Consider the following 57671-nt stretch of genomic DNA (forward strand, 5'->3'; position numbering starts at 1 on the left):
AACGCCGCCGCCAAGGTCGGGCGCAATGAGCGATGCCCCTGTGGCAGCGGCAAGAAATTCAAGCAGTGCTGTTTGCACTGAAAGGGGAGCGTGGGATGAACGAAAACGATCTGATCCTCTACACCACAGATGACGGCGAATCCCATCTAGTGCTACGCGAGCTGGGGGGCCAAGTATGGCTAACCCAGCAGGAAATGGCCGAGCTCTACCAGACCAGTAAACAGAACATCGGCAAGCATGCGAAGGCCATCTTGTCAGAGGGGGAGCTGGCTGAGGGGGCAGTTGTAAACCGCAAGTTTACACCTGCCGCCGATGGAAAAGAGTATCTGACACTGCTTTATGCCCTGCCCATGATCGTCGCTATTGGCTACCGGGTGCGTTCGACCCGTGGCACCCAATTTCGGCAGTGGGCCACCCGCACCCTGGGCGAGTATCTGACCAAGGGCTTCGTGATGGATGACGAGCGCCTGAAGAATCCATCGGCCGGCACGTCGATAGCGCCGGATTACTTTGATGAATTGTTGGAGCGGATCCGGGACATCCGTGCCAGTGAGCGGCGCGTCTATCTGCGGGTGCGTGAAATCTTTGCGCTAGCGGCCGACTATCAGCCCTCTTTCAAGGAGACCACCCGTTTCTTTCAGATCATCCAGAACAAGCTGCATTTTGCCTGTTCCGGCCTCACCGCTGCTGAACTTATCCATCAGCGGGTCGATGCCGATAAACCCAATATGGGCCTGATGACCGTCAAGGGAGCAGAGGTTCGCAAGGGTGATATTACCAACGCCAAAAACTACCTGACAGAACGCGAAATCAGGGAACTGAACCGCATCGTCGTCATGTGGCTGGATTTTGCCGAAGATCAGGCCGAGCGGCGCCAGCAGATATTCCTGCAAGACTGGCAGATCAAGCTGGACCAATTCTTGACGTTCAACGATCGTGACATTCTCAGCGGGGCAGGGCATGTCAGCAAGCAGCAAGCAGAAAACAAGGCGGAAGCCGAATACGCGCGTTACGCCAAGCAGCAGCGGCAGTTAAAAGAGCTACAGGGTGAACAGGACATTGCTGCGTTGTTGAAATGGCAGCCGCCAAGCCAAAAGAAGGGCGAGCAATGATACAACCCATCCCGAAATTCCAAGAAGAGTACAGCGCCAAGATCCCGGCCCTGACCCTGCTGACTCAGCTGGGCTGGACCTTTCTCTCCCCGGAGCAGGCGCTGGCGGCGCGGGATGGCAAACCCGATCAGGTGGTGATGCGCCAACAACTGCGCAGCGTGCTGGCCGAGCGCACCTTTGTGTTTGCAGGCAAAACCCATCCGCTGTCAGCCAAATCGGTGGACAATCTGGTGAGCGAACTGTGCAGTCCTGCGCTCAATGAAGGCTTGCAGGCGGCCAACGAGCGGCTCTATAACCACCTGCTCTACGGCATGTCGGTCACCGAGTTTGTCGATGGCAAGAAGGTGAGCCCCACCATCCCCCTGATTGACTGGTATCACCCGCACAACAACCGCTTTACCTTTACCGAGGAGTTTCGAGTCACTCGTTCAGGTGGTATCGGTTCTTCGTTTCAAGAGCATCGCCGCCCCGATATCGTCTGCTTCGTCAACGGCTTGCCCTTGGTAGTGATCGAGGCCAAGCGCCCGGATGGCAACGCCAAAAAAGGGCCGACCATCAAGGAGGGGATCTCCCAGAGCCTGCGCAACCAGCGCCAGGGCGAGATCCCGCTGCTGTTTGCCTATAGCCAGTTGCTGCTCTCCATCAATGGTATCGAGGGTCGATATGGCACCTGCGGTACGCCGGAGACCTTCTGGGCCGCCTGGCGCGAGGAGGACATCGGTGATGGTGCGATGACGGCCATCAAGAATCAGCCGCTCTCATCCGAACAACGCTCTGCCCTGTTTGGCCACCGACCTGCCGCCGATCTGGACTGGTATCAGACGCTGATTGCGGCTGGCGAGCTGGCTGTCAGCGATCAGGACCGCTTGCTCATCAGCCTGCTCTCCCCGGATCGGCTGCTGGAGATGACCCGGCTGTTCACCCTGTTTGACAAGAAGGCGGGCAAGATAGTCGCCCGCTATCAGCAGGTGTTTGGCATCAAGCGCCTTATCGAGCGGATCAATCAAAAAAATGCCACGGGTGGCCGTGAGGGCGGGGTGATCTGGCACACCACCGGCTCGGGCAAGTCGTTCACCATGGTATTCCTTAGCAAGGCGTTGATCCTGCACGACAGTTTGAAACAGTGTCGCCTGCTGGTGGTGACCGACCGGGTGGATCTGGAGAGCCAGCTCAGCAAGACCTTCGCCTCCAGCGGTGAACTCGCTGGCAAGAAAGATAAAGAGGCGGCCATGGCCACCTCGGGCAAGCGTCTGGCGCAGCAGATCGGCAAGGGTAGCGAGCGCATCATCTTCTCGCTTATTCAGAAGTTCAACTCAGCCACCAAGTTGCCGGAATGCATCAACAAGAGCCCGGACCTTATCGTACTGATCGACGAGGGTCATCGCAGCCAGGGGGGCGAGAACCATATTCGCATGAAGCAGGCGCTGCCCAATGCCGCCTTTGTCGCCTTTACCGGTACGCCGCTGCTCAAGGATGACAAGACCACCAACAAGTTTGGCCCCATCGTCCATGCCTATACCATGCAGCGGGCGGCCCTGGACAAGGCGGTGACCCCGCTGCTCTATGAGGAGCGTATCCCCGATCTGGAGGTGAACGAGCGGGCCATCGACAGCTGGTTTGACCGCATCACCCAGGGGTTAAACGAACAGCAGCAGGCCGATCTGAAACGCAAATTCGCCCGCAAGGGCGAGATCTACAGCGCGGAAGATCGCATCAAGCTCATTGCGTTCGATATCGCCAGTCACTTTGCCAATAACATCGACGAGGGGCTCAAGGGTCAGCTGGCCTGTGACAGCAAGGCCTCGGCGGTGCTCTATAAAAAGTACCTCGATGAGGCAGGGCTGTTCGAATCTGCAGTGGTGATGAGCCCACCCGACAGCCGCGAAGGCAACACCGAGGTGGATGAATCGACCACTCCGCTGGTTACCCAATGGTGGAAGGAGAATGTCGGTGCTTTCTTTGGTTCTGGGGATGAGCAGGTGTATTTCAAGGCGCTTATCGAACGCTTTGCCGATGAGAATGACCCCCTCAAGTTGCTGGTCGTGGTGGACAAGCTGCTGACCGGCTTCGATGAGCCAAAGAACACCGTGCTTTATATCGACAAACCGTTGAAAGAGCACAACCTGATCCAGGCGATTGCGCGGGTCAACCGGCTGCACCCGAAGAAGCAGTTTGGCCTGCTTATTGACTATCGCGGCATTTTGGCAGAACTCGATACCACCATCGGCAAGTATCAGGATCTCGCCTCCCGTACTCAGGGTGGCTATGACGTGGATGACCTCAAAGGTCTCTACAACCAGATGGGCACCGAATATAAGCGGCTGCCTCAGCTCTACCAGACCCTGTGGGGTATCTTCGCCGGGGTGAAGAACAAGCAGGATATCGAGCAGTTGCGCCAGGTGCTGGTGCCCAGGATGGAGGAGGCCCCGAACGGGGAAGGGGAGAAGGGCGAACTGGTGGATGTGAACCTCAAGGTGCGCGAAGACTTCTACGAGGCGCTCACGGCGTTTGCCAGCTGCCTGAAAGTCGCGTTGCAGTCGGCCTCTTTCTTTGAAGACAGCGCCTTTAGCGAGGCGGATCGCCGTCACTACAAGGAGACGGTGAAACAGCTCTCCAGCCTGCGCCAACTGGTGCAGCAGGATGCTGGCGAAAAGGTTGATTACGACGAGTACGCCGAGCAGGTGAAGAAGCTGCTGGATAAACATGTGGTCGGTGTGGAGGTTAAAGAGCCGGGTGGCGTCTACGAAGTCGGCAAGATGGGCCAGAAACAGCCAGAAGAGTGGAGCGAGAACAAGACCCGCAACGAGACCGACATCATCAAGACCCGCGTTACTCGCATGATTGAGCAGGAGCTGCAGGGCGACCCTTATGCCCAGGAAGCCTTCTCCAAGTTGCTGCGCCAGGCCATCCTTGATGCGGAGAAGCTGTTCGAACACCCGCTCAAGCAGTACATGCTGTTTCGGGAGTTCGAAGAGCAGGTGCAGGAGCGGCGTCTTGGTGACATGCCTGATGTCTTTACCGGTCATCGCCATGCGCAGGCCTACTTTGGGGTGTTCAAGAAGGTGCTGCCGGAAGTGTTTGCCATCACCGACAGTCAGGTAGAGGACAAATGGATAGCGCTGGCCTTCGAGATCGATACGGTCGTGGATGCGTCGGTGGCCGAGCACTCCATCAACCCGCAGAACATCGAGGCGGGTATTCGCAAGCAACTGCTGCCGCGCATGTTCCAGGAGTGCAAAGCCATCGGCAGCGGCATGGAGCAGGCCAAGAAGATCGTCGAGATGGTGGTGCAGATCACCCGCGTTGGCTTGAGCGGAGTCTGATCGGAATGAATGTGCCTATTCGGGCCAAGGGTGATGCTCAGGCTCCAGCTCCATCCTTTAGCTTTCGCTACGGCGATGAACTGATCGCCTTCGAGCGGGTGCAACGGAGACAGGCTAGCGGCAAGGTACTTATCAAGGTGCATCCCGATTGCCGCGTCGTGGTCTCTGCGCCGCTTGAGGCGGGTGATGATGCGGTACTCGCAGCGGTCAAGCAGCGCGGACGCTGGATCTACGAGCAGTTACGCGACTTTCGCCAGCAGTTGGAGCACGTCACCCCACGCCAGTACATCAGTGGGGAAAGTCACTATTATCTCGGCAAGCAGTACCTGCTCAAGGTGATAGCGGCACCTGATGCCGTGCAGGGGGTCAAGATGCTACGCGGCAAGTTGGAGGTGTCGGTCAGGAGTCCCGTCACTGATAGCGCAAAGAGCGCCGGGAAAGTCCAGGCTCTGCTGGCTGACTGGTACAAGGCCCGTGCCAAAGAGGTGTTTGCCAGACGCCTCAACGCCATGCTCGATCAGGCCATCTGGGTCACCGAGCGTCCGCCACTGCGCATCCTGACCATGCAGACCCAGTGGGGGAGTTGTTCCCCCCATGGCCGGATCACGCTCAACCCCCATCTGGTCAAAGCGCCCCGCGAGTGCATCGATTACGTGATCCTGCACGAGCTCTGCCATATCGCCGAGCACAACCACAGCGAGCACTTTTACCGGCTGATGAACCAGGTGATGCCAGGTTGGGAAAAAACCAAAGAACTGCTGGATGGCATGGCGAACCGCTTGTTGACGTGAGTTATCTGATAGTCAGTCACCTACAGCCCGGCAGGCACCCCCTTGTCGGGCTGTTTTTTTGGTGTGGATGCAGTGACAAGGCCACCCCTGCGGGTGGCCTTGTCGTTTGTGGCGCCCGCAGACGGTTGATCAGGCGCGCCGCCTCGATGGCGGCGATATCTATCTTGCCCATCAGTATCCTGGCCTCGAACGTGCGTCTGGCGGCAGTATCCGGTTGTGCTTTCTCCTCGGGCCATGACCGTCTCTTCGTCGTGGGTTAGAGTCAAACCAGGGGCGGCCGGGTGGCGGCCATGCATGGAGGCAGGGGGGATGAAGATGCAACAACATGGTTTGACCCTGGGGCTGGCACGGGTGGGGGATGTCTCCTTTATTTCGATCAAGGCGGTCGGCAGACTCAGTCATGAGGACTATCTGGCCATCACCCCCATGCTGGAGGCGGCCCTGAGCCGGGTCGAGGGGCAGGGAGTGAGGGTGCTGCTCGATGCCCGTGAGCTGGAGGGGTGGGAGCTGCGCGCCGCCTGGGACGATCTCAAGCTTGGGCTCAAACATGGCCATGCATTTGGCAAGATAGCCCTCTATGGCCAGCCGGGCTGGCAGGGACTGGCGGCCCGCGTCGGCGGCTGGTTTATCTCGGGGGAGGTGCGGGCCTTCGAGGAGGAGGGTGCCGCCATCGACTGGCTGACGCAGTAACGCTTGCCCACTCTTTCGCCCTCTTTTTGTGAACGAACAGGAGCAGACCATTGGACAACAGCGAACGATTCTCGAGCCGGGTCGAGGCCTATGCGAAGTATCGACCCGGCTATCCGGCCGCCATGCTGGACTTTCTGGCAAGCGAGCTTGCCATGGGGCCGAAGGCCCAGGTGGCCGACATAGGGGCGGGCACCGGCATCTTGACCGCCCTGCTCGCCCCCAGGGTGGCGCGGGTGTGGGCGGTGGAGCCCAATGACGGAATGCGCGCCGCCGCCGAGGCGCTGCTGGCGGGGGCTGACAACGTCGGCTGGTCCCGCGGCAGCGCCGAGGCCACCGGTCTGGCGACGGGCTCGCTGGATCTCATCACAGTGGCCCAGGCGTTTCACTGGTTCGATCGGGTCGCCTTCAAGGCCGAATGCCGGCGCCTGCTCAGGCCTGGTGGCCGGGTTGCCCTGATCTGGAACGACAGGCTGTGCAATACCCCCTTCCTTCAGGCCTATGAGGCGGGGCTGCGGGCCTACTCGGCAGACTATGAGGAGGTGAACCACCGCAACCTGGGGGAGGCGGATTTTCGGGCCTTCTTCGAGGGGGAGTATCGGCTCAGTCGCTTCGACAATAGCCAGTGGTTCGATCTGGACGGCGTACTGGGGCGATTCAACTCCTCCTCCTATGCGCCCGTGGCCGGCACCCGGGCCCATGACGAGATGACGGCGCTCATCCGCCGCGAGTTTGACCGCCATAGGGTGAACGGCCAGATTGGCTTCCACTACAGCACCCTGGTCTACAGCGGCCGGGCCGAGGGCGACTGACGCCGCCGGGACGTCCTCCTGTCCGATCTGGGGCTGCCCGGTGCTGTGAGTTGGCCGGATCCCGCCATGAAAAAGCCCTCGCCGGATCGGTGAGGGCTTTTTCTGGTCTGCTCACGAGGGGATCAGGTCTTGTCGATGCCGAGCAGCGCCTTGGCCTTGGCCAGGGTATCGACGGACTCCTGATGCCTGCCCGCCTGGTGCAGGGTCTCACCCTCGGCCCTCAGGGTCTTCACCTCGGCCAGCTGCTCGGCGCTGATTGCCGGCCCTGTCGCCAGGGCGTCGTCTATCTGTTTCATGTCGGCCGGGCAGTGAAACGCCAGGGCATTGGCGCTAAACAGCAGGGGGATCAGCCAGTACGCAGGTTTCATGACGTTCTCTCCTTGTGGGTCAGTGGAAGTATAGAGGCCCCTTGCCGGGCGCTCCTCTTCCCTGACTCTGGCCGCCACCCTGGAGACGAAAAACCCTCGCAGGGCGAGGGTTTGAGAGGGAACCTTGGTTGAGGCCTGGATCAGAGCACCATGGCGGCGACCCAGCCAAACAGGATCAGCGGGATGTTGTAGTGGATGAAGGTGGGCACGACGGAGTCCCAGATATGGTCGTGCTGGCCATCCGCGTTGAGACCCGAGGTGGGGCCCAGGGTGGAGTCGGAGGCGGGGGAGCCCGCATCCCCCAGGGCGCCGGCGGTGCCGATCAGGGCGATGGTGGCCATGGGGGAGAAGCCAAATTGCAGGCAGAGCGGCACATAGATGGTCGCTATGATGGGCACGGTGGAGAAGGAGGAACCTATCCCCATGGTGATGAGCAGACCCACCAGCAGCATCAGGAAGGCGGCGACCCCCTTGTTGTGGCCGATGAGGCCGGCGACGGACTGCACCAGGCTCTCGACCCCTTGAGTCTCCTTCATCACGGCGGCGAAGCCGGCGGCGGAGATCATGATGAAGCCGATGAGGGACATCATGCGCACCCCCTGGGTGAAGGCATCCTGACTCTCGCGAAACTTGATGACACCGCCGCAGGTGAAGATGATGAAGCCGGCCAGGGCGCCCAGGACGATGCTGTCGGTGTAGAGCTGCAAGCCAAGGGCGACGGCGATGGCGACCAGGGCGACCCAGATGTGGGTCAGGTTGAGGGTGACCGTCTCCGGCTCGGCGGCCAGGATCTTGGTCAGATCATACTGGCGCGGCTTGCGATAGCTGATGAAGACGGCGACCAGCAGGCCGAGGAACATGCCAAACACCGGCAACGCCATGGCCGTGGGGATCTGGCTGTTGACCAGGGTGACGCCATTGTCGATGAGGTTCTTGGCCAGGATGTTGTTGAGGAAGATGCCGCCAAAGCCGACCGGCAGCAGCATGTAGGTGGCGGTCAGGCCGAAGGTGATGACGCAGGCCACCTGGCGCCGATCGATCTTCATCTGCGCCATCACGTGCAACAGCGGCGGGATCAGGATGGGGATGAAGGCGATGTGGACCGGGATCAGGTTCTGGGAGGCGACGGAGACCGCCAGCACAGAGGTGAGCAGCAGGGTCTTGACCCAGAGCACCCGGGAGTGGCTCGCATCCTTGCCAAGCTGGCTTATCACCTTGCGGGCCAGCAGATCCGTGATGCCGGAGCGGGAGATGGCCACCGCGAAGGCCCCCAGCATGGCGTAGGCGAGGGCGATTTCGGCGCCGCCCCCCAGGCCGCCGCTGAAGGTGCTCAGGGTCTGTTCGAGGGAGAGACCGCCGACCAGGCCGCCGACGATGGCGCTGACCGACAGTGAGACGACCACATTGATCCGCAGCAGGCTGAGCACCAGCATCAGCGAGACTGCGATAACAACAGGATTCATGTGACTTCCTTATAATGATGCGTTGTTGTCTGGCGTGTGAAAGGGCGTTAGTTTGCGAAAACTGGCCAAAAAGTCGAGTAAAAATTCACGCAAACCGTTGAATCATGCTGACTGACCGACATCAAGAAAGGGGGCCGACGCCGCCCTTGCCGACAGGGTCAGCGCAGGACTATTGTCCGGATGCCGCCGCGCCCTGGGCGGCCTCATCCACTCCATCTTCGGCCTCGGCCAGGGGCCAGCCCCCCAGAGCCTTCCAGCGATTGACGATATGACAGAAGAGCTCTGTGGTGCGCTCGGTGTCATAGAGGGCGGAGTGGGCCTCCTTGTTGTCAAACGGGATGCGGGCGCTCTGGCACGCCTTGGCGAGCACCGTCTGACCCAGCACCAGGCCCGAGAGGGCGGCGGTGTCGAAGGTGGCAAAGGGGTGGAACGGATTGCGCTTGAGCCCGGCGCGCTCGGCGGCGGCCATGACGAAGCCATGGTCGAAGGGGGCATTGTGGGCCACGACGATGGCGCGGTTGCAATCCTGTTCCTTCATGCCCTTGCGGATCCCCTTGAAGATCTCGGTGAGGGCTTCCTTCTCGTCCACGGCGCCGCGCAGCGGGTTGTAGGGGTCGATGCCGGTAAATTCCAGCGCCGCCTTCTCCAGGTTGGCCCCCTCGAAGGGCGCGACGTGGAAGTGGAAGATCTGATCGGGGATCAGCCAGCCGGCCTCGTCCATCTTGAGGGTGTAGGCGGCAATCTCGAGCAGGGCATCCGTCTTGGCATTGAATCCGGCGGTTTCAACATCGATGACGACGGGGTAAAAGCCTCGGAAACGGCCTTTGAGAGTGTTAACGGCGTCGGTCATGGGATCTCGGTCGGCTTGAAATGAGGCGGCATTATGGCAAAAAAGCGGGCCCTTGTCCCTCCTGCACCGTCATGAGCGAGAGGATGGATGTGATGGGGGGGCTTGTGCTTATAATTGGCCACTTCAACCAAGGATGGGAAGACACGATGAGAAAGCTGGGATTGGCGCACAAGATGGTGCTGGTGGTCTGTCTGCCACTGCTGGCCCTGTTGTTTTTTTCCGGTCGATACGTCTACGAGCGTTACCGGGTCGAGCAGGAGATGAGTCAGGCGCTGGCTGCGCTCCATGTGGTGCGAGAGGCGGCGCAGCTGGCCCATGAGCTGCAAAAGGAGCGCGGCATGTCCGCCGGTTTCCTCGGCTCTGGCGGAGGCAAGTTTGGCGATGCCCTGCCGACCCAGCGCAAGGTGGTCGACACCCTGCTGGTGCGTTTTCGCCAGGATCCCGCCCTGCTGGCGCTGCCGCAGGTGCAGCAGGAGCTGGCGGGCCTGACAGCCATCCGTGAGCGGGTCGATGCCCTGGGGGTCGAGGTGGCGGAGCAGGTCGGCGTCTATACCCGCCTCATCACCCGGCTGCTGGCGGTGGTGGACGGGGTGAGCCTCAACAGCCAGGACGCCACCATAGCGCTGCAGACCAATGCCTACGCCGCCTTCTTGCAGAGCAAGGAGCGGATGGGGCTGGAGCGGGCCACACTGAGCAATGTGTTCGCCCGCGACAACTTCACCCCGGCGCTGTTGCAGCAGTTCATCTCCCTGCTGGCGGCCCAGCAGACCTATCTCGAACGTTTCCAGGCGGTGGCGAGCCCGGCTCAGCGCCAGCTGCTGGCCGACAGCCTGGCCTCGCCTGTGGTGGCCAAGGTGGCGGCCATGGAGACCCTGGCGCTGGACAAGGCGGCCAGCGGCGGGTTTGGCATCGATGCCGAGGCCTGGTTTGCCCTGAGCACAGACAAGATAGCCCTGCTCAAGGAGAGCGAGGATCGCCTCTATCAGCAGCTGTTTGACCGGGTCGAGCAGATGCGGGCCCAGAGCGCCAGGGATCTTGGCTGGGCCGCCTTCGGGGTGCTGCTGTGCGTGGTGCTGACCACCCTGGTCTGCTGGCGGGTGGTGCGGAGTCTGCATCTGGGGTTCATGGCGCTGCACCAGACCTTCAAGGGACTGGTGCAGGATAACGATCTGACGGTGCGGGTCGACTGGCACTCCGGGGACGAGCTGGGGGCCCTGGCGCGGGATCTGAACCACTTTCTCGCCCATCTCGAAGGCTTGCTGCTGGCGGTGCGCCGCTCCTGCGAGGTGCTGGCCCGCAGCGCCGCCGCCTCGGCCGGCGTGATAGCGGAGGTCAACGCCGGTGTGGCCAGGGGGTTTGGCCAGGTGGATCTGGTGGCGACCGCCGCCACCGAGATGGCCTCGACGGTGGCCGAGATAGCGCGCAATGCCACCCAGACCTCCCTGGCGACCCAGCAGGCCATCGGCCGGGCCCATCAGGGGGACAAGGAGGTGGTGCAGACCATAGATGCCATCGAGCAGGTGGCGGGCACCCTGGTCGATACCCGGCAGCTGGTGGACAATCTGCAGGCAGAGACGGAGTCGGTCGGCGAGGCCTTGAGCCTCATCAAGCAGATTTCGGATCGCACCAACCTGCTGGCCCTCAACGCGGCCATAGAGGCGGCCCGTGCCGGTGAGTCCGGCCGTGGCTTTGCCGTGGTGGCCGAAGAGGTGAGGGCCCTTGCCTCCCGCACCCAGCAGGCGGCGGATGACATAGCGCAGATGCTGGATCGCCTGCGCCAGGGGGCCCTCCAGGCGGTGACCGCCATGCACCTGGGCAGCGAGCAGGCGGGCCTGAGCGTGACCGAGGCCAGGCGGGCGGGGAGCGAGCTGGGCCACATCGTGAGCGAGGTGAGCAAGGTGAGCGACATGAGCGCCCAGGTGGCCACCGCCACCGAGCAGCAGCGCTACGTCACGGACGACATCCAGCACAACGTGATGACCATTCGCGAGGTGTACGAGGCCCATCGCCAGCACTCCGACATGCTGCAGCGCAACAGCGCCGAGCTGGATCAGCTGGCCCGCGAGCTGGCGGGGCGCATCGCCAGCTTCAAGTTGATGGAGACTCCCCGTTGAGGGTTTTGCCCTAAAGCTTGTCCTGCCTCTGCCGATAGATAATCCGAGACGGTATGGAGGGCAGGCAGTTGAACGCTTGGATTGTGGGATTGGTCGGCATGTCGGTGAGCATGCAGTTGCAGGCGGGGGTCACCGAATTCGGTGCCGGCCTGGATCAATCCGTCTGGCGCCTGACCGCCGACAGCCAGATCGAGTGTCGCCTGGAGCACCCCATCCCAGGGTGGGGCACCGGGGCCTTCGTCACCCGGGCCGGGCGCAAGATCAACCTCGACTTCGAACTGAGCGGCCTGCGCCAGCAGGCGCAGACCCAGACGGTGAGCCTGGGCAGCATGCCCGCCAGCTGGCGTCCGGGTCTGGCCGGGCGCGACATCAGCCAGATCCGCTTCTTCAAGCAGTTCGACGGCCTGGTGGACGGCCAGACCGCCTGGACCATGCTCGACGAGCTGGAGAGCGGCCGCATGCCCACCTTCCAGTACCGGGACTGGTATCGCCAGAACCGGGCGGTGCGGGTCTCCCTCTCCAGCGTCAACTTTCGGGTCAAGTACCAGGCCTTCATGGATTGCCTGAACGGCCTCTTGCCCTACAGCTTCAACGACATCGCCTTCAGCGTGCTCACCTATGACAAGAACAGCGATCGCCTCTCCGCCGCCTCGCGGCGCCGTCTCGCCATGATAGGGGAGTTCATCAAGGCGGACAGCACCATAGACGTGGTGGTGATCGACGCCTACAGCGACAGCTATGGCGGGCGCTGGCCGAACCAGAAGCTCTCCGAGAAGCGGGCCGATGCCATCAAGAAGGTGTTCCTCGACCTGGGTCTGGAGGAGGGCAAGATCTCGGTGGAAGGCCATGGGGAGAAGCAGCACGTCGCCTCCAACGAGACGGAGGAGGGGCGCGCCAAGAACCGGCGCGTGGTGATCAGCATGGGGCGTAGCGGCGCCATCTGACTGCCCTGACCGTCGCCATCAGAGATGAAAAAAGAGCGCCTTGGCGCTCTTTTTGATGGGAAGGGGCGCCAGTCAGACGCTCTCCCCCAGGCCGTGGCCGGCATCTTTCTTGGCGATCAGCTCAATCTTGTAGCCGTCCGGGTCTTCCACGAAGGCGATGACGGTTGTGCCGCCCATGACGGGGCCCGGTTCGCGGGTGATCTTGGCGCCGGCGGCGCGCAGGGCGTCGCAGGTGGCGTAGATGTCGTCCGCTTCCAGGGCGATGTGGCCATAGGCCGAGCCCAGCTCGTACTCGCTCACGCCCCAGTTGTAGGTCAGCTCGATGACCGCCTCGCTCTTCTCGTCACCGTAGCCGACGAAGGCCAGGGTGTACTTGTACTCGCTGTTCTCGCTCTTGCGCAGCAGGGTCATGCCCAGCACGCGGGTGTAGAAGTCGATGGAGCGTTGCAGATCGCCCACTCGCAGCATGGTATGCAGCATTCTCATTGCTCAATTCTCCGGGTTGGTGATGGGTACTGCCTTCAATCTAGGTCGTGAGGCTAACGGTTGAATATCAGGGCCGCCGTCAGCTCTCCGGATAAACCTTCTCTTTGTATTCGCACAGATCTTCGATGATGCAGGAGCCACAGCGCGGCTTGCGCGCCAGACAGGTGTAACGCCCGTGCAGGATCAGCCAGTGGTGCACATCCAGCTTGAACTCGGCCGGCACCACCTTGAGCAGTTTTTCTTCCACCTGATCCACGTTCTTGCCCACCGCCAGACCAGTGCGGTTCGACACCCGGAAGATATGGGTATCGACGGCAATGGTGGGCCAGCCAAACGCCGTGTTGAGGACCACGTTGGCGGTCTTGCGCCCGACGCCGGGCAGGGCCTCCAGGGCCTCGCGGTTCTCCGGCACCTCGCCGCCATGGCGTTCGAGCAAGATGGCGCAGGTCTTGATGACGTTCTCGGCCTTGGTATTGAACAGGCCTATGGTCTTGATGTACTCCTTGAGGCCATCGACCCCGAGGGCCAGGATGGCGGCCGGGGTATTGGCGACCGGATAGAGTCTGGCGGTCGCCTTGTTGACCCCCACGTCCGTGGCCTGGGCCGACAGCAGCACGGCGATCAGCAGCTCGAACGGCGTGCTGTAGTTGAGCTCTGTCCTGGGCGCCGGATTGTCTTCCCGCAGCCGGATCAGGATCTGGCGGCGCTTGTCGTTGTTCATCTCTTGCTCACACTCTTTCGTTTCTATAGCTCGGTGGCGCGGGCGCGCGGCGCCGGCACGCTGCCAGGGGCCTGCTCGGTCGCCTGCTTGCGTCCCAGCCAGTCGTTGATGGCATTCTTGGCGGCGATGAGCAGCCCCAGGCCAAGGAAGCCCCCGGGGGGCAGGATCGCCAGCAGCAGGGCGGAGTCGTGGGAGAAGATCTCGATGCGCAGGGATCGGGCCCAGTCACCCAGCAGCAGCTCGGCGCCGTCAAACAGGGTGCCCATGCCGATGATCTCGCGCATGGCCCCCAGCAACAGCAGCACCAGGGTGAAGCCCAGCCCCATCATCAGGCCGTCGAGGGCCGCCAGCAGGGGAGGCTGCTTGGAGGCGTAGGCCTCGGCCCGGCCTATGATGACGCAGTTGGTGACGATGAGGGCGATGAAGATGCCAAGGGCCTGATAGAGGCCATAGGTGTAGGCGTTCATCAGCAGCTGCACGCAGGTCACCAGGGAGGCGATGATCATCACATAGATGGGGATGCGGATATCCCGCGGCACCCAGTGACGCACCAGGGAGACCGCCAGGTTGGAGCCTATCAGCACCGCCATGGTGGCCAGCCCCAGCCCCAGGGCATTGGTGAAGGTGGAGGAGACGGCCAGGGTGGGGCAGAGCCCCAGCACCTGTACCAGGGAGGGGTTGTTCTTCCACAGGCCCTGGAGCATCAGCTCCTTGATCTCGCCCGCTTGGGGTTGGTGATTCATGGGTTCTCTCCGGCCCCGTCGCAGGGGGGCGCATCTTGCAACAAGGCAGGGTGAGTCTGTTGCAAACGCAGCAGGTTGGCAACCGCCTTGACCACGGCCCTGGGGGTGATGGTGGCGCCGGTGAAGGCATCGAAGTCACCGCCATCCTTCTTCACCGCCCAGCTGGCCTCGTTGTCCCGGGTGAGGAACTTGCCGACGAAGCTCTCAATCCAATCCGATTTTTTCAACTCTATCTTGTCGCCAAGGCCCGGGGTCTCGTTGTGGGCCAGCACCCGCACCCCCTGGACCTTGCCGCCGGCATCGGTGCCGACGATGAGGCGGATGGCGCCGCTGTAGCCATCGGGCGCCACCGTCTCCATGGCGTAGCCGGTCACCTGGCCGGCCAGGGTGGCGGTGTAGAGGGGCATGGGCTGGCTGGTGCCGAGCAGCGGGCTGCTGACCCGCTTGCAGCTGGCCACCAGATCGTTGTCATAACTGCCAACCGGCAGCAGGGCGCTCAGGGTATTGAGCTTCTCCCGCTGCTGCTGGTGGGCAATCTTGTCCTGGGTGAGCAGATGGGTCGCCACCACGACGCTGGTGCAGACGAGGGCAAACAGCGCCAGGGTGAGGCCATGGTTGCGCATGCTGGTCAGCATAGGGGCGCTCCTTGGGAGAGGGGGAAAACACGGGTCACTTGCGACGATCCCCATAGGATGTGGGACGGGTCAGGCTGTCAATCTCCACGGGGATACGCAGAGGTTGACCAGCAGCACGGCGTGGGAGCCGGCCATGGGAGACGTCATGGAACACGTCATGGAACACGGCTATCACTTGCGGCGCTCCCCATAGGATGTGGGTCGGGTCAGGCTGTCAATCATGGGGACGCAGAGGTTGGCCAGCAGCACGGCGAAGGCGATGGCGTCCGGATAGCCGCCGAAACGGCGAATGAGGTAGATGAGCACGCCGATGAGGGCGCCATAGATGAGACGACCCCGGGCCGTGGTCGAGGCGCTGACCGGATCGGTGGCGATGAAGAAGGCCCCCAGCATGGTGGCGCCGGAAAACAGGTGGAACATGGGGGTGGCGGTGGCATCCGGGCTGATGAGATAGCCCAGGGTGGCGGCGGCAAACAGGCTGGCCAGCATGGCCACCGGGATGCGCCAGGCGATCACCCTCTGTTGCAGCAGGAAGAGGCCGCCCAGCAGGTAGCCCAGGTTGACCCAGCTCCAGCCGATGCCGCCCCAACCCTCGAACACGGAGTGCGTCATCACCTCGCTCGCGGTCAGCCCCTGGCCCAGTCCCGTCTTGAGGGTATCGAGCGGCGTGGCCATGGTGAGGCCATCCACCCCCTGCTTGAGCTGGGCCATGCTGTAGCCGTCCAGGCTGAAGCCGGTGAAGATGGTGGAGACGGCATCCCCAAAGCCGATGCCGTAGGCGGCGATGTCGGACGGCGGCAGCCAGCTGGTCATCTGTACCGGGAAGGAGACCAGCAGCAGCACATAGGCCACCATGGCCGGGTTGAACAGGTTCTGGCCCAGGCCGCCATAGAGGTGCTTGGCGATGATGATGGCGAAGGCGGTGGCGACCAGGGTCATCCACCAGGGCAGCAGGGGCGGCAGGGCCAACCCTATCAGCACGGCGGTGAGCAGGGCGCTGCCATCTAGCAGGGCGGGCTTGATCGGCCGGGCGCGCAGGCGCAGCACCAGGGCCTCGCAGCCAAGGGCGGTGACTGCGGCCAGGGCTATCTGGATGACGGAGCCCCAGCCGAAGAACCAGACCTGGGCGGCGAGCCCGGGCAGGCAGGCCAGGATCACCAGCAGCATCAGGGTCTGGGTCTGCTTGCGGTTGTGGGCGAAGGGGGCACTCGCGATAGTGAACATGACTCAGGTATCCCTCTTGCTGTCAGCCGGGCTGACCGTCTCGTTGTCTGTGGTGGCGCCCGCGAGGGCCGCCTTTCTGGCCTTGGCTTTTGCCACGGCGGCGGCAATGGCGGCTTTCCTGGGATCGCCCTCAAGAGGAGCCGTCTCGGCGCCAGGAGCAGGAGCCGTTTCGGCAGAGGTCGATGCCGCTGTGGGGGCCTCTTTGGCCTCGGCCGCTTTTTTGGCCTTGGCTTTTGCCACGGCGGCGGCAATGGCGGCTTTCCTGGGATCGCCCTCAGGGGGAGCCGTCTCGGCGCCAGGAGCAGGGGTCGTTTCGGCAGAGGTCGATGCCGCTGCGGGCGCCTCCTTGGCCTCGGCCGCTTTTTTGGCCTTGGCTTTTGCCACGGCGGCGGCGATGGCGGCTTTCCTGGGATCGGGCTCGGCGATCGGCTCGTTCGGTGCCTGGCTCGAGGTGATGGGCGCGGCGGTTGAGTCGCCTGCAACCTGGTCCCCGGCGCTCTGGGCGGCCTTCTTGGCCTTGGCGCGGGCGATGGCGGCGGCAATGGCCGCTTTCTTGGGGTCAACCTCGGGGGCGGACTCGGCGATCGGCTCACTCGGCGCCTCGCTCGAGGCGATGGGCGCGGCAGGTGCATCGCCTGCGGCCTGGTCCCCGGCGCTCTGGGTGGCCTTCTTGGCCTTGGCGCGGGCGATGGCGGCGGCAATGGCCGCTTTCTTGGGATCGACCTCAGAGGCGGGCTCGGCGACCGGCTCGCTCTGCGTCTCGCTCGAGGCGAGGGGCGCTGCGGTTGAGTCGCCAGGGGCCTGGTCCCCGGCAGCCTGGGCGGCTTTCTTGGCCTTGGCGCGGGCCAGGGCGGCGGCAATGGCGGCCTTCTTGGGGTCGATCTCGGGGGCAGATCCCGTCACCGGCTCGCTCAGAGCCTCGCTCGAGACGATGGGCGCGGCGGTTGAGTCGCCTGCAACCTGGTCCCCGGCAGTTTGGGCGGCCTTCTTGGCCTTGGCGCGGGCCAGGGCGGCGGCGATGGCGGCCTTCTTGGGATCCGGCTCCTCGGATGGGGCGGGCTCTGTCATGGGGGCGTTGACCTCGGCCGCCTTGGCGGCGCGGCGCGCCAGGGCCTCCTGCTTGCGGGCCTCCCGGGCGGCGGCCATGGCCGTGTTGTCCGGGGCGCCTTCGATTGGGGTCGCTTGCTGTTTTGCCTTGAGCCGGGCGAGGGCGGCGGCCACGGGATCTTCCCCGGTGGCGGCCGTCATGGCCTGGCGGCGCTGGGCGGCGGCCTCGGCATGGCGAGCCTCACGGGCGGCCTTGTCCCGCTCGAAGCGGGCCTGCTTGGCCTCGAAACGCAAGCGGGCGCGTTCGGCCTTCTCGGCCTCCTCTCGGGCTTCGCGGATATCGTCCTTGGCAATCTTGTAGTACTGCACCAGGGGGATCTGGCTCGGGCAGACCCAGGCGCAGGCGCCGCACTCGATGCAGTCGAACAGGTTGAGCTTCTCTGCCTTGTCATACTCCTTGGCCCGGCTGTACCAGTAGAGCTCCTGGGGCAGCAGGGTGGCGGGGCAGGCGTCGGCGCAGGCGCTGCAGCGGATGCAGGACTGCTCCGGCTCGGGTGGGGGCAGCTCGGCCCGGGTCGGGGCGAGCAGGCAGTTGGTGGCCTTGACCACGGGCACCATGGCGTGGGGCAGGGTGAAGCCCATCATGGGGCCCCCCATGATGACCCTTTGTCCCGGCTCCGGCTGCAACTCGAAGCGCCCCAGCAGCCAGCGCACCGGAGTCCCGAGGCGTACCCAGGCGTTGCCCGGCTGCTTGAAGGCGTCTCCGGTGAGGGTGACGATGCGCTCGATGAGCGGCTCGCCATCGACGATGGCGCGCTTGATGGCGAACACGGTGGCGACGTTGAGTACCATGATGCCGATATCGACCGCCCGGCCCCCCTTGGGCACCTGACGACCGGTCAGCAGCTCTATGGTCTGTTTGGCGCCGCCCGAGGGGTATTTGGTGGGGACCTCCCGCACCAGGATGTCCTCTTCGCTTATCTGCTGGCGCAGGGCCTTGGCCGCGGCGGGCTTGTTGTCCTCGATGCCGATCAGGCAGAGCTTGGGCTTGAGCAGGTGCTTGAGCACCCGGATACCCTCCAGGATCTCGTCCGCATACTCCTGCATCAAACGGTCATCCGTGGTGATGTAGGGCTCGCACTCCAGGCCGTTGATGATGAGGATCTCGGTGAGCTGGCCGTGGCCATCGAGCTTGCTGTGGGTGGGGAAGACGGCGCCACCCAGGCCCGCTATGCCGGCACCTTGAATGCGCTCGAGCAGGCTGACCCGGTCGAGATTCCAGTAATCGGGCTGGGGCTGGCGCTCGCACCAGGCGTCCTCCCCGTCGGGGATCAGGGTGATGCAGAGATCGGAGAGGCCGGAGGGGTGGGCGACCGTGTGCTGGTCGATGGCGCTGATGACCCCTGAGCTGCTGGCGTGGACCGGCACGAAGCGGCCCCGCTCGAAGGCGGTGAGGGGCTGGCCCTTCTTCACCTTGTCTCCCACCTTGACCAGCAGTTCGCCGGCCAGGCCCGCGTGCTGGCGCACCGGAATGATGAGTTCGGGGGGCAGCCCCGCCTGCACCACGGGGCTCAGGCTGGATTGCTGCTTGTTCTCGGGGGGATGGATGCCGCCATGAAAATCCCACAGGGCCCCGGCCTTGATGCGTTCGATTACAGACTGCATGACTACTCCACCATCTTGACCGGGATAACGACACTGTTGAGATCCCACTTCCAGTTATCGACCGTGGTGGGGACCGGGATCATCTCGATGCAATCGGTGGGGCAGGGGTCGACGCAGAGGTCGCACCCGGTGCACTCATCGGTGATCACCGTATGCATCGCCTTGGTGGCGCCGACGATGGCGTCCACCGGACAGGCCTGGATGCACTTGGTGCACCCTATGCACTGATCCTCATGGATGAAGGCGACCTTCTTGATGGGCACGGCGGCGTGGCCGTCCCCCATGGCCAGGGGTTCGACCCCCATGAGGTCGGCAATCTTGCGCATGGTGGCATCGCCACCCGGGACGCACTTGTTGACGGCATCGCCATTGGCGAGGGCTTCGGCATAGGGCTTGCAGCCCGGGTAGCCGCACTGGCCGCACTGGGTCTGGGGCAGCAGGGCGTCGAGCTGATCGACGATGGGATCGGCCTCCACCTTGAACTTGATGGCGGCAAATCCCAGGATCAGGCCGAAGGCCAGGGCCAACAGCGCCAGAACCAGGATGGCAAACAATAAGTGAGTCATAGCGCTATATCTTGATGAGGCCGGTAAAGCCCATGAAGGCAAGGGACATCAGGCCTGCGGTGATCATGGCGATGGACACGCCACGAAACGGTGCCGGGATGTCGGCGGCCACCAGGCGCTCACGCATGGCGGCAAACAGCACCAGCACCAGGGCGAAACCGGCGGCGGCGCCGAAACCGTAGATGATGCTCTGGATGAAGTTGTGGCGCTCGTTGATGTTGAGCAGCGCCACCCCCAGCACGGCGCAGTTGGTGGTGATGAGGGGCAGGAAGATGCCGAGCAGGCGATAGAGGGTCGGACTGCTCTTGCGCACCACCATCTCGGTAAACTGCACCACCACGGCGATGACCAGAATGAAGGCCAGGGTGCGCAGGTAGCCGACCGAGAGCGGCAGCAGAATATAGTGTTCCACCAGATAGGAGCAGGCGCTGGCCAGAGTCAGCACGAAGGTGGTCGCCAGCCCCATGCCGATGGCGGTTTCCAGCTTGCCCGAGACCCCCATGAAGGGGCAGAGGCCGAGGAATTTCACCAGCACGAAGTTGTTCACCAGCACGGTGCCAATCAGTAAAAGCAGGTACTCAGTCATCAGAATTTGGATTATCCGCTGTGAAGGCGGGCGGTATTATCTGATGTTAGGGGGTCAGAAACAACCGCAAGCCCGCAGGGTTATTAGTGAATTGTCCAACCCTGGGGGGCGGGGACGGGTCCCTTGAGGCCATCGCCCCCGACGAGACACCGGGGTGGCGCCTCGTCGGGAGTGATTCATATGGAGAGGTTTTTGACCGTGTCGGAGACGGAGTTGGCGTCTTCGATGATCTCTTTGATGACGGCGGAGACGATGTTGGCCTGCTCCTGCCCGGCCATCGCCTTGTCGGACACCACGCTGACGGTCTGGGTGATGGTGGAGGTGATCTGGGAGTTGAGCTTGATGACGGAGACGATCTCGTTGGTGGAGGAGGAGGTTCTGGCCGCCAGCTGTCTCACCTCGTCGGCGACCACGGCAAAGCCCCGCCCCTGTTCCCCCGCCCGGGCCGCCTCGATGGCGGCATTGAGGGCCAGCAGATTGGTCTGATCCGCGATGCCGCTGATGGTGGAGATGATGGACTCTATGCTCCTGGACTGCTGGTTGAGCCGCTCTATCTGCTGGGTCACCTCCTCGACCGAGCTGTTGATGTGCCGGGAGGTGTCCAGCACCTTGTCGATCACCTCTCGCCCCTTGTCGGCGCTGGCGACCGTCTCGCTGGCGATGGCGCAGGCCTTCTTGGCCGCCTCGCGCACCGACAGGGCCTGCTCGACCCGCTCAGTGATGTCGCTCGCCAGCTTGATGATTTTCACCACCTTGCCTTCGTGGTTGAAGATGGGGTTGTAGGTGGCCTCCAGCCAGATCTTCTGGCCCTGATGCCCCAGACGCATGAAGAGGCCGGACTGGATGTTGCCCGTGCCCAGGTCCCGCCAGAAGTGGGGGTGCTGGCGATAGAAGTCCTCATCGCAAAACAGCCGGTGATGCTGGCCCGTCACCTCCTCAAGCCGGTAGCCAAAGCAGTGGAGGAAATTCTGGTTGGCGGTGATGACGGTGCCGTCCGGCTGAAAGTCGATGACGGCCAGGGACTTGTCCAGGGCGGCCAGCAGCGCCTGGCTGCGCTCCAGGGAGGATTGCTGCCGGGTCACGTCCGAGGCGACCTTGGCGACCCGCACCACCTTGCCCTCGACCACGATGGGGAAATAGGTGGCCTCCAGCCAGATGGCCTGGCCCGATTTGGCCTGGCGGATGAAGCGGCCGCTGCGAAAGGTGCCCCTGCGCAGATCCTGCCACAGGGCTTCGTAGTCGCGGGTCTTGACGTCATCGGGGAAGCAGAGGGTGCTGTGGTGCTGCCCCAGCACCTCGTCGCGCCGATACCCCATGATGGCGAGGAAGCGATCGTTGACCAAGGTGACTATGCCGTCCGGGGTGAACTGGATATAGGGCGCCTGGGACTGGATCGCCTGCTCGAAGGCGTCCAGCCCGGCGACTCTTGCGGTTTCTTCGCGTTGTTCATTGCTGTCCGTGTGTTTCCAAAACATGTGGCGCTCCTCCGTGAGACCCCTTTGACGCTTTTTTCTGACGATATCCGACCGGCTCAATACTAGTACAACTACCTTGCCGACAGCAGAGGGTAATTGGGGGTAATGCGCTGTTTTCATGTTGTTTATGTCCGCTTTACCGGCAAGTGGCACGGCCGCGATCGGGGGTGGCGCCAGGGCGGCCGAGGGATGGACCTGCCTGCCGAGATCCGGATCGTCCCTCCCGTGGCCCCCTTTTTTGTCTATTTTCCCGGCCGTTCAACACATCAGAGCACCTTATCTCGGCAAGATGAGGTATCTTATGCCCGATTTCATCCATCAAACGGATAAGAGAAAACACATGATCATCAAACCCAAGGTTCGCGGCTTTATCTGCACCACCACCCATCCGGTTGGCTGTGAAGCCAATGTTCGCCGTCAGATTGCCTACACCCAGGCCAAGGGCACCATCGAGAATGGGCCCAAGAAGGTGCTGGTGATCGGCGCCTCCACCGGTTACGGCCTGGCTTCCCGCATCGCCACCGCCTTTGGCTCCGGCGCCGCGACCATAGGTGTCTTCTTCGAAAAGCCGAGCTCCGAGACCAAGACGGGCTCCGCCGGCTGGTACAACTCCGCCGCCTTCGACAAGGCCGCCAAAGAGGCGGGCCTCTACGCCAAGAGCATCAATGGCGATGCCTTCTCCCACGAGTGCCGCGCCAAGGTGATCGAGCTCATCAAGCAGGATCTGGGTCAAATCGATCTGGTGGTCTACTCCCTGGCCTCCCCGGTGCGCAAGCTGCCGGACACTGGTGAAGTGGTGCGCTCCGCCCTCAAACCCATCGGCGAGACCTACACCACCACCGCCATCGATACCAACAAGGATCAGATCATCACCGCCACCGTCGAGCCGGCGAACGAGGAAGAGATCCAGAGCACCATCACCGTCATGGGCGGCCAGGACTGGGAGCTGTGGATGTCTGCCCTGCGCGATGCAGGCGTGCTGGCCGACGGCGCCAAGTCCGTGGCCTACTCCTACATCGGCACCGATCTGACCTGGCCCATCTACTGGCACGGTACCCTGGGCCGCGCCAAGGAAGATCTGGACCGCGCCGCCAGCGCCATCCGTGGCGATCTGGCCGCCAAGGGCGGCACCGCCCACGTGGCCGTGCTCAAATCCGTGGTGACCCAGGCTTCTTCCGCCATTCCCGTGATGCCGCTCTATATCTCCATGGCCTTCAAGATCATGAAGGAGAAGGGCATCCACGAGGGTTGCATGGAGCAGGTGGATCGCATGATGCGCACCCGTCTGTACGGCGCCGAGCTGGCACTCGACGATCAGGCCCGCATCCGCATGGATGACTGGGAACTGCGAGACGACGTGCAGCAGACCTGCCGCGATCTCTGGCCCTCCATCACCACCGAGAACCTCAGTGAACTCACCGACTACACCGGCTACAAGCAGGAGTTCCTGCGCCTGTTCGGTTTCGGCCTGGACGAGGTGGATTACGATGCGGATGTCAACCCGGACGTGAAGTTCGATGTGATCGAGCTGTAAGGCTTTCGCCTTCGCCATGAGAAAGGGCCCCGTCTGCTGCAGACGGGGCCCTTTGCTATCCGGCCTGGCCCCTGCGGGAGAGGCCGCCAGCCAGAGAGGCTCCCGCGGGAGCCTCTCTTTGTCATGCCGGTGGTTGCAATCTTACTGCTTGTAATCTTTCAGGAAGCGGGCGAGGCGGCCGATGGCCTCTTCCAGCTCCTCTTCCCGGGGCAGGAATACCAGGCGGAAGTGATCCGGCGCGGGCCAGTTGAAGCCAGTTCCCTGCACCAGCAGGAGCTTCTCCTGTTGCAGCAGATCGAACACCATCTTCTGGTCGTCGCGGATGTCATACACCTTGGGGTCGAGGCGCGGGAACATGTAGAGCGCCCCTTTGGGCTTGACGCAGGAGACCCCCGGGATCTCATTGAGCAGCTCCCACGCCTTGTCCCGCTGGCGGCGCAGGCGCCCGCCCGGCAGGATCAGTTCGTTGATGCTCTGGTAGCCGCCGAGCGCGGTCTGGATGGCGTGCTGCATGGGCACGTTGGCACACAGCCGCATGGAGGCCAGCATCTCCAGCCCCTCGATATAGCCTTTGGCGCGGCCCTTGGGCCCGGTGATGACCATCCAGCCCTGACGAAAGCCGCAGGCACGGTAGGCCTTGGAGAGGCCGTTGAAGGTCACCACCATGACGTCGTCGCACAGGGTGCAGACGCTGGTGTGGGAGATGTCGTCGTAGAGGATCTTGTCGTAGATCTCGTCGGCGAAGATGATGAGGTTGTGCTGGCGGGCGATCTCGATCACCTCCAGCAGGAACTCGCTGCCGTAGACGGCGCCGGTCGGGTTGTTGGGGTTGATCAGCACCAGGCCGCGGGTGCGCGGGGTGATGCGGGCACGGATGTCGTCCAGATCCGGATACCAGTCGGCCCCTTCATCGCAGCGGTAGTGCACCGCATGGCCACCGGAGAGGGTGACGGCGGCGGTCCAGAGCGGGTAGTCGGGGGAGGGCACCAGCATCTCGTCGCCGTTGTTGAGCAGCGCCTGCATGGCCATCACGATGAGCTCGCTGGCGCCATTGCCGATGTAGATGTCGTCGATGTCGACCTTGCGCATCCCTTTTTGCTGGTAGTACTGCATCACCGCCTTGCGGGCAGAAAACAGCCCCTTGGAGTCGCAGTAGCCCTGGCTCTGGGGCATGTTGAGGATCACATCCTTGATGATCTCCTCCGGCGCTTCGAAGCCGAACGGAGCCGGGTTGCCGATGTTGAGCTTGATGATGCGGTGGCCTTCGTCTTCGAGACGGCGAGCCTCTTTATGCACCGGGCCGCGAATGTCATAGCAGACATCGTCGAGCTTGTGCGACTTGTCGATGGTGAACATAGTGAACGAGATCCCCTGGGGCACGTTGGCGAAAAAGGCGATTTTTAGTATCAAATTTCTTTGCCTCTATTCTTCACAGAATTGAATGCTAGAACAATCTTCTTTTTAGAATAATTCCCTGATTTTTAGCATTCAAACAGAGTTGCCAGTTTGTTAAATTCAGCATGATCGTTTGCTCGGTGGCGACATAACCAGTGAAAGATGAGGGAAGGGATAGATATCAGCAGCGAGTGTGTTGAATTAGCGCGTGCTTATGGCACGATTGGCTTGCGTGAAAAACGCTCGTTTGCCCCCCTGGCGGGCTCTGGCATCGTCAGTCGGGCGGGCAGGTACAGGCGGGCCACGGGGCCCTGGAGATGGACTGGGAGATGGGAATGGATCAGCAACAGCGGGGCCCCTTGCCGGGCCCGGGGCGCTATCGTCACTGCAAGGGGGGATTTTATCGGGTGCTGACCCTGGCCCGGCACACCGAAACCGGGGAGGCCCTGGTTGTCTACCAATCCGAGCAGGATGATGCCGTCTACGCCCGCCCGCTCACCATGTTCATGGGGAGCACAGAGTATCAGGGGCAGCTGGTGAGCCGTTTCACCCGGGTGGCGTAAACCCGGACGCCGGCATAAGAAAAGGCGCTCTGGGCGCCTTTTTCATGGACAGCTGTCTGGTCACAGGCCCAGGCGGGCGTTGGCATAGGCCTCAAAATCGGTGCAGCCGCCGATGTGCTGCTCATCCAGGAAGATCTGCGGCACTGTGGTGACGGGTTTGCCCGCCTTGGCGGCCAGATCGTCCTTGGTAAGCCCGGCAACGTTGATATCCACGTAGTTGAAGTCAAAATCGTCGCGCTCTTCGCGCAGTTGCTCGGCCAGCATCTTGGCGCGCACGCAGTAGGGGCAACCGGGACGACCATAAATCTCTACAAACATTTTTCTCTCCGTTAGGTAAGGCCGTTGAGACGAGGCGGGTGACAGGATAGCCTCGGCTTCTGGCCAGTCAAAGTGGAAATTGTCGATGTGGCCGTTCGCCACGCTCGATTGCTCGTGCCCTTTATTGCCTGGCACACAGGGATTGATTGCCCGGCGATCTGGATGGGTTGCTGCTGCTAGATGCTCTCAAGCACCCCTTTCTCGAACACTGTCCAGAGTGATGGGGCCGCCTTGCTGGCAAGGCCGCCCGTGTCCTTTATTGCCTGGCACACAGGGATTGATTGCCCGGCGATCTGGATAGGCTGCTGCCGGTAGAGGCTCTCCAGCACCCCTTCCTCGAACAGGGTCCGGGGGATGGGGCCGCCTTGCTGGCAAGGCTGCCCGTACCCATTACTGCCCGGCGATCTGGATGGGTTGCTGCTGGTAGATGCTCTCCAGCACCCCTTTCTCGAACACGGTCCAGGGCCAGGGCGCTTTGCTGGCGCGATAGCGCTCGTGGGTCGCCGGATCCTGGGAGAGGCCGCGCTGGAACATCACGAAGGCCTTGCGTTGACCGCCCGCGGTGTCGATGAAACCGGCCAGATTGGAGGTGCCGGTGATGGTGCCGGTCTTGGCATGCACCTTGTTTTTCATCATGGGGGCGGTGACGCTGCGCCGCCAGGCCAGGGTGCCGTCCACCTGAGAGCTCGGCAGCAGCTTGATGAAGTCGAGCTCGGCGTCGTTCTTCTGGATGAAGCTGAGCACCGACAGCATCTGGCGCGCGCTGATGAGGTTGTGGGCGGAGAGCCCGGAGCCGTCGGCCAGGGTGGCGTTGCCCAGGTTGATGCCGTGCTTGGTCAGGATGGCACGCACCGCCATGGTGCCGCTGCGATAGCTGCCCGGCTTGTTGTAGTAGTGACGGCCCACTGTCTTCAAGAAGGTATCGGCATAGGTGTTGTCGGATTTTTTCAGCATCCTGGCTAGCATCACCGGCAGGGGGGCCGAGGCGTGGGTCGCCAGGGTCTCGGCGCCCTGTGGGGCCTTGTGGGTGACCCGCAGCAGGCCATCATGCCGGATGCCGGCCCTGTCCATGGCCCAGCGGATGTTGTCCCAGCCCCAGGCTTCCACGTCGTGGATGGCAAAGCGGAGTCCCTGCGGCTCCTTGCTTGGGGTGATGCAGCCCTTGAGCTCGTAGTGATTGCCCTTGGCCATGTCCACCTCCAGGGCGCAGAACTGACGTGCCATGTCGCCATAGCTCATCACCTCCACGTTCTCGGCGCTGATGCTGATGGGTACCCCTGTGGCCACGTTGCCGGTGGCGGGCCTGCCTATCTGGGGGGCGGTGATGGTGCCGTAGGCGCAGTTCTTGTCGATGATGACCGAGGAGACGGGGGCGGCGAAGCAGAGGGTCTGATCCCCCCAGGACCAGCCGTTGCCGCGTTCGTAGCCGTTGTAGGCGCCGGTATTGACGTAGACGTTGCCCTGAATGCGGGAGACGCCCAGCTGCTTGAACAGGGCGAGCAGATCCATGCGCGACAAGGTGGGGTCGCCGACGAAGTTGATCCAGAGATCCCCATTGAGGGCGTTGCCCTGCCGGGCGCCGGGTTTGGCCTGGATCTCGGTACTGAAACGAAAATCGGCCCCGAGCTCGAGGCGGGCCGCCAGGGCGGTCAGCACCTTCATGGTGGAGGCGGGGGCTATCATGTCGTCGGCGTGACGGGCGAACTCCACCCCGTTGTTGCCTTGCACTATCACGGCATATTGGCCGCCCTGGGGCGGGGTCAGCGGGGCGGCCTGGGCCGCCAGGGAAACGAGAGCACACACACCTATCAAGAGCCGCTGCATAACATCCTCTAACGTAACGAAGGGGCTGGCGCGGGAAGGCCAACCCTGAAAACCAAGATATTCATCTGTTTGGGCCAGACACCGTCCTAGCCAGGGGCGTTGGCGGTGCGGTAGCGGCCGTCGTAATCAAAAATCTTCTCTTTCACCTGCCAGAAACGCCCCGACTTGCGGGCGATGACGAAGTCCGGGTGGCGAAACTGGTGCTCTGCCGCCAGCACGCTCGCCAGGGTGGTGAATTCGGGCTCCAGGCTCGGGGCGGGCCAATGATGACGCACAAAGCGTTGTTGAAACAAGCGTTGCGCCCCTTGAGTGTGGAAAGAAAAGTACTCCATCAGGGTGAGGCCATCCTCGTCGTGATAGGTCACCTCCAGCCGCTCCCCCTGTTTGCCACGCCCGGCGGCCAGGGTCAGCCCCGCGCAGCGGATCACCATGCAGTCCTTGAGATTGAGGGCCTCCTTGAGCTTGTCGTCAGGATCCACCAGCAACTGATCGCAGTGCTGGCAGCGGCGGGCGGCGATGTCGTTTTCGCTGCCGCAACCGGGACAGATCTTGGCGCGAAAGCGGTAGTCGCACTCCTCGCGGTGACCCTCGTCATCTTCAAACAGTCCCTGACAGCGGCGACCGTAATGCTCGACCACCTTGCCCTCCTCGTCGGTCTTGCCCCAGAAGGTGTTGGCAAAGCCGCAGGCGGGGCAGGGTACCTGCACCGGTTCGGTGCCGGCGTGGGGCCTGGGTTCCCCCACCTCGGGGGCGAACAGGTTGAAGTTGTTGCCGGCGTAATCGAGTACCAGGCAATCGGTCTTGCCCGGCGACAGACGCAGGCCCCGGCCGACGATCTGCTGGTAGAGCGAGACCGACTCGGTGGGCCTGAGCATCACGATGAGGTCCACATGGGGGGCATCGAAGCCGGTGGTGAGCACCGCCACGTTGACCAGAAACTTGATTTCCCGCCCCTTGAAGGCGTTGATGAGGGCATCGCGCTCCGGGCCCGGGGTCTCGCCGGTGACGAGGGCCGCGCGCTGGGATTGGGCGCTGAGCAACCCCTGGATTTCCCGGGCGTGCTCGACGGTGGCGGCGAAGATCATCACCCCCTGCCGCTCGCGGGCATACTCCAGTACCTGACTCACTATGTGGGGGGTGACCCGCTCCTGGCGCCTGAGCTCGCCATTGAGGTCCGCCTCGCTGAACAGGCCGTTCTCCCGCGCCACCAGCTTGCTGAAGTCGTAATGAACTATGGGGGCATCGACCATGCGCGGCGGCGTCAGGTAGCCATTTTTCACCATGAAGCGCAGGGGCAGCTCGAATACGCAGTCGCCAAACAGCCGCTCGCCGTGGCTCTTGACCATGCCGTGGTAGTGACGCCGGTAGATCCAGCCCAGACCCAACCGGTAAGGGGTGGCGGTGAGGCCCAGGATCTTGAGGGCCGGGTTGGCGGCTTTCAGATGCCCGATCACCTGATGGTACTGGCTGTCGTCATCGAGCGAGACCCGATGGCACTCGTCGATGACGAGCAGGGAAAAGGCACCATCGAAGGCATCCAGGTTGCGGGCCACCGACTGCACCGAGCCGAACACCACCTGGGCGCTCGCCTGCTTGCTGTTGAGGCCGGCGGCGAAGATGTCGGCCTTGAGCCCCCAGGCCTCGTACTTGCCGTGGTTTTGCTCCACCAGCTCCTTGACGTGGGCCAGCACCAGCACCCGGCCGCGGGCCTTGCGGGCCAGCTCGGCGATCACCAGGCTCTTGCCCGCACCGGTGGGCAGCACCACCACGGCGGGATCCGGGTGCTGGCGAAAATGGCGGATGACGGCGTTGACGGCGTCGGTCTGGTAGGGTCTGAGAACGAACATGAGGGCGTGGCGTGTGGACATGGCGCGGCGCAGGATGGCGCCATTATAGGGGGCTTGGGGCCACAAAAACAGCGGGCCGGCATGATTGCCGGCCCGCAGGTACCACCAAGGTACGCTTAGTGGAAGGGGAACAGGTAGTTGAGCCAGCTGCCCATGCGCATCAGGATCTTGCGCATGACGGCCACATGGTGGAAGTGTTCGGTGTAGATGGCGGCCTGGCCGCTGGAGCCTGCGATCACCTGGTACTGGGCCCATTCGGGGTCGGTGATTTCGAGGACGATGGGCAGGCGACCCGGCACCTGGGCCGAGCTCTGATCGATGAGGCCCGCCTGAGCCTGGATGTTGCCTGGCGCCATGGCAGGGATCACGGACTGCACCTTGGCCTTGAAGATGCGACCAGGGATGCCATCGAGCACCACTTCGGCCTCATCGCCCGCCTTCAGGCGCTGCATGCTGTTTTGCCAGAACCAGCCGACATAGGCATTGGCATCCTCGTGGATGAAGGTCATGACGGGGCGGTACATGAAGGGGGCGGCGATCATACCGGGGCGCAGTGCCAGCTGTACCACATGGCCGTCGCTTGGGGCATGGACCACGGTCTGCTCCAGATCATATTGAGCGATCTTGAGCTGGGCATTGAGATCATCCAGGGCGGCTTTTTGCTGGTCTATCTGGGCGATGATGTCATCCACATTGGCCTGGGTCACATCCAGGTCACGTTGCTTGCCGATGCCCCGTCGCATCAGCTCCTGGGCGCGATCCCGGTCCAGGCTGGCGGAGCGCTTCCTGGCGTCGAGCGCCTTGAGGTAATCCTGATTGGAGGCGAGCCGTGCCGTCAGGCTGGCGACCTTCTGCTGGAAGGGCTCGGCGTCGATGCGAAACAGCACGTCACCCTGCTTCACCGGTTGGTTGGCCTGCACCGGCACCTCGGTGACACGGCCCTTGACCAGGGGCACGATGGGGGTGGAGACGTAGTAATTGCGTGCCAGTTCAGAATAGGGATGGTTGTAGTTCATCAGCATGATCAGAGTACCAATGATGATGATGCCACCCAGTGCGGCAGTGGGCACAGTCCATTTATTGAGCGGGATATGGAATATTTTGAAGACGGCCACACACAGGGCCGTGTAGGTCAGGATTAATAGAAAGTCCATGGGTTATCCCTGTTGTTCGCTCTGTTCGATATTGTTGATGCGGCTCTTCAAGTCGGCCAGCTCCTGCTTCAGCGAGGCTAATTCGTTCTCATCTTTCTGCAACCGCTGATTGAAACCCCAACCGCGTTCGGGGCGATAGAGGGTGGCCCAGATCCAGAGGAAGGGCCAGAGCACATGCAGGGTAAACAGGCTGACCCAGCCCGCCACGTGAATGGCATCCTGGTGCGGGTGTTGGCGATGCTTGGCTATTTCATAGGGAATATCGTGAATGACGATGATTCCGTAAAACATGGCCAAGACAACGAACACCAATATACCCAGGGCAATATAATCAAGTGCCATCTCTCTCTCCCGTTTGCATCCCAGTGGCAAGGCCAATGTCAGCCTAGCATCGACAGTCTATCCGTCGCCATGATGACAGTATATTTTCCCAGCACAAAGAGGAAATTACGTGCGGATCTTGGCGATACAGTCTTCATTCAGGGACCTATTATGGAGAGGGGAAACGGCGGTTTTCTTCACACGGAATGTGACTTGGCACCAGGGCATGGACCGAGCAAAGCCAGGTGGACCATGGGCAGGGAGGCGGGTGTGGCGAGATGAAAAATAAATTTGCAGTGCAGGCGTTATGGGCCGGGCTGTTGCTGGTACTGGTCAATCTGTCCCTGGTCACGCTGGCCTTTGGCGCCGAACCCAGGCTGGCGCCCACCGAACAGGAGCAGGCGCAGACCCTGGTGTTGCTCCATGAACCCATCGTTCTGCTGCAGGCCAAGTTCGGGCGCCTGGACGGGGCGGCCCGGGTGCGCCTGGTCAAGGAGCGGCTCAAACGGTTGCAGGCGTCCGACCTTGAACACCCCATCACCCTGGTGAGCGCCATGCGCTTTGGTCAGGATACGCGGGAGTTTCTGGTCAATGGCAAGCGGATCCTGGTGCTGGTGGAGGGGGATCTCGAGGCCCTGGATGAGCTGACCCTGGATCAGGCGAGCGAGCGCGTCCGGCAGCGACTCGACAAGGTGCGGCTCAAGTACCTGGAGCTGCACTCCACCCCCTATCTGCTCAAGGCCGGCGGCATGGCGCTGCTGGCCAGTCTGATCTTCTTCGGCCTGGTCTGGTCACTGCAATGGGGGCACAGGCGGTTCAGGAAGTGGTTGGCCCATCGCCTCCTGTTGCAAAAGGGGCTGATCCCCCATCAATGGCGCCAGGTGGCGGGCAATGTGGAGGTCCGCTTGCTTGGGATCATCACCCTGCTGCTGCTGTTCATGCTCGCCTATGGCTGGCTCACCTATGTGCTGGCACTCTTCCCCCAGACCCGGGCCTGGAGCGAGCGACTGGGGTCCTCCCTCTTCGCCCTGTGCGCCGACATGCTGGGGGGGATCATGGCCGCCATGCCCGGGCTGGTGACTGTGCTGCTCATCTTCGTCATCACCCGCCTGTTCATCCGCATGCTGGCCATCGTCTTCGATCGCATCGAGCGTGGCCAGTTCCGGGTGCAGGGGCTGCACGCCGAGACGGTGGGGGCGACCCGGCGCCTGCTCTCTGTGGTGATCTGGCTGTTTGCCCTGACGGTGGCCTACCCCTATCTGCCGGGGGCCAACTCCGATGCCTTCAAGGGGGTGAGCGTCTTCTTCGGCCTCATGGTGACCCTGGGCTCCGCCGGCATCATGAACCATGCCATGAGCGGCCTGGTGCTCATCTACTCCCGCGCCCTGCGCCCCGGCGATCTGGTGCAGATTGGCGAGGTGGAGGGGATGGTGACCGAGCTCAGCGCCCTCTCCACCAAGCTGGTGACCCGCCAGGATCACGAGGTGACCCTGCCCAACGCCGTGGTGGTGGGGGGCAAGGTGACCAACCTCACCCGGTTGGCGGGGGAGAAGGGGGTGGCCCTGCTCACCAAGGTGACCATCGGCTATGACACCCCCTGGCGTCAGGTCCATGCCATGCTGGAGCTGGCGGCCCGGCGCTGCGAGCAGCTCAACCAGGAGCAGGCCCCCCTGGTGCGCCAGCTCAATTTGCAGGACTGGTATGTGGAGTACGAGTTGCAGGTGCGGATGAAGCCGGGCTTGCTGCCCGCCGTGGTCAAGACCGAGCTTCACGGCCACATCCAGGACGTGTTCAACGAGTTTGGCGTGCAGATCATGTCCCCCAACTTCATTGCCCAGCCCGAGCAGGCGGTGCTGGTGGCCAGGGAGCAGTGGTACCAGGCGCCGGCCGAAGCGCCCAAAGAGGAGGGGGGGGCCGGCAACTGAGCCAGCCAACCGCGTCGGGGGCGCAACGAGAAAGGCCCGGCAGTGATGCCGGGCCTTTTGTCTTTGCCTGTCTGTTGGGGGCGGGTCAGCTCTCGTTGGGACGGCTCACCAGGGCCGGGCGGTACTTCAGCAGGAAGGCGACCGTGATGACGGCGGTGGAGGCCAGACCAATGATGGTGGAGATACCCATCTCCATGCCAAAGCCGATGGGGGCGTTGGCCAGGTAGGTGATGACCACGGCGGTCATGAACATGGCCGGTATGGTGCAGACCCAGTGCAACTTGGCTTCCTTGGCCAGGTAGGCGGCGCCGGCCCACAGCATGATCACCGCCGTCGTCTGGTTGGCCCAGCCAAAGTAGCGCCAGATCACCCCGAATTCCGCCTTGGAGATGAGGTAGCCCACCACGAACATGGGGATGGCGATCAGCAGACGCTTGACGATGGGCTTCTGGGTCATGTTGAGGAAGTCCGCCACGATCAGGCGGGCACTGCGAAACGCCGTGTCGCCTGAGGTGATGGGCAGGATCACCACGCCGAGGATGGCCAGGATGCCGCCGACGGTGCCGAGCAGGCCGGTGGAGACCTCGTGGACTACCGCGGAGGGGCCGCCGCTGGCCAGGGTGGCGTTCAGGGCATCCGTGCTCTCGTAGAAGGAGAGACCCAGGGTGCACCAGATCAGGGCGATGACCCCTTCACCAATCATGGCGCCGTAGAAGATGAAGCGGCCGGATTTCTCGTTTTGCATGCAGCGGGCCATCAGCGGCGACTGGGTGGCGTGGAAGCCGGACACGGCGCCACAGGCGATGGTGATGAACAGCAGCGGCCAGAGCGGCAGATCGGTCGGGTGCAGGTTGGAGAAATCCATCCCTGTGTTGTAGAACCCCTTGCCCGAGACCATGAGGCCGATGACCAGGCCCACGGACATGAACACCAGCAGGGCGCCGAAGATGGGGTAGAAGCGACCGATGATCTTGTCGATAGGTACTATGGTCGCGAGTATGTAGTAGGCAAAGATGGCGCCAATCCAGTAGACCAGATCGGTGGAGGTGAGGCTGGCCAGAAGCCCCGCCGGGCTCAGCACGAACACCACGCCCACCAGCATCAGCAAGATGACGGCGAACAGGTTCATGAAGTGCTTGGCGACCGTGCCCAGGTGCTCGCCGACCACGGTCGGCACCGAGGCGCCCTTGGCGCGTACCGACAGCATGCCGGAGAAGTAGTCATGGACGGCACCGGCGAAGATGCAGCCGAACACTATCCAGAGCATGGCGACCGGGCCGTAGAGGGCCCCCAGGATGGGGCCGAAGATGGGGCCGACCCCGGCGATGTTGAGCAGTTGTACCAGGTAGACCTTCTTGTCGGACATGGGCACATAGTCCACCCCGTCTGCCATGGTGATGGCGGGGGTCTTGAGCTCGGGTTTCGGGCCAAATATCCGTTCGATGAACTTACCGTATATGAAATAGCCGGCGACCAGCAGGCCGACACAGAGGAAGAACCAGACCATTGTTACGCTCCAATGCTTGTTATTGTGGTGTGCAAGGGGAGTCTAGGGGGCGGGTGTGTAAAGCGCATGTGAAAAAGCCTGAGCGGCCATGTAGCGGCGCGAGCGGCGGGCATCTGTGATCCCGCTCACGGTGCCGCGTTGATATAACGCTCAATTGAGGCCGAACTGCTCTTTGAGCTCCTTGAGGTAACGGCGGCTGACCGGCACGCGGGCCCCGCTGGGGGTGACTATCTCGGCCAACTGGTTGTCGAGCAGGGCTATCTCGAAGATGGCGGCGGGGTGGATCAAGTACTGGCGATGGCAGCGCAGCAGCGGGCTCTTCTCCTCCAGGGCCTTGAGGGTGAGCTGGGTATGGAGCAGCTCCCCCTGGCAGGCCACGTGCACCCCGCCCAGATCCGAGAAGGCGTACTCCACCTGGTCGATGGGCAGCAGCCGCACCCGGTTGTGCAGATAGCCGGGAATGTGGCGAATGGTTGGCGCCAGGGCGGCCACGGGCTGGGGGTGCATGTCCTGCTTGAGGCGTGCCAGCGTCTTGGCGAGGCGGGCAGGCTCCACCGGCTTGAGCAGGTAGTCGAAGGCGTTCTCCTCGAAGGCCTGGATGGCGTACTCGTCGAAGGCGGTGACAAACACGATGCGGGGCAGGGGGTCGAGCATGGCCACCAGCTCCATGCCGCTGAGTTTGGGCATCTGGATATCGAGGAACACCACGTCCGGTTTCAGGGCATTGATGAGGGTGAGGGCCTCCAGGGCATTGGCCGCCTGGCCCAGGATCTCGATGGCGGGATCCTGGCCGAGCAGCAGGGCCAGTTCGTCCCGGGCATAGGGTTCATCGTCGACGATCAGGGTGCGGATCATGCAGTCTCCTCGGCGCGGGGGCCTCGTCTGTCGCCTTGTTGGGGAAAAGGGGCTCTGGCGTCGGATCGGCCTGTCTCCTCGGCGCGGGGGCCTCGTCTGTCACCTTGTGGTGGAAAAGGGGTTCTGGCGTCGGCTCGGCCTGTCTCCTCGGCGCGGGGGCCTTGCCAGTCTCTTTGCGGGGGGAAAGGGGTCATGTGCTCTCCTTGGGCAGGGTGAAGGAGACCCGGGTCCAGTGGTCGGGCTCGCAGCGAATCTTGATGCCGTATTGGGGGCCAAAGGCGCTCTTGAGCCGCTTGTCGACGATGGAGAGGCCGAGCCCGTCGCCGTTCGCCCCCGGCTGCCAGCAGCCTGCGTTGTCCTCGACGCTGATGGTCACGCACCCCTGGTGCTCCTGGGCGATCAGCCGCAGCCGCCCCTGGCCGAGCAGGGTGGAGATGCCGTGCTTGATGGCATTCTCGATGAGGGGCTGCAGGGTGAAGCTCGGCAGGCGCAGCTGGGCCAGATGGGGCGGGATCTCGTTGATGACGGTCAGGCGGTCGCCAAAGCGGGCCAGCTCTATCTCCAGGTAGGATTGGCAGTGCTCCTGCTCCTCCTGCAGGGTGGCGAGTCCGCTCTGGCGCTTGAGGTTGTTGCGAAAAAAGCGCGACAGGTGCAGCAGCAGCTCCCGGGCCTTGTCCGGGTTGCTGCGGGTGATGGCGCTGATGGTATTGAGGGTGTTGAACAGGAAATGGGGGTTGATCTGGGCCTGTACCAGCTTGAGCTCGGATTGCATCAGCAGCCGCTGCTGCTGCTCTATCCGGCCGCTGAGCAGCTGCTGGGAGAGCAGGTTGGCGATCCCCTCCCCCAGGGTGTGATTGATCTTGAGAAACAGCCGGGTCTTGGGCTCGTAGAGCTTGATGGTGCCTATCACCCCCATGTCCCCCTGCAGGGGGATCACCAGCACGGAGCCCAATTCGCAGTGGGGGGAGATGCTGCAGCGATAGGGCTGGCTGTTGCCATCGGCAAACAGCACCCGGTTCTCGCTGATGGCCTGTTGGGTGAGACGGGAGGTGATGGGGGTGCCGGGCTTGTGGTGATCCTCCCCGGTGCCGATGAAGGCCAGGATCTTGTCGGTATCCGTAATGGCCACGGCGCCGACCCCGGTCTCCTCCTTGATGATGTGGGCAATTTTCTCGCTGGCATCGCTGGTGAAGCCCCGGCTCATGATGCCGACGGTGCGGTTGGCGATGGTGAGGGCCTTGGCCGAGAAGACCCGGGAGAACTTCTCATACATCTGCTGTTGATCGCGGATCATGCTGATGAAGAGCGCGGCGCCACAGGAGTTGGCCAGGATCATGGGGGTGGCGATGGTGCGCACCAGCAGCAGCGCCTTGTCGAAGGGGGTTGCCACCAGCAAGATGATGACCATCTGCATCACCTCGGCCACCAGAGTGACGAAGAAGGCGGTTCTGGGCTCGAACAGGGCATCCATCCGACCGGCCCGCATCAGGCGCCAGTGGACAAGACCGCCCAGCAGCCCCTCGCAGGTGGTGGAGATGGCGCAGGCCAGATCGGTAAAGCCCCCCAGGCTGTAGCGGTGCAGGCCGCCGGTCAGGCCGACCAGCAGGCCGACCAATGGGCCCCCCAGCAGACCCCCGAGCACGGCGCCCACCGCCCGGGTGTTGGCGATGGCATCATCGATATCCAATCCCACATAGGTGCCCAGGATGCAGAAGCCGGAGAAGAGCACATAAATGAGCACCTTGTGGGGCAGGCGCACCGAGAAGTGGGTCAGCGGCCGAAACAGCGGGGTCTTGGAGAAGAGATAGGCGATGACCAGAAAGACGCTCATCTGCTGCAACAGGGAGAGGATCAATTGCATAAAAAGTGTTCCTCATGGCGAGAGGTCCAAATGGTAACCATCGCTAGAAAACCGTGATCAGGATCTTGTTCTGCGGCCGCTCAGTCGGCACCCTGTTGAGTATTTTGCCAGAGAGTGGAAATAAAAACATATAAAATCAGTGAGTTAAATTGATATTTGTGTAAATGAGAAACAATTGGTATTCAAGTGGTGAGCATGAATGCATCCCGAGGATGCGCCACACGGAGGTGGCATGCTCCGCCTGGCCGCGAGGCTGGGCGTTTTTTATCCAGCTCCAATGGCGGACGATTCTGGAGGGGCTCGAGCAATTATTCAGGTTTGTCCAATGAGTTATCCCCAGCTTCTGGGGATAACTTAGAATGCAAAGTAATAACAGCAACGTCGCCCCAGATTGAAGAAGTGGCGCTGGGCCTCATCAAGCTCCTCCGGCTTGAGGGCGGCGGTGATGGTGCGCCCATCTTCGCGCAGATCGATGAGGCTGACCCCCTCGGTTCGCTGGCCCTTGATGAAAGGGAGGATCTTGGGGCTGAGGGGGCGGGTCGGCTCCGTGCTGATCACCAGGGCCAGGGCGCCGTCCGAGAGCTGTACCAGGGTGCCGGGGGGATAGACGCCGAGCAGCTTGATGAGCAGCTTGACCATGGATTGTTCGAACTTCTTCTGGGAGAGCTTGTAGAGCAGGCTGATGGCCTGATTGGGGGTGACCGGCTGGCTGGCGCCTCTGGGGTGCAGCAGTTCGTCGAAGTAGTCCACCAGACCGATGAGTCGCGCCAGCGGCGGTATCTCTCCTCCCTTGATCCCGAGCGGAAAGCCGCTGCCGTCGAGCCGTTCGTGGTGCAGGTGGGCCGCCTGACGGATCCTGGGCTCGAAGGCCTGCAGCTGATTGAGCATCTCCAGTCCGTACTGGGGGTGCATGTTGAGGTAGTTCTGCTCGGCCCGGGTCAGCTCGCCCCGTTTCTGGCTGATCTGGGAGGGGACCCTCAGCTCGCCGATGTCGTGGATGAGGCCGGCCAGGCCGACCTCTTCGACCACCAGGGGGGGCATCCCCAGCTCGCGGGCCATCAGCATGGCGATGAAGGCGACGTTGAGGCTATGTTGCAGCAGTATGTCGCTGTGGGGCGTGCGAATGAGGTGCAGGCCCAGGGGCCCCTCATGCTGTGCCAGGCGGGCGGCCAGGGTGCGCACCAACTGGGCCGTGTTGGCCAGCCCCTCGTCCGGTTTCAGGTTGAGGGCGCCGAGCGCCTCGCGCAGATCCGATATCGATTGGCCATAGGCCTTCTCGGCCGCCCGCAGGGAGCGGCGCCAGCGTTTCTCGTCGAAGCGGGTGTCAGTCGTGAGGGGAGCGGGGGGAGGGACATCCGGCGCCGTGACCACGGTTGGCTCCCCGTGCAGCAGGGGAGCCAGGGGCAGGTCGCTCTTGTCGGTGTCCACGGTGAGCAGGGCCAGATCCAGGTGACGAATGATGTCGAGCTGCTGCTGATCCTTGATCTTGAAGGCATTGAACAGAAAAGGGTGCTGCTGCCAGCCCACGGGCAGGTGCACATAGTGACCCACCCGCAGCTGCTCTATGGATGCTTCTATCAGCGCCATATGACGCACTCCCTCGCCAAAACCCTACTCACAAGCTAGCAAAATTAGAGAGATAGACAAACAAAAAGCCCGCGCATGAGCGCGGGCTTTTGGGTCACTGCGGCGGCTTATCAGGCCTTGGCTTTCTTCTTGCCGCCTTCGACCTTGGCCTCAACCTTGGCGACCACCTGGGCCTCCTCGCTGAAGGGACGGCCGTAGTAGGTGTCCATCAGGATGGCTTTGAGCTCGCTGATCAGCGGGTAGCGCGGGTTGGCGCCGGTGCACTGGTCATCGAAGGCTTCGATGGCCAGCTGGTCAACCTTGGCCAGGAAGTCGGCTTCGGTCACGCCTGCTTCGCGGATGGAGGCCGGGATCCCTAAGGTGGCCTTCAGCTCATCCAGCCAGGTCAGCAACTTCTCGATCTTGGCGGCGGTGCGGTCACCGGCGGCGGTCAGACCCAGATGGTCGGCCACTTCGGCATAACGACGGCGAGCCTGCGGACGGTCGTACTGGGAGAACGCGGTCTGCTTGGTCGGGTTGTCGTTCGCGTTGTAGCGGATGACGTTGCTGATCAGCAGGGCGTTGGCCAGGCCGTGCGGGATGTGGAACTCGGCACCCAGTTTGTGGGCCATGGAGTGACACACACCCAGGAAGGCGTTGGCGAACGCGATACCGGCGATGGTGGCGGCGTTGTGCACCTTCTCGCGGGCAACCGGGTCATTGGCACCGTTCTGGTAGCTGGAGGGCAGGTACTCTTTGAGCAGTTTCAGGGCTTGCAGCGCCTGACCGTCGGAGTACTCGTTGGCCAGCACGGAGACATAGGCTTCCATGGCGTGAGTCACGGCATCGATACCACCGAAGGCGCACAGGGATTTGGGCATGCCCATCACCAGGTTGGCATCGACGATGGCCATGTTCGGGGTCAGCTCGTAGTCGGCCAGCGGGTATTTCATGCCGGTGGCGTCGTCGGTCACGACCGCAAACGGGGTCACTTCAGAACCGGTACCGGACGTGGTGGTGATGCAGACCAGCTCAGCCTTCACGCCCATTTTCGGGAACTTGTAGATACGCTTGCGGATGTCCATGAAGCGCATGGCCAGATCTTCGAATGCGGTCTCCGGGTGCTCGTACATGACCCACATGATCTTGGCCGCATCCATGGGTGAACCACCGCCCAGTGCCAGGATAACGTCCGGCTTGAAGGAGTGGGCCATCTCGGCGCCCTTGCGTACCACGGACAGAGTCGGATCGGCTTCCACTTCGTAGAAGACTTCCACTTCCATCGAGAGGCCCTTGAGCAGACGAACCACTTCGTCGGCGTAGCCGTTGTTGAACAGGAAGCGGTCGGTCACGACCAGTGCGCGCTTTTTACCTTCCAGGTCGCCCAGGGCGATCGGCAGGGAACCACGACGGAAGTAGATGGATTTCGGAAGTTTGTGCCACAGCATATTTTCTGCCCGTTTTGCGACTGTCTTCTTGTTGATCAGGTGCTTGGGACCCACGTTTTCGGAGATGGAGTTACCACCCCAGGAGCCGCAACCCAGGGTCAGGGACGGGGCAATGGCGAAGTTGTACAGGTCACCGATACCACCCTGGGTGGTCGGGGTGTTGATCAGGATTCGGGCGGTCTTCATCTTGTCGCCGAAGTACTTGATGCGGTCGGCGTTGCGATCCTGGTCGGTGTACAGACCGGAGGTGTGGCCGATACCACCCAGGTTGACCATTTTGCAGGCCATCTCGACGGCTTCTTCGAAGTTCTTGGCACGGAACATCCCCAAGGTCGGGGAGAGCTTCTCGTGAGCGAACTCTTCCTCTTCACACACTTCCAGACCTTCACCGATGAGGATCTTGGTGGTGGCAGGCACGGTCACGCCGGACATTTCGGCGATCTTGGTGGCAGGCTGGCCCACGATGTTGGCGTTCATGGCGCCGTTGATCAGGATGACCTTGCGCACCTTGTCCGCTTCTTCCTTGGTCAGCACATAACCGTTGTGAGTGGCGAAACGCTCTTTCACCTGGTCATAGATGGCGTCAACCACGATGACGGCTTGCTCGGAGGCACAGACTACGCCGTTGTCGAAGGTCTTGGACATCAGGATGGAGGCGACGGCGCGCTTCACATCGGCAGTCTCGTCGATGACGACGGGGACGTTGCCCGCACCTACACCGATGGCGGGCTTGCCGGAGGAGTAAGCGGCTTTCACCATGCCCGGGCCACCGGTGGCCAGGATCAGGTTGATGTCGTTGTGCTTCATCAGGGCGTTGGAGAGCTCAACGGTCGGTTGATCAATCCAGCCGATGATGTCTTTCGGCGCACCGGCGGCGACGGCTGCATCCAGTACCAGCTTGGCGGCGGTATTGGTGGAGTTCTTGGCACGGGGGTGCGGGGAGAAGATGATGGCGTTGCGGGTCTTCAGGGAGATCAGGGACTTGAAGATCGCAGTGGAGGTCGGGTTGGTGGTCGGTACGATACCGCAGATGATGCCGACCGGCTCGGCGATGGTGATGGTGCCCATCTCGTCATCTTCACTGAGGATGCCGCAGGTCTTCTCTTCTTTGTATTTGTTGTAGATGTATTCGGAGGCGAAGTGGTTCTTGATGACCTTGTCTTCGATGATGCCCATACCGGACTCTTCCACGGCCATCTGGGCCAGGGGGATACGGGCATTGCTGGCGGCCAGGGCGGCGGCGCGGAAGATCTTGTCTACCTGCTCTTGCGAGAAGCTGGCGAATTCACGCTGTGCTTCTTTGACGCGGGCAACCAGTGCATCCAGTTCAGCCATATTGGTTACTGCCATGTTTATCTCCTGATGATTTTGAAAAACTGTTTAGTAAGACCTTGGCAATGCCCGGCAATTATAGACGCCGTGTCAAGGTTGACTTGACCCCTATGGGGTATTTACACGTCTTACTGAACTGCTTTCGGTATCGATTATGGGTCGTCTCCCGTCGACGAAGCTTGATCTGGATCATGTGTAACAAAAGAACAAAAGAAATTTTATTTCACAATACATGTTTTGAGCATGTTACGGGCTTGTGGGAAGGGGGAGTGCCGGGAGAGGAGGGGGCGTGAAGGTCATTCACGCCATTAAAATCAAGCAGTTAAAACGACAACATCCCAGTGGCCCTGCTGCTCGGTGGGTAGAATGGGGGCCGCATTGTGGTAGAAACGGCGATCGTCGAGCACCAGATACTCGCCGGTTGTTAATGCTTGTTGGAAAAAAGGTGGTTGCCTTAATCCATGATAGAGCTGAAGTTCTCCGCCGCTGACCCCCTGGCTGCCACAGAAGAAGACGCCGATGAAGTCGAAGCCATCCTGATGCACCCCCTCGGGGGCGGGTGGGGTCTCGCTGCCGGAGACGGCGCAGATCCGCATCTGATGCACCCCTATCTCGCGGCCATCCGCCAGGGCGGTGTGGCGCACGAAGGCGGCCAGCATGGCCTGGAAGGCGTCGTGCTCGGCGAAGCCGGGTACCAGATCGGCATAGGTGCGCGGCACATCCCCGAGAAACTTGTTGACGGCGGCGGCCTGGAAGAAGACACCGTTGTCGAGGCGGTGAAAGCCCTGGCCCTGTTTCTCGAAGCGGCCATAGCGGCGGCGGCGAAAATCGCCGTCGATATAGGGGTCGATCGGGAGTTGTCCGAAAAACCGCGTCAGGGCGGCAACCCGCTCCGCCGGCAGGGTATCGAGTTGCCAATCCAGCGTGACATCCGTATCTATCATTGCAAACTCCTCTTTTCGTGAGATGAAATATTGCCGCCAGGATCCATGGCGAGATAAAGTTCGAAAAGAGTTTACCAAAATGTTAATTCGCTACAATGTTTTTTAACAAACGTTTATGTCGAAATTTGATAACACATTAGAGGAACTAACTGGAGAGCCCGCTTCAGCCTGAAATTATTTGATTGGTGACCCTACTCGCGATGGGGTAAATTTACGCACAATTTATTACCCCCGGCCTTGTGGCCGCTCCTGTGTGGATGACATCCGTGGCTGACATCGATTTCTCGTTATATCTGAAGTTTTTCATTGGCCTGATCGCCATCATCAACCCGCTCGGTCTGCTGCCGGTCTTCGTCAGCCTGACCAATCACCAGACCCCGTCCGAGCGGATGAAGACCAATACCACGGCCAACATCGCCGTCATGGTGATCTTGCTGGTGGCCATGTACATGGGGCAGCTGATCCTCGATGGCTTCGGCATCTCGCTGGCGTCATTTCGTATCGCAGGGGGCTCGCTCATCACCCTGATCGCCTGGTCCATGCTGCAGGGCAAGCTGGGGGAGGTGAAACACAACAAGCAGGAGAAGGGGGAGCTGGCCGCCCGTGAATCCATTGCCGTGGTGCCGCTGGCGTTGCCGCTGATGGCGGGACCCGGCGCCATCTCCTCGGTCATCGTCTATGCCAGCCAGAGCCACTGGCAGCAGCTGCTCGGCATGTCCCTGGTGGTGGTCATCTTCTCTTTCTGCTCCTGGCTCATCTTCCGCGCCGCCCCCTTGCTGTTCAAGCTGATGGGCAATACCGGCATCAACGTGGTGACCCGGATCATGGGTCTCATCATGATGTCCCTTGGCATCGAGATCATGGTGGCGGGGATCAAGGGAGTCTTTCCCAGCCTGATGTGAGATGAGTCAGTTTTGTCGTAGCCGGTCCCTGTGACCGGCTTTTTATTGTTTCTTTTTCGTAAACCATTTCCTAGAATCGAGCGGCTTTTGTATATAAAAACACCGTTACAGCCTATTTAAATGCTGAATAATTCGCTGAAAGTTGTTTATTTAACCAAACTCGCACGTCTGCCCTGATGCTATCTATTGCATTATCAGAAATGACAGGGAATTATGCTGACTGCGTGCCTCGGCCCGCATGACGAACAAACGCATGGAATGTTCTTGTTGGAGTAATGGAAATGACTCATAAAAAAACAATGATTAATACCCTTTTATTGGCCGCGCTATTCGGTGGAGCCTCCCTGGTCCACGCCGCCGACGTCCCCGCCGGCACCCAGCTCGCCCCCGAGCAGGTCCTGGTCAAAGGCAATGGCTCCGAGCCCGCCACCCTGGACCCGCACAAGACCGAAGGAACGGTCGAATCCAATATTCAACGTGACCTGTTCGAAGGCCTGATAAGCTCGGGCCCCAAGGGTGAAGTGCTGCCCGGCGTCGCCGAATCCTGGGAGACCAAGGACAACAAGCACTTCGTCTTCCACCTGCGCAAGGATGCCAAGTGGTCCAACGGGGATCCCGTCACCGCCCATGACTTCGTCTTCGCCTTCCAGCGGGCGGTGGATCCCAAGACGGGTTCTCCCTACTCCTGGTACATGGAGATCCCGACCATAGTCAACGCCAGCGAGATCATCGCGGGCAAGCAGCCGGCCGATACCCTGGGGGTGAAGGCGGTCGATGATCACACCTTCGAGGTGCAGCTGGAAAAAGCGATCCCTTACTTCGTCAGCATGCTCTCCCACACCACCACCTATCCGGTCCCCAAGAAGGTGATCGAGCAGTTCGGTGACAAGTGGACCCAGCCCGGCAACATGGTCTCCAACGGTGCCTACCAGCTGAAGGACTGGGTGGTCAACGAGCGGGTCGATGTGGAGCGCAACCCCCACTACTGGAACGACGCCAAGACCGTCATCAACAAGGTGACCTATCTGCCGATCCAGTCCACCAACGCCGAGCTGAACCGCTATCTGGCCGGTGAGGTGGACATGACCTATCAGATGCCCATCGAACGCTTCAAACAGATGAAGAAAGAGAAGCCCGATGAGCTGAAGGTGACCGGTTATGTGGGCACCTACTACTACACCTTCAACACCAAGCGCAAACCCTATGACGATGCCCGGGTGCGTACCGCCCTCACCTATGCCATCGATCGCAACGTGATCGCCGACAAGGTGATGGGGCAGGGTCAGACCCCGAGCTATGCCCTGGTGCCGGACTTCGTGGACGGCTTCAAGCCGGTGGCGCCCGAGTGGTCCAAGCTGAGCCAGGCCGAGCTCGATGCCAAGGCCAAGGCCCTGCTGGCCGAGGCCGGTTATGGCCCGGGCAACCCGCTCAAGTTCGAGCTGCTCTACAACACAGACGACAACCACAAGAAGGTGGCCGTGGCCGTCGCCTCCATGTGGAAGAAGCTGGGCGTGCAGGTGAGCCTGGTGAACCAGGAGTGGAAGACCTACCTGGAAACCCTCAAGCAGGGGCAGTTCGATGTGGCCCGTCGCGGCTGGATTGCGGACTACAACGAAGCCTCTTCCATGCTGGATCTGATGCAGACCACCCACGGCAACAACGACGGCAAATACTCCAACCCGACGTTCGACAAGCTGATGGACGAGTCTCGGGATCAGGTCGACGATGCGTCCCGCAACAAGCTCTATGCCCAGGCCGAAGAGATCCTGGTCAAGGACATGCCCATCGCCCCCATCTATCAGTACGTGACGGCCCGCATGGTGAAACCTTATGTGGGTGGCTACCCGGCCAACCCGCTCGACAACCTCTACAGCAAAGACATGTACGTCGTTGCCCACTGAGTAACCCGACCAGTCGCATAACAAGCAGGCCCGCCACGGCGCGGGCCTTAATTAAAACCGCGACCCCTTGGAAGCAGTACAGGACAGGAAATGTCTATGTTGAAATTCATCCTCAAACGTCTGTTGGAAGCGATCCCGACCCTGCTGGTCCTGATCACCGTCTCCTTCTTCATGATGCGCTTCGCCCCCGGTAACCCCTTTACCAGCGAACGGGCATTGCCGCCGGAAGTGCTGGCGAACATAGAGGCGAAGTACGGCCTGGACAAACCCATCGGCACCCAATACCTCACCTACCTGGGCAACCTGGTTCAAGGTGACTTGGGGCCGTCGTTCAAATACAAGGATTTCTCGGTCAATGATCTGGTGAGTCAGGCGCTGCCGGTCTCCGCCAAGATAGGGGCCTTCGCCTTCCTGTTTGCGGTCTTGCTGGGGGTCACCTTCGGCACCATAGCGGCCCTCAAGCAGAACACCCTCATCGACTATCTGCTGATGTCGTCGGCCATGGCCGGGGTGGTGATCCCCGGCTTCGTGCTGGCGCCGCTACTGGTGCTCTTCTTCAGCATCTATCTCGGCTGGTTCCCGGCCGGTGGCTGGCAGGGGGGCGGGGTGCAGTTCATGGTGCTGCCGGTGTTTGGCATGATGATGTACTACATCTCCGCCATCTCCCGCATCATGCGCGGCAGCATGATAGAGACCATGAACTCCAACTTCATCCGCACCGCCCGTGCCAAGGGCCTGCCCCTGCGCCACATCATCCTGAAACACGCCCTGCGTCCGGCCATGCTGCCGGTGGTCTCCTACCTGGGTCCGGCGTTCGTGGGCATCATCACCGGTTCAGTGGTGATCGAGACCATCTTCGGTTTGCCGGGGATTGGCCAGCTGTTTGTCAACGGTGCGCTCAACCGTGATTACTCCATGGTGCTCGGCCTGACCATTCTGGTCGGGGCGCTGACCATCACCTTTAACGCCGTGGTCGATATCCTCTATGCCTTCATCGATCCCAAGATCCGTTACTAAGCCGGGAGTACATCATGGTTGTCACAACTGAGAAACGCGAAGCCGTGGAGGCGTTCGCGCAAAAAGTGGAAGTGGTGGAGGGGCGTTCCCTGTGGAAGGATGCCCGCCGCCGTTTCCTGCGCAACAGGGCCGCACTGGTGAGCCTCATCATTCTCACCCTCATCGGGCTGGCGGTGATCGTCGGGCCCCACCTGTCTCAATACACCTTCGACGATCCGGACTGGGGCGCCATGCAGGCGGCCCCTGACATGGAGACGGGTCACTGGTTTGGTACCGACAGCCTGGGTCGGGATCTGTTCGTGCGCACCCTCTTGGGGGGGCGCATCTCCCTCATGGTCGGCATCATGGGGGCCCTGGTGGCCGTCATCATCGGCACCCTGTATGGCGCCACCTCCGGCTTCATCGGCGGCCGGGTCGACAGCCTGATGATGCGCGTGCTGGAGATCCTCAACGCCTTCCCCTTCATGTTCTTCGTCATCATGCTGGTCACCTTCTTCGGCCGCAACCTGGCGCTCATCTTCATCGCCATCGGCGCGGTGAGCTGGCTCGACATGGCGCGGATCGTTCGCGGCCAGACCCTGAGCCTCAAGAGCAAGGAGTTCATCGAGGCGGCCCATGTGTGCGGCGTCTCCAAGTGGAAGATCATCACCCGCCACATAGTGCCCAACGTGCTCGGCATAGTGGCGGTCTACGCCACCCTGCTGGTGCCGGGCATGATCATGTTCGAATCCTTCCTGAGCTTCCTCGGCCTCGGGGTGCAAGAGCCCATGACCAGCTGGGGTGCCCTGCTGGATGAAGGCTCCAAGTCGATGGAGGTGGCCATCTGGCAACTTCTGTTCCCCGCCGGTTTCATGGTGGTGACCCTGTTTTGCTTCAACTTCCTCGGGGACGGCCTGCGTGATGCCCTCGATCCAAAGGATCGATAAGTCGGCAAAGGATCGGTAAGGCGCCAAAGGATCGATAAGACCCCAAGGGATCGATAAGACCTCAAGGGATCGATAAGACCTCAAGGGATCGATAAGACCTCAAGGGATCGATAAGACCTCAAGGGATCGATAAGACCTCAAGGAATCGATAAGACCTCAAAGGCGCCACAAGACCCATCCTCTGAGCGCGCGGCGCCAGCGGGCTGGGCAGGCAAGCATCACGAGCGATCGATAAGGAATTTTTCAATGAATTTACTGGATGTAAAAGATCTGCGGGTGGAGTTCAAGACCCCGGACGGCAACGTGGTGGCCGTGAACGACCTCAACTTCTCCCTGGCGGCAGGCGAGACCCTCGGCATCGTCGGCGAGTCCGGTTCGGGCAAGTCCCAGACCGCATTCGCCATCATGGGGCTGCTGGCCAAAAACGGCATCATCACAGGTTCGGCCCGGTTTCAGGGGGAGGAGATCCTCAATCTCCCCGAATCCAAGCTCAACAGGATCCGATCCGAGAAGATCGCCATGATCTTCCAGGACCCCATGACCTCGCTCAATCCCTACATGAAGGTGAAGGATCAGCTGATGGAAGTGCTGATGCTGCACAAGGGGGTGACCAAGGCGGCGGCGTTCGAGGAGTCGGTACGCATGCTGGACGCGGTCAAGATCCCCGAGTCGCGCCAGCGCATGAACATGTATCCCCACGAGTTCTCCGGCGGCATGCGCCAGCGGGTGATGATCGCCATGGCACTGCTGTGCCGGCCCCAGCTGCTCATCGCCGATGAGCCGACCACGGCCCTGGACGTGACGGTGCAGGCCCAGATCATGACCCTGATGAACGAGCTCAAGCGCGAATTCAACACCTCCATCATCATGATCACCCACGATCTGGGCGTGGTGGCCGGCATCTGCGACAAGGTGCTGGTGATGTATGCCGGGCGCACCATGGAGTACGGCCGGGTCAACGACATCTTCTATCGCCCGAGCCACCCCTATACCGAAGGCTTGCTGCGGGCCATTCCCCGCCTCGACACCGAGGGGGAGATATTGCCCACCATACCGGGCAACCCGCCCAACCTGCTGCGTCTGCCCAAAGGCTGCCCCTTCCAGGAGCGCTGCCACCGCGCGCACGAGCGCTGCGGCCAGGAGTCGCCGCGCTTGCTGCCCTTCAACGACGGCCGCACCCGTGCGTGCCACTGGGTGTCCGATGCCATGGTCAAGGGAGTGAACTAAATGGGTACTGACAAGAAACTGCTGCTGGAGGTGTCCGACCTCAAGGTCCACTTCAGCATCAAGAGCGACAAGGCCTGGCCCTGGGCCAAGCCCTCCACCCTCAAGGCGGTGGACGGCGTCACCCTGCGCCTCTACGAGGGGGAGACTCTCGGCGTGGTGGGGGAGTCCGGCTGCGGCAAGTCCACCTTCGCCCGGGCCCTGATCGGCCTGGTGCCGGCCACCGACGGCAAGGTGGTGTGGCTCGGCCAGGATCTGACCAAGCTCGAGCAGAACGCCCTGCGTGAAAAGCGCAAGGAGATCCAGATGATCTTCCAGGATCCCCTGGCCTCCTTGAATCCGCGCATGACCATAGGCGACATCATCGCCGAGCCCCTCATCACCTTCTACCCCAAGCTCCCCAAGGCGGAGGTGGAGAGCCGGGTGCGGGCCATGATGACCAAGGTGGGCCTGCTGCCCAACCTGGTGAACCGCTACCCCCACGAGTTTTCCGGTGGCCAGTGCCAGCGCATCGGCATCGCCCGGGCCCTGATCCTGGAACCCAAGATGATCATCTGCGACGAGCCGGTCTCGGCGCTGGATGTCTCCATCCAGGCCCAGGTGGTCAACCTGCTCAAGTCCATCCAGAAGGAGATGGGGTTGTCGCTCATCTTCATCGCCCACGACCTGTCCGTGGTGAAACACATCTCGGATCGGGTGCTGGTGATGTATCTGGGCAACGCGGTGGAGCTGGGCAAGGGCAAGGAGATCTACGCCAATCCCCTGCACCCCTACACCCGGGCCCTGATGTCGGCGGTGCCCATCCCGGATCCGGATCTCGAGCGCAGCAAGGTCATCCAGATCCTGGAGGGGGATCTGCCGTCCCCCATGAATCCGCCCTCCGGTTGCGTGTTTCGCACCCGCTGTCCGGTGGCGGGCCCGGAGTGCGCCAAGACCCGGCCCGTGCTTGAGGGCAACTTCGATCATGCCGTCTCCTGCCTGAAAGTGGATCCCCTCTGAGGTCAGGGCTCTGCCAGGGGCGCCCACCGGGCGCCCCTGTTTTTGCGCCTGAGTAAAGATGCGCCTTGGCGCCGCCGTGCGAGGCTGTTACCATCCGCCCCACAAGGGGAGTAACTTCTCGCCGGTCTGTCGTCATTACGGTGTGTTTGCACAGCAAACCACCCGGCACCCGGGCAGTCGATGCCAATCGGCTGTAAGTGAGACCTTGCCGAGAGGCAAGGTGACGCTGCTCCAAACGCAAGCCCACGCCTCCGGTCGTGGGTTTTGTCGTTTCAAGGAGAGCTGAACATGGGTGAATGGTGGATGTGGTTGGGGTTCTTCGCCCTGGTGTTGACCCTGCTCTGGGTCGATTTGCGGTTCGTGGGGGGCGGCCGATCCCACAAGGTCTCCCTCAAGGAGGCGGGCGCCTGGTCCCTGGTCTGGGTCAGCGTGGCCCTGCTGTTCAATCTGGCCATCTGGTACTGGGCCGACCTGCACCTGGGGCGGGAGATGGCGAACCAGAAGGGGCTGGAGTTTCTCTCGGGTTACCTCATCGAGAAGGCGCTGGCGGTGGACAACGTCTTCGTCTGGCTGATGCTGTTTGGCTACTTCGCCATCCCGGCCGAGCTGCAGCGCCGGGTGCTGCTGTACGGGGTGCTGGGGGCCATCGTCATGCGGGCCGGCATGGTGTTCGCGGGCAGCTGGCTCATCGAGCAGTTCCACTGGATCCTCTATCTGTTTGGCGCCTTCCTGCTGCTGACCGGGGCCAAGATGCTGTGGGCCGCCGACCAGGAGCCGGATCTGGAAAACAATGCCCTGCTGGGCTGGATGCGGCGCCGCTTCAAGGTGACCGAGCGCCTGGAGGGGGAGAAGTTCTTCGTCTGGCGTGACGGGGTGCGTTACGCCACGCCGCTGCTGCTCATCCTGGTGCTGGTGGAGGTGAGCGATCTCATCTTCGCGGTGGACAGCATCCCGGCCATCTTCGCGGTGACCACGGATCCCTTCATCGTGCTGACCTCCAACATCTTCGCCATCATGGGGTTGCGCGCCATGTACTTCCTGCTGGCCGGCGTCGCCGAGCGTTTCACCCTGCTCAAATACGGCCTGGCCTGCATCCTGATGTTCATCGGGGTCAAGATGCTGCTGCTCGACATCTTCAAGATACCGACCGGCATTGCATTGGGCGTGGTGGCCCTCATTCTGGTGGCCTCCATGGGGCTGAGTCTCTGGGTGACCCGCAAGAAGCTGGCATAAGGTCGTTCGGCTGGATTGGCGCAAGATCCCGTGCGGTGTATCGCCCTCGGCGTGGTGGCGCAGATCCTGGTCGGCTCCATGGGGCTCAGTCTCTGGGTGACCCGCAAGAAGCTGGCGTAAGGTCGTGCGGCTGGATTGGCGCAAGATCCCGTGCGATGTATTGCCCTCGGCGTGGTGGCGCTGATCCTGGTCGGCTCCATGGGGCTCAGTCTCTGGCTGACCCGCAAGAAGCTGGCGTAAGGTCGTTCGGCTGAATGGGCGCAAGATCCCGTGCGGTGTATCGCCCTCGGCGTGGTGGTGTTGATCCTGCTGGCCTCCATGGGGCTCAGCCTCTGGCTGACCCGCAAGAAGCTGGCGTAAGGTCGTGCGGCTGAATGGGCGCAAGATCCCGTGCGGTGTATCGCCCTCGGCATGGTGGTGTTGACCCTGGTCTCCTGGTCGGCTCCATGGAGCTCAGCCTCTGGGTGACACGCAAGACAGTGCCCGACCAGAAAGCGGTATAAGCACAGACAAGAAGGGCTCCCTCGGGAGCCCTTTTTTATCTCTGGTTGTCGATCAGCGCTTGATCTTCTTGGGGTTGGTGTAGCCCCAGACGGTGTACATGTCCGCCAGCAGGGCGCCGTTGTACTCCTCCAGATCCCCCTGCTTCACCTCGGCTTCCCCCTGGCGGCCGAACAGTACCACCTCGTCACCGGGTTTGACCCCCTTGATGTCGGTCACGTCCACCATGACGGTGTTCATGGAGGTCTTGCCCACCACGGGCGCCTTCTGGCCCTGGATCAGCACATAGGCCTTGTTGCTGAGCGCACGGCGATAGCCGTCTGAGTAACCCAGGGGCAGGTTGGCGAGCAGGGCGTCGCGCTTGAGGGTGAAGGTGCGGTCATAACCGACGGAGTTGCCCGCCGGGTAGCGGTTGACCGAGGCGACCTGGGTCTTGAACGCCATCACCTTCTTGTATTCGGTGTAGGAGGGGATGGTATCGCCATAGATGATGCCGCCCGGGCGTACCATGTCAAAGTAGGCTTCCGGCAGCTCCAGAGTGGCGAAGGAGTTGGCGGCGTGGATGGTGAGCTTGCTGCGATCCAGCTTGCCCGCCTCGATGAGCCACTGGGTGTCCAGCTTGAACTGGGCCAGCCCCAGCTTGACGTCCTCTTTCTCTTCCACCGGGAAGTGGGTCATGATGCCGACCGGGGTGATCCCCTTGAGCGCCAGCATGGAGAGGGCCTCGCCCTTGGCATCCTCGGCCCTCAGGTCGATGCCGTTACGGCTCATGCCGGCGGAGTTGAGGCCGATGTGCACCGGGATCCGGGTGTTGTGACGCAATGCGATGTCGGAGATCCCCTGGGCGCTCACCAGGCTGCCCACCAGCTCTTCCAGCCGATAGGGCAGGGCCTGCTCCACTTCATCCGGGGTGGCGGCGCGCACCCGCATCAGGCGGCCTTCGAAGCCCTTCTCGCGGGCGACGCGGGCCTCTTCGTTGCTGGCGATGCCGATGCAGGGGATGCCCGCCTTGACCACGGAGGGGACCAGCAGATCGATGCCGTGACCGTAGGCATCGGCCTTCATGATGGCGCAGATCTGCGGTCCCTTGTCGCCGAGGCGGGTCTTGAGGGTCTGGAGGTTGTGCTCAAACGCACCCAGGTCTACCTCCAGCCAGGCGTTGGCGGCGGTCTGCACCTCGCCACTGCGCAGGTCGCTGGCCTGGGGCAGGTAGGGGGCGGCGGTGGCCTGACCGGCCATCAGGCCGAAGATCAGGGTGGCGAGCAGGGTTTTCTGATTCATGGGGTGTCCTGTTATGTTGAGGCAAGGCTGGGGGAACAACTGGCGCCCCCGCGATCCGTTCCTTGGTATCAGTGGCCGGGCCATCGATGCCTTCTTATTGATTTATATATGTTTAGTGGGTAACTCGACCCGAATGGGAGTGTACCGTATGGTGCCCTTTGTGGCACGTCTCATGGGAGATGGCAGATGAGATCGTTGGAGTGTCGCGTGCCGCCCGTGCTGCTGTTTGGCGTGGTGGCGCTGGGGATGGTGCTGGGGCGTGGCGGCGGGGAGGGGTGGCCGGTGGCTGCCCTGTTGTTGACCCTGCTCGGCTGCGTGTTCGGGTTTGGTGCCCTGCTGCGCTTTCGTCGCCATGGCACCAGCGTCAGCCCGATGCGCCCGGAGCGGGCCAGTGCCCTGGTGACCACAGGGCTCTACGGCCTCAGTCGCAATCCCATGTACCTGGGGCTGCTCTGCTGGATGATGGCGCTGGCCTGTTATCTCGGGGGTGTCTGGGTCTGGATCGGGCCCCTGGTGCTGTGGGGCTGGCTCACCCGCTTTCAAATAGTGCCGGAGGAGCGGGCCCTGCGGGAGCGCTTCGGCGAGCCTTATCTGGATTACTGCCGACGGGTGCGCCGCTGGTGCTGAGCCGCGCGGCGCGCTGAAAAACCCAGCCAGACAGGGCCCGCCCTGGCGGACCTGCCATCCTGGGGCCTGGTTCAGGCCGAGGCGGACTCCGGACTCGTCAGGGGGGAGGCCTCCTCCTGGCGCGCTTCCGTCCTTGCGACCACACAGGCGGCGATGGCGTTGCCCAGCACATTGGTGGCGGAGCGCCCCATGTCGAGGAAGTGGTCTATGCCGAGCAGCAGCAAGACCCCGGCCTCCGGAATATGGAACTGATTGAGGGTGGCCGCGATCACCACCAGGGAGGCGCGGGGTACCCCGGCCATCCCCTTGGAGGTGACCATCAGCAGCAGCAACATGGTCACCTGCTGGGCGAAGGAGAGTTCGATGCCGTAGGCCTGAGCGATGAACATGACGGCAAAGGTGCAGTACATCATGGAGCCATCCAGGTTGAAGGAGTAACCCATGGGCAGTACGAAGCTGGCGATGCGCTTGGGGCAACCGAACTGCTCCAGGCGTTGCAGGGTCTTGGGATAGGCCGCCTCCGAGCTGGCGGTGGAGAAAGCCAGCAGCACGGGCTCGCGGATCAGGGCCAGCAGAGTCGGGGTGCGGCGGCGGATGAAGAGGCTGCCCATGGCGATCAGCAGCAGCCAGAGGCAGCCGAGCGCCAGGTAGAACTGGGCCATGAAGCTGCCATAGGTGGCGAGGATGGCGAGCCCCTCCCTGGCGACCATGGCCGAGATGGCCGCGAACACGGCGAAGGGGGCGAAGTTCATCACATAGCCGGTGACTTTGAGCATGATCTCGGCGGCGCTGGCCAGCAGCCTCACCACCGGCTTGGCGGCATCCCCGAGGGCGGCGGCGGCCAGCCCGAAGAAGAGGGAGAACACCACTATCTGCAGGATCTCGTTGTTGGCCATGGCCTCCACCAGGCTCTTGGGGATGGCGTGGGCGATGAAGTCGCGCAGACTCAGGCTGGCGGTGGCGAGGCCGCTGCTGGCGGACTCGGGGGGCAGGGGCAGGGAGAGGCCGCTGCCTGGCTGCATCAGGGTGACCATGAGCAGCCCCAGGGAGAGGGACATCAGGGAGGCCAGCATGAACCAGCCCAGGGTCTTGGCGCCGATCCGGCCCACGGTGCGGGTGTCCCCCATCTTGGCGATGCCGACCACCAGGGTGGTGAACACCAGGGGGGCGATGATCATCTTGATGAGGCGCAGGAAGATGTCGGTGAGCAGGGTGATGTTGCCTGCGAAGGCAGGGGCTTGATCCGGGGCAAGGAGTCGGTAGCCCTGACCGGTGGCGATGCCAAGCAACATGGCAGTCAGGATGGCGAGAGTCAGCTTGTTCAGTTTCATGGGGAGAGATCCGCGCAGCGCAAGGAGTCGGAATGGGTGGCGAGTGCCACGACAGCCGGGCCGGCTCGTCACGGGAGGGCGAGCCATTGGCGCAGCATGCCCAAAGGGCGCGGTGAAATCTAGCGCGGGATCACACTTTTATCGCTGGTCTTAGGTGTATTCGACATGCTATTTAATTGTCTATGGTGATTTATGCTAGTCGGTCGCGATCTTGGCGAGATAAGCGGCTGACAACGCCTCGTCCCCCTGCTGGCGATGGGCGAGGCGCAGGATCAGCAGGGCCGAGATACGGTGCTCCACGTGAAGCTGCTCCATGAAGGTGTCGGGTTCGTACCGGTCGAACCCGAATGGGGGGCGGCGGGGGGTGGCACGCACCGCATCACGCACTATGTCCAGGCTCACCACCTCGACCCAGCCATAGCCCTGGGCCAGGGCCAGCTCCCCGGCGCGCTTGAGCACATACTTGCGCGCCGTCTCCCGGCTCACCAGATCGTTGCCGACAAACTCTATCTGCCAGCGATCCGGGCCTATCTGGCTCTGGGAAAAACCGGTCTGGCCGCCCCAGAGGGAGGGCTCGCTGTCATAGGGGGTGGCGCAGCCCGCGAGCAGCAGGGCGCACAGCAGCAGGAGTCTGGCGAACATGGGATCTGGCCTCGGGGCGGTGAGATGGGCCGATCACACCACAGGAAACGGCCATGGGCAAGCCAGGGTCTGGCTGTGACACTGGCTGGCGTGGGGACGATCTGGGAATGGGCGGGGAGAGGGCCGCCGGCAGGCCGGCCTGGCGCAGGCCGCGCGCCAGGGGAGGCAAGCATGCGGATAAAGAAAAGGCCCAGTCACTGACTGGGCCTTTTCTCGGGGAATGATGGTCGGCGTGAGAGGATTCGAACCTCCGACCCCTGACACCCCATGACAGTGCGCTACCTGGCTGCGCTACACGCCGACTGCGTCAGCTTGGCTGACGGGGGCTGAGTTTATGGAGATGACCCTATCCTGTCAACAGGGGAAATCACACCGTGAGATCGTTTGCCTGCTTTGTGGGCAACTTCGGATCAAAGTGCGAGCAATCGCCCGTATTGGCGCTGTTTTTCGGGCCTTGCGGCCAAAAAAACGGCCACCCTGGTGGGCGGCCGTTTGGCGTAACGCTTTCAAGCAGAGATCAGCGGTTGAAGGTAAGCCGCTTGCCCAATACCTGGTCGGTGACCTGACCGTTTTGCCAGGCTATCTGGCCATTGACCAGGGTCATTGCAATCATGGCGCTCTGGCAGCGGCAGCCCGTCTCAGCGGTTGAAGGTCAAGCGCTTGCCCAGCACTTTGTCGGTGACCTGACCGTTTTGCCAGGCTATCTGGCCATTGACCAGGGTCATGTCAATCATGGCGCTCTGGCAGCGGCTGCCCGTCTCAGCGGTTGAAGGTGAGCCGCTTGCCCAATACCTGGTCGGTGACCTGACCGTTTTGCCAGGCTATCTGGCCATTGACCAGGGTCATTTCAATAGTGCTCTGGAAGCGGTAGCCGTTGAAGGGAGACCAGCCGCACAGGTAGAGCAGATTGTCGTCGTTGACCACATAGGGCTTGCCGAGATCCAGCAGCACCAGATCGGCGAAGTAACCTTCCCGGATGTAGCCGCGATCCTGCACCTGGAAGCGCTCGGCCACCGCATGGGAGGTTTTCTTGACGATGGTTTCCAGGGAGAAGACGCCGTTGTGGTAGAGCTCCAGCAGCGCCTGCAGGGAGTGCTGCACCAGGGGCACGCCGGACGGTGCCTTGAAGTAGCTGTTCTGCTTCTCTTCCCAGGTGTGGGGGGCGTGGTCGGTGGCGATGATGTCGAGCACGTCGTTGCGCACCGCATCGAGCAGGGCCTGCTGATCGGCGGCGCTCTTCACCGCCGGGTTGCACTTGATCAGGCTGCCCTGGGTGTCGTAGTCCGCCTCGTTGAAGAAGAGGTGATGGACACACACCTCGGCGGTGATGTTCTTGTCCTTGAGATCCTTCAGGTCCGGGGTGGCGGTGAACAAGGAGAGCTCTTTCGCCGTGGTCAGGTGCAGCACGTGCAGCTTGGCGCCGTACTTTTTCGCCAGCCCCACCGCCATGCTGGAGGACTTGTAGCAGGCATCGGCGCTGCGGATGCGGCCATGCTCGCGCATGGGCACATCCTCGCCCCATTTGGCGCGGGCCTCGTCTTCGAGCACCTTGATGGAGGGGGTGTCCTCGCAGTGGGTGACTATCATCACCGGGCTCTCCTGGAAGATGGCCGCCAGTGTCTCCTGGTTGTCCACCAGCATGTTGCCGGTGGAGGCCCCCATGAAGATCTTGATGCCGCAGGACTGCTTGGGATCGAGCTTCTTGATCTCTTCCAGGTTGTCGTTGGTGGCGCCGAGGTAGAAGCTGTAGTTGGCGGCGGCGGAGTTGGCGGCTATCTGGTATTTGGCTTCGAGGGCGTCGATGGTGGTGGTCTGGGGATTGACGTTGGGCATCTCCATGAAGCTGGTGGTGCCCCCGGCGACGGCGGCCCGGGATTCGCTGGCGATGGTGCCCTTGTGGGTCAGACCCGGTTCCCGGAAATGGACCTGATCGTCGATCATGCCCGGGATCAGGTGGCGGCCGGTGCCATCGATCACCATGGCGTCCGGCGCCTCGATATGGGGCGCGATCCGTTTGATCCGCTCCCCTTCGATCAGCACGTCGGAGGCGTAGATGCGCCCTTCGTTGACCAGGGTGGCGTTCTTGATAAGCAGTGTGTTCATGGCGGGTCCAGTTCCTTTGTCTGTGATCGCGGGTCATAATAGCGCAATCTGTCCCTACTCTGTAGCAAGGCCTGAGTGATGAAGTTATTTGTAAGAGATTTGACCGTGATCGACTCCAGCTATCTGTGCGAACGCCGTGGCATGGTGGGGGAGAGCTGGCTGGTGGACGTGGAGATGAGCGGCGAGCTCAACGAGATGAGCATGCTGCTGGACTTTGGCCGGGTGAAGAAGCTCATCAAGGCGATCATCGACCGCGAGGTGGATCACAAGCTGCTGGTGCCGACGGACAGTGCCATGGTGCGTATCGAGTCCTTATCCGGCGGCGAGACCTGTGTCGATCTGCTGCGCCAGGACAAGTCCATCCATCTGCGCTGCCCGGATCAGGCATTCGCCTTCATTCCCGGCCCCCAGGTGGACAAGGAGTCGGTGACCCGCTATCTGCTGGGGGTGCTGGCCAGGGAGCTGCCCGGCAACATCCGGGATCTGTCGCTGACCCTGCGCCACGAAGCCATTCAGGGCGCCTTCTACCACTACAGCCATGGCCTCAAGAAGCACGACGGCAACTGTCAGCGCATCGCCCACGGCCACCGCTCCCCCATCGAGATCGAGGTGGACGGGGCGCGCAACGAGGAGCTGGAGCTCAACTGGGCCGAACGCTGGGCCGACATCTACCTCGGCACCGCCGACGATGAGGTGCCCCTGGCCGAGCTGGCGCTGAGTAGCGTTGCCACCCCCCTGCTGGGGGCTGGCCACATCGGCTTCAAGTACGTGGCGCCCCAGGGCTTGTTCCAGCTCGCCATGCCGGCCGCCGAGGTGGAGATGATAGACACGGACACCACCATAGAGCTGCTGGCCTGCTACATCGCCCGCGAGGTGAAAAAGCAGGTGGGGGACAAGCTGGTCAAGATAGTGGCCTATGAAGGGGTGGGCAAGGGCGCCATCGCCTACGCTTGACGACCCGGCTCGTCCCACAAAGAA

At 62.2% G+C, this 57671-nt stretch carries 48 protein-coding genes and 1 tRNA gene (1 of these 49 only partly in view); 20 read left to right on the top strand and 29 right to left on the bottom strand.

Annotated elements, in window-relative coordinates; all coding sequences use genetic code 11:
• The 6 genes from ACW5W4_RS03290 to ACW5W4_RS03315 all read left to right on the top strand — a co-directional run.
• On the top strand, positions 1-81 hold the 3' end of the coding sequence (locus ACW5W4_RS03290; protein ID WP_456688395.1) for a UPF0149 family protein. It extends 657 nt beyond the left edge of the window; only the last 81 of its 738 coding nucleotides appear in the window; its start codon lies off the left edge, out of view; its stop codon occupies positions 79-81.
• Positions 82-95: 14 nt separating this feature from the next.
• Positions 96-1112, top strand: coding sequence for a virulence RhuM family protein (locus ACW5W4_RS03295; protein WP_456688396.1), 1017 nt, complete (start codon positions 96-98; stop codon positions 1110-1112).
• Positions 1109-4435, top strand: coding sequence for a type I restriction endonuclease subunit R (locus tag ACW5W4_RS03300; protein WP_456688397.1), 3327 nt, complete (start codon positions 1109-1111; stop codon positions 4433-4435). The genes ACW5W4_RS03295 and ACW5W4_RS03300 overlap by 4 nt, the downstream gene beginning before the upstream one ends.
• Positions 4436-4440: 5 nt before the next feature.
• On the top strand, positions 4441-5226 hold the full coding sequence (locus ACW5W4_RS03305; RefSeq protein WP_456688398.1) for a M48 family metallopeptidase: 786 nt from the start codon (positions 4441-4443) through the stop codon (positions 5224-5226).
• Positions 5227-5535: 309 nt separating this feature from the next.
• On the top strand, positions 5536-5916 hold the full coding sequence (locus tag ACW5W4_RS03310; RefSeq protein ID WP_456688399.1) for an STAS/SEC14 domain-containing protein: 381 nt from the start codon (positions 5536-5538) through the stop codon (positions 5914-5916).
• 50 nt (positions 5917-5966) lie between these two features.
• Positions 5967-6725, top strand: a complete 759-nt coding sequence (locus ACW5W4_RS03315) for a class I SAM-dependent methyltransferase (protein WP_456688400.1) — start codon at positions 5967-5969, stop codon at positions 6723-6725.
• Between the two features lie 122 nt (positions 6726-6847).
• Here ACW5W4_RS03315 and ACW5W4_RS03320 read toward each other — a convergent pair whose 3' ends face one another.
• The 3 genes from ACW5W4_RS03320 to rnt form a co-directional block, all read right to left on the bottom strand.
• Positions 6848-7093, bottom strand: a complete 246-nt coding sequence (locus tag ACW5W4_RS03320) for a hypothetical protein (protein ID WP_456688401.1) — start codon at positions 7091-7093, stop codon at positions 6848-6850.
• A 140-nt stretch (positions 7094-7233) separates the two neighbouring features.
• A complete protein-coding gene (locus tag ACW5W4_RS03325) occupies positions 7234-8556 on the bottom strand; it encodes a Na+/H+ antiporter family protein (protein ID WP_456688402.1) in 1323 nt (440 codons plus the stop codon).
• Between the two features lie 169 nt (positions 8557-8725).
• Positions 8726-9406 carry a ribonuclease T gene (gene rnt / locus ACW5W4_RS03330; protein WP_427262503.1) on the bottom strand — a complete coding sequence of 227 codons (681 nt, stop codon included), beginning with the start codon at positions 9404-9406 and terminating at the stop codon, positions 8726-8728.
• A 146-nt stretch (positions 9407-9552) separates the two neighbouring features.
• Between rnt and ACW5W4_RS03335 the strand changes: the two genes are divergently transcribed.
• Entirely contained in the window at positions 9553-11520 is a 1968-nt protein-coding gene (locus ACW5W4_RS03335; protein WP_456688403.1) for a methyl-accepting chemotaxis protein, read from the top strand.
• A gap of 68 nt (positions 11521-11588) precedes the next feature.
• Positions 11589-12464 carry a flagellar protein MotY gene (locus ACW5W4_RS03340; protein ID WP_456688404.1) on the top strand — a complete coding sequence of 292 codons (876 nt, stop codon included), beginning with the start codon at positions 11589-11591 and terminating at the stop codon, positions 12462-12464.
• Between the two features lie 72 nt (positions 12465-12536).
• On the opposite strand, the gene gloA is transcribed toward ACW5W4_RS03340, so the two are convergent.
• The 9 genes from gloA to ACW5W4_RS03385 form a co-directional block, all read right to left on the bottom strand.
• Complete coding sequence (gene gloA / locus ACW5W4_RS03345; protein ID WP_427262501.1) at positions 12537-12950, bottom strand: lactoylglutathione lyase; 414 nt, start codon at positions 12948-12950, stop codon at positions 12537-12539.
• Positions 12951-13029: 79 nt separating this feature from the next.
• Complete coding sequence (nth, locus tag ACW5W4_RS03350) at positions 13030-13671, bottom strand: endonuclease III (RefSeq protein WP_456688405.1); 642 nt, start codon at positions 13669-13671, stop codon at positions 13030-13032.
• Between the two features lie 23 nt (positions 13672-13694).
• Entirely contained in the window at positions 13695-14414 is a 720-nt protein-coding gene (locus ACW5W4_RS03355) for an electron transport complex subunit E (protein WP_456688406.1), read from the bottom strand.
• Entirely contained in the window at positions 14411-15049 is a 639-nt protein-coding gene (gene rsxG, locus ACW5W4_RS03360; protein WP_456688407.1) for an electron transport complex subunit RsxG, read from the bottom strand. The genes ACW5W4_RS03355 and rsxG overlap by 4 nt, the downstream gene beginning before the upstream one ends.
• 171 nt (positions 15050-15220) lie before the next feature.
• Entirely contained in the window at positions 15221-16273 is a 1053-nt protein-coding gene (gene rsxD, locus ACW5W4_RS03365) for an electron transport complex subunit RsxD (RefSeq protein ID WP_456688408.1), read from the bottom strand.
• A 3-nt stretch (positions 16274-16276) separates the two neighbouring features.
• Positions 16277-18985, bottom strand: a complete 2709-nt coding sequence (gene rsxC / locus ACW5W4_RS03370) for an electron transport complex subunit RsxC (protein ID WP_456688409.1) — start codon at positions 18983-18985, stop codon at positions 16277-16279.
• Between the two features lie 2 nt (positions 18986-18987).
• Positions 18988-19551 carry an electron transport complex subunit RsxB gene (gene rsxB, locus ACW5W4_RS03375; RefSeq protein ID WP_408797000.1) on the bottom strand — a complete coding sequence of 188 codons (564 nt, stop codon included), beginning with the start codon at positions 19549-19551 and terminating at the stop codon, positions 18988-18990.
• A gap of 4 nt (positions 19552-19555) precedes the next feature.
• On the bottom strand, positions 19556-20137 hold the full coding sequence (gene rsxA, locus ACW5W4_RS03380; RefSeq protein WP_005909250.1) for an electron transport complex subunit RsxA: 582 nt from the start codon (positions 20135-20137) through the stop codon (positions 19556-19558).
• A 176-nt stretch (positions 20138-20313) separates the two neighbouring features.
• Positions 20314-21612: a methyl-accepting chemotaxis protein gene (locus ACW5W4_RS03385; RefSeq protein ID WP_456688410.1), complete on the bottom strand. Its 1299-nt coding sequence runs from the start codon at positions 21610-21612 to the stop codon at positions 20314-20316.
• Positions 21613-21952: 340 nt separating this feature from the next.
• On the opposite strand from ACW5W4_RS03385, the gene fabV reads away from it, so the two are divergent.
• Positions 21953-23146: an enoyl-ACP reductase FabV gene (gene fabV, locus ACW5W4_RS03390; RefSeq protein WP_456688411.1), complete on the top strand. Its 1194-nt coding sequence runs from the start codon at positions 21953-21955 to the stop codon at positions 23144-23146.
• 141 nt (positions 23147-23287) lie between these two features.
• On the opposite strand, the gene ACW5W4_RS03395 is transcribed toward fabV, so the two are convergent.
• Entirely contained in the window at positions 23288-24502 is a 1215-nt protein-coding gene (locus ACW5W4_RS03395) for a pyridoxal phosphate-dependent aminotransferase (RefSeq protein ID WP_041994966.1), read from the bottom strand.
• A 374-nt stretch (positions 24503-24876) separates the two neighbouring features.
• On the opposite strand from ACW5W4_RS03395, the gene ACW5W4_RS03400 reads away from it, so the two are divergent.
• Positions 24877-25104: a DUF1653 domain-containing protein gene (locus ACW5W4_RS03400; RefSeq protein WP_456688412.1), complete on the top strand. Its 228-nt coding sequence runs from the start codon at positions 24877-24879 to the stop codon at positions 25102-25104.
• Positions 25105-25164: 60 nt separating this feature from the next.
• Here ACW5W4_RS03400 and ACW5W4_RS03405 read toward each other — a convergent pair whose 3' ends face one another.
• The 5 genes from ACW5W4_RS03405 to ACW5W4_RS03425 form a co-directional block, all read right to left on the bottom strand.
• Positions 25165-25422 carry a GrxA family glutaredoxin gene (locus ACW5W4_RS03405; RefSeq protein WP_456688413.1) on the bottom strand — a complete coding sequence of 86 codons (258 nt, stop codon included), beginning with the start codon at positions 25420-25422 and terminating at the stop codon, positions 25165-25167.
• Positions 25423-25812: 390 nt separating this feature from the next.
• The gene (gene dacB / locus ACW5W4_RS03410) at positions 25813-27246 is read right to left on the bottom strand and encodes a D-alanyl-D-alanine carboxypeptidase/D-alanyl-D-alanine endopeptidase (protein WP_456688414.1); all 1434 of its coding nucleotides are present in this window, start codon (positions 27244-27246) and stop codon (positions 25813-25815) included.
• Positions 27247-27332: 86 nt separating this feature from the next.
• Positions 27333-29093 carry a DEAD/DEAH box helicase gene (locus ACW5W4_RS03415; protein WP_456688415.1) on the bottom strand — a complete coding sequence of 587 codons (1761 nt, stop codon included), beginning with the start codon at positions 29091-29093 and terminating at the stop codon, positions 27333-27335.
• Between the two features lie 116 nt (positions 29094-29209).
• Positions 29210-30247: an HlyD family secretion protein gene (locus tag ACW5W4_RS03420; protein WP_427262493.1), complete on the bottom strand. Its 1038-nt coding sequence runs from the start codon at positions 30245-30247 to the stop codon at positions 29210-29212.
• A gap of 3 nt (positions 30248-30250) precedes the next feature.
• On the bottom strand, positions 30251-30589 hold the full coding sequence (locus ACW5W4_RS03425; RefSeq protein ID WP_456688416.1) for a DUF3302 domain-containing protein: 339 nt from the start codon (positions 30587-30589) through the stop codon (positions 30251-30253).
• Positions 30590-30846: 257 nt separating this feature from the next.
• On the opposite strand from ACW5W4_RS03425, the gene ACW5W4_RS03430 reads away from it, so the two are divergent.
• Positions 30847-32493, top strand: a complete 1647-nt coding sequence (locus ACW5W4_RS03430) for a mechanosensitive ion channel family protein (RefSeq protein WP_456688417.1) — start codon at positions 30847-30849, stop codon at positions 32491-32493.
• Between the two features lie 85 nt (positions 32494-32578).
• Here the strand turns inward: ACW5W4_RS03430 and ACW5W4_RS03435 are convergent, their stop codons facing one another.
• The 6 genes from ACW5W4_RS03435 to ACW5W4_RS03460 form a co-directional block, all read right to left on the bottom strand.
• Entirely contained in the window at positions 32579-34000 is a 1422-nt protein-coding gene (locus ACW5W4_RS03435; protein ID WP_456688418.1) for a carbon starvation CstA family protein, read from the bottom strand.
• Between the two features lie 150 nt (positions 34001-34150).
• Entirely contained in the window at positions 34151-34855 is a 705-nt protein-coding gene (btsR, locus tag ACW5W4_RS03440) for a two-component system response regulator BtsR (RefSeq protein WP_456688419.1), read from the bottom strand.
• A 190-nt stretch (positions 34856-35045) separates the two neighbouring features.
• Positions 35046-36716: a LytS/YhcK type 5TM receptor domain-containing protein gene (locus ACW5W4_RS03445; protein ID WP_456688420.1), complete on the bottom strand. Its 1671-nt coding sequence runs from the start codon at positions 36714-36716 to the stop codon at positions 35046-35048.
• Between the two features lie 354 nt (positions 36717-37070).
• A complete protein-coding gene (locus ACW5W4_RS03450) occupies positions 37071-38303 on the bottom strand; it encodes an HD-GYP domain-containing protein (protein ID WP_456688421.1) in 1233 nt (410 codons plus the stop codon).
• 110 nt (positions 38304-38413) lie between these two features.
• Positions 38414-41080 carry a bifunctional acetaldehyde-CoA/alcohol dehydrogenase gene (adhE, locus tag ACW5W4_RS03455; RefSeq protein ID WP_456688422.1) on the bottom strand — a complete coding sequence of 889 codons (2667 nt, stop codon included), beginning with the start codon at positions 41078-41080 and terminating at the stop codon, positions 38414-38416.
• Positions 41081-41376: 296 nt separating this feature from the next.
• On the bottom strand, positions 41377-42006 hold the full coding sequence (locus ACW5W4_RS03460) for a 2OG-Fe dioxygenase family protein (protein WP_456688423.1): 630 nt from the start codon (positions 42004-42006) through the stop codon (positions 41377-41379).
• 266 nt (positions 42007-42272) lie between these two features.
• On the opposite strand from ACW5W4_RS03460, the gene ACW5W4_RS03465 reads away from it, so the two are divergent.
• From ACW5W4_RS03465 to ACW5W4_RS03495, 7 genes are all read left to right on the top strand, one after another.
• Positions 42273-42908, top strand: coding sequence for a YchE family NAAT transporter (locus tag ACW5W4_RS03465; RefSeq protein ID WP_408796800.1), 636 nt, complete (start codon positions 42273-42275; stop codon positions 42906-42908).
• 281 nt (positions 42909-43189) lie between these two features.
• Positions 43190-44809, top strand: a complete 1620-nt coding sequence (locus ACW5W4_RS03470) for an ABC transporter substrate-binding protein (protein ID WP_456688424.1) — start codon at positions 43190-43192, stop codon at positions 44807-44809.
• Between the two features lie 96 nt (positions 44810-44905).
• Positions 44906-45826, top strand: coding sequence for an oligopeptide ABC transporter permease OppB (gene oppB, locus ACW5W4_RS03475; RefSeq protein ID WP_041994937.1), 921 nt, complete (start codon positions 44906-44908; stop codon positions 45824-45826).
• Between the two features lie 14 nt (positions 45827-45840).
• On the top strand, positions 45841-46752 hold the full coding sequence (gene oppC, locus ACW5W4_RS03480) for an oligopeptide ABC transporter permease OppC (protein WP_427262484.1): 912 nt from the start codon (positions 45841-45843) through the stop codon (positions 46750-46752).
• 246 nt (positions 46753-46998) lie between these two features.
• Positions 46999-47979 (top strand): oligopeptide ABC transporter ATP-binding protein OppD, encoded by a 981-nt coding sequence (gene oppD / locus ACW5W4_RS03485; protein WP_456688425.1) that lies wholly within the window; start codon positions 46999-47001, stop codon positions 47977-47979.
• On the top strand, positions 47980-48975 hold the full coding sequence (gene oppF, locus ACW5W4_RS03490; RefSeq protein WP_427262483.1) for a murein tripeptide/oligopeptide ABC transporter ATP binding protein OppF: 996 nt from the start codon (positions 47980-47982) through the stop codon (positions 48973-48975).
• Positions 48976-49263: 288 nt separating this feature from the next.
• Positions 49264-50208 (top strand): TerC family protein, encoded by a 945-nt coding sequence (locus ACW5W4_RS03495; protein WP_456688426.1) that lies wholly within the window; start codon positions 49264-49266, stop codon positions 50206-50208.
• 555 nt (positions 50209-50763) lie between these two features.
• Here the strand turns inward: ACW5W4_RS03495 and alr are convergent.
• The gene (alr, locus tag ACW5W4_RS03500) at positions 50764-51990 is read right to left on the bottom strand and encodes an alanine racemase (RefSeq protein ID WP_456688427.1); all 1227 of its coding nucleotides are present in this window, start codon (positions 51988-51990) and stop codon (positions 50764-50766) included.
• Between the two features lie 186 nt (positions 51991-52176).
• Between alr and ACW5W4_RS03505 the strand changes: the two genes are divergently transcribed.
• Entirely contained in the window at positions 52177-52617 is a 441-nt protein-coding gene (locus ACW5W4_RS03505; RefSeq protein WP_456688428.1) for a methyltransferase family protein, read from the top strand.
• A 71-nt stretch (positions 52618-52688) separates the two neighbouring features.
• Here the strand turns inward: ACW5W4_RS03505 and ACW5W4_RS03510 are convergent, their stop codons facing one another.
• The 4 genes from ACW5W4_RS03510 to ACW5W4_RS03525 all read right to left on the bottom strand — a co-directional run bounded on the left by ACW5W4_RS03510 (position 52689) and on the right by ACW5W4_RS03525 (position 56693).
• The gene (locus tag ACW5W4_RS03510; RefSeq protein WP_456688429.1) at positions 52689-53948 is read right to left on the bottom strand and encodes a dicarboxylate/amino acid:cation symporter; all 1260 of its coding nucleotides are present in this window, start codon (positions 53946-53948) and stop codon (positions 52689-52691) included.
• Between the two features lie 195 nt (positions 53949-54143).
• On the bottom strand, positions 54144-54590 hold the full coding sequence (locus tag ACW5W4_RS03515) for a CC0125/CC1285 family lipoprotein (protein ID WP_456688430.1): 447 nt from the start codon (positions 54588-54590) through the stop codon (positions 54144-54146).
• Between the two features lie 224 nt (positions 54591-54814).
• Positions 54815-54891, bottom strand: a tRNA-Pro gene (locus ACW5W4_RS03520).
• A gap of 458 nt (positions 54892-55349) precedes the next feature.
• A complete protein-coding gene (locus ACW5W4_RS03525) occupies positions 55350-56693 on the bottom strand; it encodes a dihydroorotase (RefSeq protein WP_427263151.1) in 1344 nt (447 codons plus the stop codon).
• Between the two features lie 78 nt (positions 56694-56771).
• Between ACW5W4_RS03525 and ACW5W4_RS03530 the strand changes: the two genes are divergently transcribed.
• Positions 56772-57647 carry a 6-pyruvoyl trahydropterin synthase family protein gene (locus ACW5W4_RS03530; protein WP_456688431.1) on the top strand — a complete coding sequence of 292 codons (876 nt, stop codon included), beginning with the start codon at positions 56772-56774 and terminating at the stop codon, positions 57645-57647.
• The last annotated feature ends 24 nt before the right edge of the window (positions 57648-57671 follow it).

This window comes from Aeromonas crassostreae (assembly GCF_054052445.1).

Excerpts from the sequence above, each read along its gene's own strand:
- ACW5W4_RS03295 (WP_456688396.1), top strand. The coding sequence starts at position 96 with ATGAACGAAAACGATCTGATCCTCTACACCACAGATGACGGCGAATCC.
- ACW5W4_RS03300 (WP_456688397.1), top strand. The coding sequence starts at position 1,109 with ATGATACAACCCATCCCGAAATTCCAAGAAGAGTACAGCGCCAAGATC.
- ACW5W4_RS03305 (WP_456688398.1), top strand. The coding sequence starts at position 4,441 with ATGAATGTGCCTATTCGGGCCAAGGGTGATGCTCAGGCTCCAGCTCCA.
- ACW5W4_RS03310 (WP_456688399.1), top strand. The coding sequence starts at position 5,536 with ATGAAGATGCAACAACATGGTTTGACCCTGGGGCTGGCACGGGTGGGG.
- ACW5W4_RS03320 (WP_456688401.1), bottom strand. The coding sequence starts at position 7,093 with ATGAAACCTGCGTACTGGCTGATCCCCCTGCTGTTTAGCGCCAATGCC.
- ACW5W4_RS03325 (WP_456688402.1), bottom strand. The coding sequence starts at position 8,556 with ATGAATCCTGTTGTTATCGCAGTCTCGCTGATGCTGGTGCTCAGCCTG.
- rnt (WP_427262503.1), bottom strand. The coding sequence starts at position 9,406 with ATGACCGACGCCGTTAACACTCTCAAAGGCCGTTTCCGAGGCTTTTAC.
- ACW5W4_RS03335 (WP_456688403.1), top strand. The coding sequence starts at position 9,553 with ATGAGAAAGCTGGGATTGGCGCACAAGATGGTGCTGGTGGTCTGTCTG.
- gloA (WP_427262501.1), bottom strand. The coding sequence starts at position 12,950 with ATGAGAATGCTGCATACCATGCTGCGAGTGGGCGATCTGCAACGCTCC.
- nth (WP_456688405.1), bottom strand. The coding sequence starts at position 13,671 with ATGAACAACGACAAGCGCCGCCAGATCCTGATCCGGCTGCGGGAAGAC.
- ACW5W4_RS03355 (WP_456688406.1), bottom strand. The coding sequence starts at position 14,414 with ATGAATCACCAACCCCAAGCGGGCGAGATCAAGGAGCTGATGCTCCAG.
- rsxG (WP_456688407.1), bottom strand. The coding sequence starts at position 15,049 with ATGCTGACCAGCATGCGCAACCATGGCCTCACCCTGGCGCTGTTTGCC.
- rsxD (WP_456688408.1), bottom strand. The coding sequence starts at position 16,273 with ATGTTCACTATCGCGAGTGCCCCCTTCGCCCACAACCGCAAGCAGACC.
- rsxC (WP_456688409.1), bottom strand. The coding sequence starts at position 18,985 with ATGCAGTCTGTAATCGAACGCATCAAGGCCGGGGCCCTGTGGGATTTT.
- rsxB (WP_408797000.1), bottom strand. The coding sequence starts at position 19,551 with ATGACTCACTTATTGTTTGCCATCCTGGTTCTGGCGCTGTTGGCCCTG.
- rsxA (WP_005909250.1), bottom strand. The coding sequence starts at position 20,137 with ATGACTGAGTACCTGCTTTTACTGATTGGCACCGTGCTGGTGAACAAC.
- ACW5W4_RS03385 (WP_456688410.1), bottom strand. The coding sequence starts at position 21,612 with ATGTTTTGGAAACACACGGACAGCAATGAACAACGCGAAGAAACCGCA.
- fabV (WP_456688411.1), top strand. The coding sequence starts at position 21,953 with ATGATCATCAAACCCAAGGTTCGCGGCTTTATCTGCACCACCACCCAT.
- ACW5W4_RS03395 (WP_041994966.1), bottom strand. The coding sequence starts at position 24,502 with ATGTTCACCATCGACAAGTCGCACAAGCTCGACGATGTCTGCTATGAC.
- ACW5W4_RS03400 (WP_456688412.1), top strand. The coding sequence starts at position 24,877 with ATGGATCAGCAACAGCGGGGCCCCTTGCCGGGCCCGGGGCGCTATCGT.
- ACW5W4_RS03405 (WP_456688413.1), bottom strand. The coding sequence starts at position 25,422 with ATGTTTGTAGAGATTTATGGTCGTCCCGGTTGCCCCTACTGCGTGCGC.
- dacB (WP_456688414.1), bottom strand. The coding sequence starts at position 27,246 with ATGCAGCGGCTCTTGATAGGTGTGTGTGCTCTCGTTTCCCTGGCGGCC.
- ACW5W4_RS03415 (WP_456688415.1), bottom strand. The coding sequence starts at position 29,093 with ATGTTCGTTCTCAGACCCTACCAGACCGACGCCGTCAACGCCGTCATC.
- ACW5W4_RS03420 (WP_427262493.1), bottom strand. The coding sequence starts at position 30,247 with ATGGACTTTCTATTAATCCTGACCTACACGGCCCTGTGTGTGGCCGTC.
- ACW5W4_RS03425 (WP_456688416.1), bottom strand. The coding sequence starts at position 30,589 with ATGGCACTTGATTATATTGCCCTGGGTATATTGGTGTTCGTTGTCTTG.
- ACW5W4_RS03430 (WP_456688417.1), top strand. The coding sequence starts at position 30,847 with ATGAAAAATAAATTTGCAGTGCAGGCGTTATGGGCCGGGCTGTTGCTG.
- ACW5W4_RS03435 (WP_456688418.1), bottom strand. The coding sequence starts at position 34,000 with ATGGTCTGGTTCTTCCTCTGTGTCGGCCTGCTGGTCGCCGGCTATTTC.
- btsR (WP_456688419.1), bottom strand. The coding sequence starts at position 34,855 with ATGATCCGCACCCTGATCGTCGACGATGAACCCTATGCCCGGGACGAA.
- ACW5W4_RS03445 (WP_456688420.1), bottom strand. The coding sequence starts at position 36,716 with ATGCAATTGATCCTCTCCCTGTTGCAGCAGATGAGCGTCTTTCTGGTC.
- ACW5W4_RS03450 (WP_456688421.1), bottom strand. The coding sequence starts at position 38,303 with ATGGCGCTGATAGAAGCATCCATAGAGCAGCTGCGGGTGGGTCACTAT.
- adhE (WP_456688422.1), bottom strand. The coding sequence starts at position 41,080 with ATGGCAGTAACCAATATGGCTGAACTGGATGCACTGGTTGCCCGCGTC.
- ACW5W4_RS03460 (WP_456688423.1), bottom strand. The coding sequence starts at position 42,006 with ATGATAGATACGGATGTCACGCTGGATTGGCAACTCGATACCCTGCCG.
- ACW5W4_RS03470 (WP_456688424.1), top strand. The coding sequence starts at position 43,190 with ATGACTCATAAAAAAACAATGATTAATACCCTTTTATTGGCCGCGCTA.
- oppB (WP_041994937.1), top strand. The coding sequence starts at position 44,906 with ATGTTGAAATTCATCCTCAAACGTCTGTTGGAAGCGATCCCGACCCTG.
- oppC (WP_427262484.1), top strand. The coding sequence starts at position 45,841 with ATGGTTGTCACAACTGAGAAACGCGAAGCCGTGGAGGCGTTCGCGCAA.
- oppD (WP_456688425.1), top strand. The coding sequence starts at position 46,999 with ATGAATTTACTGGATGTAAAAGATCTGCGGGTGGAGTTCAAGACCCCG.
- oppF (WP_427262483.1), top strand. The coding sequence starts at position 47,980 with ATGGGTACTGACAAGAAACTGCTGCTGGAGGTGTCCGACCTCAAGGTC.
- ACW5W4_RS03495 (WP_456688426.1), top strand. The coding sequence starts at position 49,264 with ATGGGTGAATGGTGGATGTGGTTGGGGTTCTTCGCCCTGGTGTTGACC.
- alr (WP_456688427.1), bottom strand. The coding sequence starts at position 51,990 with ATGAATCAGAAAACCCTGCTCGCCACCCTGATCTTCGGCCTGATGGCC.
- ACW5W4_RS03505 (WP_456688428.1), top strand. The coding sequence starts at position 52,177 with ATGAGATCGTTGGAGTGTCGCGTGCCGCCCGTGCTGCTGTTTGGCGTG.
- ACW5W4_RS03510 (WP_456688429.1), bottom strand. The coding sequence starts at position 53,948 with ATGAAACTGAACAAGCTGACTCTCGCCATCCTGACTGCCATGTTGCTT.
- ACW5W4_RS03515 (WP_456688430.1), bottom strand. The coding sequence starts at position 54,590 with ATGTTCGCCAGACTCCTGCTGCTGTGCGCCCTGCTGCTCGCGGGCTGC.
- ACW5W4_RS03525 (WP_427263151.1), bottom strand. The coding sequence starts at position 56,693 with ATGAACACACTGCTTATCAAGAACGCCACCCTGGTCAACGAAGGGCGC.
- ACW5W4_RS03530 (WP_456688431.1), top strand. The coding sequence starts at position 56,772 with ATGAAGTTATTTGTAAGAGATTTGACCGTGATCGACTCCAGCTATCTG.